Raw genomic sequence first — 57,671 nt, 5'->3', positions numbered from 1 at the left:
AGACGGTAACCGTAGGGGATTAGGTTTTGATAAGCCTCAGATTGATAAAGCCGGACCTACCTGTGGATGTGTTTCTAAATCAAGTTTTGGGCATACTGGTTTTACGGGAACCATGGCCTGGGCCGATCCTGAGACGGAAATTGTTTATGTGTTTCTTTCAAACAGAACGTATCCGGAAGCAGGGGAGAACAGACTCTCAAAAGAAAACATAAGGGAAGATATACAAAAGGTAATAGAAGAGGCTATTATAAAATAATTACTTATTGTTTACGGTAAATTTAAAGCTCCGTTTAGATTTGATAAATATCTAAACGGAGCTTTTTTATGGTAGATACTAAGTTTGTTATTTAATTTTAAAAAAGCAGAAGGCCCCGGAATGCGAACTCAACAGGGCCTTCAAAACCAAACAAAGTATGATGAAACAAAAAATTAATTTTTAATAGCCGTCCCGTCCCTTAATTCTTCTGAGGCGGCTTTTACAAGTTTATCGTTTACAGAAAGGCTATCACTAAAAATCTCTAAGTTATCACCGCTTTCACGGCCTTTTTTGATTCCTACGCTTTTTGCTTTATTATCTTTTACTGTTATAACATACGATTTTTCGCTGGTGTTTACCACAGCGGTTTTAGGCACTACAAAAGTGCTGTCTACAGAATGTAATGCAAGGTTTACTTCGGCAACCATGCCCGGCAATAGTCTTGAAGTAGTATTATTTACATCCATTTCTACACGTTCTGAACGCAGTCTCAAATCAAGAGCCCCGCTCATACGTGTTATTTTAGCTTTAAATGTTTGGTTAGGCAACGAGCGAACAGAAAAACTTATTTCGTCGCCATTCTTTAAATAACCTGTGTACATTTCAGGAACTGATACAGCAAGACGAAGTTTTTTCTGATCCTGTATGGTAAACAATGGCAGGTCAGATCCTTTTCCGGCAGGCCCTACATAAGCTCCTGTATTTACATTACGGGCAGATACTACTCCGTCAAACGGAGCACGTATTTGCAGGTAACCCAGCATTGTTTGTATCTCTTTATACGCTGCTTTGGCGGCCTGTAGTTGTGCATAATCACTGCTTTTGCGTGACAGGGCAATATCCAAATCGTTTTTAGATATGGTACCTTCTACCTTACTGGTTTCCAATATACGGTTGTAGGTTGCATTACTGGCTGTATATACAGCTTCCTGAGAACGCAGCCTCGATTCGGCAGCAGCAAGCTGTGAGCTTATCTCAGGTGCTTCAAGCACTATAAGTAGCTGTCCGACTTTAACCTGAGTACCTATATCTACTTTAAGTTCTTTTACAAAGCTGCTTACTTTGGCATAAATATCTGTTTGGCGAAAACCCTGTAACTCTGCCGGAAGGCGTATTTCAGATGACAGTTTTTCCTTATGAAGGTCTATGGTTTCTATCACAGGTTCTGCTTCAGGCTTAGGAGCTTCTTCTTTTTTACCGCAGCTGCTTAAAAGGCTTAAAGCGATTATTGACGGGATTATATAGTTTTTCATTTTAGTGGTTTAGTGTTGGTGATGTTGGTGTGTAATACTTACTCTCTTTATCTTCAGGGTCAAGCGAAACCGACTGGGTTGTGGCTTTGTTTTGCGCCCATGCAAATATAACCGGCAATATAACAAGAACGGCAAAAGTAGAAAACAGTAGGCCGCCTATTACTGCCCTGCCCAGTGGCGAGACCTGTTCGCCGCTTTCGCCATGGCCAATAGCCATTGGCAACATACCGGCTATCATGGCAACAGATGTCATAATAATTGGTCTAAGCCTTATCGACGCTGCCTCACGGGCAGAAAGCAGCGCATCGCCGTTTTCGCGCCTTAGCTGCTCGGCATTGGTAACAAGCAGTACAGCATTGGCAATAGATACCCCGACTGACATGATGATACCCATATAACTTTGCAGGTTTAGCGTAGAGCCCGTAAGCAGCAGCATAAGCAGTGCACCAAGCACCACGGCAGGCACGGTGGTTAATATTACAAGCGATACCCTGAACGACTGGAAGTTTGCCGAAAGCATCAGGAATATTACCACTACGGCTACAAGTAGCCCCGATTGCAGGCTATCCATAGTTTCGCTAAGCACTTTACTAAGGCCAATAGGTTCTACAAACAGGCCGCGCGGCAGCTCGCCAAGCGATGCTATAGTTGCCTGTACATCTTTAGATGCTGTTCCTAAATCTGTATGGTCTATGTTTGCCGTTACCGAAACATAAGGCATAGCACCCAGGTTGTCGTTTTCTCCGTGAGTGTAAGAGTGGGTTATGGTAGCAACATCGCCCAGTACAGGTCTTGTTGCGTTTTTTAACAGCGGTATGTTGGCAATGTCCTGCTCGGTTTGCATTTTATCTAACGGAACCTGTACCTGTACGTTATAAGAAAGTCCTATTTTTTCATCGATCCAGGTGTTTTTTTCTGTAAATCGTGATGATGATGTTGCAGCAATAAGTGAACGCGAAATATCATTCATATCTACGCCAAGTTGTGCAGCCCTTACCCTGTCTATGGTAATATCAAGTGCCGGATATTTTACAGGCTGTGCCAATTGTACATCCCTAAAGTAAGGTATGGCCTTAAGTTTTTCTATTACTTTATCAGCATACTGTTCATTTATCTTTTTATTCTTACCTGCAAAGCGCACTTCTATTGGAGTAGGAGAGCCCTGGCTTAAAACCTTGTCGGTTAATTCTATCGGTTCAAATGATAATTTAACACCCGGTTCTACTTTGGCAACGCGCTTTCTCAGATCGTCTTTAAAAGTGTCCATATCGGTATGTACATCTTTTAATGATATTTGGAATACGGCCTCGTGAGGTCCGGCCATAAATAGATATATTGGTGATACAGAAAATAATCCCGGGTGGGTACCTACATAGACAGATGATATGCCAATGTGCTCTTTACCTACCATTTTCTCTAATTCTTTAAGTACAGTAAGAGCTTTAATTTCGGTACGCTCAAAACGGGTACCATCGGGCAGGCGCATTCGCAATTGAAACTGGCTTGAATTTACCCTCGGGAAAACATCCTGACCTATAAAGTTTATAAGTGTAACGGCAAGTGCGGAAACAATAATAAGATATGCAAGACCTATAAATCTGCGTTTTGGCAACAATCGGTCTATCAATTTCATAAAGCGCACCCTGAATTTTTCAAAAGGGCTTAGTTTACCATCGCTGTTAAAGTCAGATTTATTAGCAAAAGCAGCTTTTGTAAGTGCATCATGCCCGTGTGCAACGCCAAACTGGTCTTCGTGTTTGTGTTCTTTCATGAGCCAGTTGGCCATTACAGGTACAAAGGTTTGAGACAACAGGAATGAGATGATCATTGAGAAACCTATAGCCAATGCTAACGGAAGGAACAGCGATCCGGGTATGCCTGCCATTGTAAATGCCGGAGCAAATACGGCAAGAATACATAGTAGTATCAGCAATTTAGGTAATGCTATTTCTTTACAGGCATCCCAAATGGCGAGAGCCTTGGGCTTGCCCATATCGAGGTGCTGGTGTATATTTTCTATAGTAACGGTACTCTCGTCTACAAGGATACCAATGGCAAGTGCCAAACCGCTCAATGACATAAGGTTGATGGTTTGCCCAAACAGTTTTAGGAACAATACACCCGATATAATTGATATGGGTATGGTAAGGATTACGATAAGTGCAGCACGCCTGTCGCCCAAAAATAAGAGTACCATAAGCCCGGTTAATGCCGCACCAATAATACCCTCTGTTATAAGGCTTTTAACCGAGTTAATTACATATACTGACTGGTCGAACTCATACGATATGGTAACGTCTTCCGGCAGGGTGCTTTGTATTTTTGATAGGTTATTTTTAAGGTTGTTTACCACCTCCCAGGTAGAAGCATCGCCTGCCTTGGCAATACTAACATATACCGATCGTTTTCCGTTTACAAGCGCATATCCGGTGGCAATATCAGCACCGTCTTTTACGGTGGCAATATCTCCCAATGACAGGTTTTGAACTCCACCTTTAAATAACGGAATATCTTTAAACTCTTTAAGATCTTTAATGGTATTATTGGTTGGGGTAATAAAAGTCTTATCGCCCACACGCACGTTACCCGATGGAGCTGTTTGGTTGTTTAGCCTTATGGCTTCCACTATTTGATCAGGCGTAAGGTTATGCGAAGTAAGCTGTGCCGGATCTACATTAATTTCTATTGTACGCGGGCTACCACCAAACGGAGGAGGAGACAATAATCCGGGAATGGAGGTAAACGAGGCCCTTACATAAACATTGGCTAAATCCTGAAGCTCATTATTGCTGCGGGTTTTACTGCTCAGTACCAATTGCCCTACAGGCAGCGACGAAGCATCAAAACGGATGATGAACGGTGGCTGAGAGCCCGGAGGGAAGGCAGCCTGTATACGGTTAGACAGGGCACTAAGCTCGGCAGCAGCCTGTGCCATGTTCGTACCTTCATAATAACTAACCTTCATTAAGGTAAGTCCCTGTATGTTTTTTGTTTCTATACTTTTAACGCCATTGGCAAACAACATTATATTAATGTAGTTTTTGGCAAAGTAGCTTTCCATTTGGTCTGGCGTGTAGCCCGTAAACGGGTGGGCAAGGTATATTACCGGCAGGTTCATTTTAGGCAGGATGTCTACCTTAATGGTCTTAACCGCGCTTATACCGAAAAAGAAAAGCCCTGCTACCAGTACCAATATCGAAATAGGCTTGCGGAGTGCAAAACGTATTAAATTCATTATTTAATCAATAATTAAAATTCGTTGATAAAAAGGTTAAAGTCGCCCGTTGCAGCAGCTTTCATAAGCAGTGCCTGCCATACATTGGTGTACACCACATCGCGGTCGGTTTCGGCGCGGTTAAGGGTGTACAGAGCCTGTGTAACGTCTACAAGATTGGTAAGTCCATTGTTGTAAAGTGTGCTGCGCTGCAGATAGGCCTGCTGAGCGGCTCGCACCTGTTTTGGAGCTTCCTTATAGTTTTGCAGGGCATAATCCATACGCACATTGGCAGCATCATCGTTAGCCTTAAGCTGAAGGTCTACAGCCTTATATTCTTCCTGAAAACCTTCGGTAATAAGTTTTTGGGCACTCACTTTTTTAGACGAACGTGCTATAGATGTAAGGTTCCACACCATACCCACACCCATAAGATAGTTTTGGCGTGTAGGCTCTATGCCGTCAAAATAGTTTTGAGTATATGAGTTTTGGTTTTGTGCATAATCTGCATTAAAGCCGGATGCTCTTGTCTGGAACACACCAAACAGGCTTAGCGTAGGCCAGTATTCGCGCTTAAAAAGTTTAACCTGTTGATTACTAAAGTTAATACGGCTTTGATAAAACTGCCTTATAGGGTTTAAGGAGTCATTAGGTGTTTCATTAGTAACCATTGCCTTTGGTACACGTGCCACAAGGGTAGTGTCGGCAGTAAAATCTACAGGGGCAACGCCCATGAGGCGCACGAGTTCATTATTTTGAAGTTTTACCTGTTCTTTTAGCTGGTTCAATGCTATTTTAGCTCTCGATACTTCGGCTGATGCTAACGTGCTGTCTACACCGGGTAAGAGTCCGTTTGTTACACGCACGGCGGCATTTTTTAGCACCACCTCTGTACGCTCAAGGTTTTTTTGCTGCGATCTTAATAATCTCTGGCTCGCCAAAAGATTAAGATAGGCAGATGATATGCGTACTTTATGTTGAAAAAGTTCCTGCTCATAGTCTTTTTGCTGACGGGTTGCATCGGCTTTAGCAACACTGATGCGTTGCTTCATGCGCCCGAAAGTAAAAAAGTCCCAATTGAAGTTTACAAGATACAGGGCACCAAAGGCAGCGTTCCAGTTTTGTTCGGGCAGCGGAAGCCCCGATGAGGCGACGCCAAGGCCACCAAGGCCGTAAAGTGGACCGTTTTGACCGTTTACGGTTCCGTAATCCTGTTGCGCAGAAAGATTTAAGTTAGGAAGGTAATCGCGTTTGGTTTGTTTTACGGTTTCGTTGGCGGCCTGTGCATATTTGTTTTTTGCAACCACCAGCCCGTAATTTGCCACACCTGTATTTACTGCCTCTTTGAGTGATAGAGCCTGGCCGGAGCCATGCAGCGAATACAAAAGTAACAGCAACATTAAGTTTTTAAAGTGCATGTAAATAAGTATTAAAGTAATGGTAATTTGATAGAGCAAATTTAAGCACAGATTTATTTTAAACATATGTTTAAGTGACGAATTACATTCATCCGTTGCATTTATATGACGAATGCAATTGGTCACGCATTTTTTATAAAATCAATAATTTAGTAGTTACTTTGTATTGTATATTGATATAATGGACAGGAAGATTAAACATATTTTAGAAAATAAATGGTGGCAGGAGTTGCTTATACTTGCGTTCTCGTTTATTTTGTTTACCCTTAACGACTGGATACTTATAAAATCCTGGAAAGGCATTTGGAGTGGCTGTGCCTATTTTTTGCTTTTATATGGGCATGCCCAGCTTAACCGTTATTTACTGCTGCCCATACTTATAAAAAAGCACAAGCCTTTAATGTATATATTGGCAAGTTCGGCATTGGTGGCGGTATATTCAGTAGTTATGTATCAGGTGGCCAACCTGTGGATATATAAAAACTGTTTCCTTTATAAATCGTCAGAGCAGCAAAGCTATGTTTTTCAGGCGGCAACCCTTGTGGCAACCCTTATTTGTATAATATCGGTAACCCTTATTTTTAAATTTTATCGCGACCGTAAAAATCTTGACAGCGAAAAATTGCTTTACAACCAAGCACAGTTAAATTCGTTGAGAGAACAGTTAAACCCTCACTTTTTATTTAATACGTTTAATACACTCTACGGCATAAGCCTGCAATATCCGGAAAGAACACCGGAGCTTATCATGCATGTTTCGCAGCTAATACGCTACCAGTTAGAGAGTAATGAAAGGCAATGCGTACCGCTGGGAGATGAGATAAGTTTTGTGAGCAGTTATGTTGAACTCGAAAAAGAAAGGGTAGGTTACCGCTGTAACATTAGTTTTAACAGTGAGGTTGATGATGAGAGGGCATATAAAATTCCACCTATGCTGCTTATATGCTTTATAGAAAATGCTTTTAAACACGGCACGTGTTCTATAGAAAAGTGTTTTGTGGATATTGACATTTCAGTAACAGATGGTAAACTTAATTTGGTGGTAAAGAATTCTATTCCCGAAAAGAAAAACGAAGTGGTTTCTACAAAGATTGGTATTCGAAATACTATGGAGAGGTTAAAGCTGCAATATGGTAGTAATTACAATCTTGAAATTATCGAAGACAACATATTTACTGTAAATTTAGAACTACGCTTAAAAAGGATATGACACAGGCAGCTACCATAAAATGTATGATCGTAGACGACGAGCCTGCGGCTCATTATGTACTTGCCAATTACATTAAACAAAGTCCTGCACTGGAGCTTGTGCATGAAGCATATAATGGGGTAGAAGCACTGGAATATCTTGAAGATAATGTTGTTGACCTGATGTTCCTGGATATTGATATGCCCGAAATTACAGGCATAGAAATGCTTAAAAAACTGGCTAAACCACCACGTACCATCCTTACTACTGCCTATAGCGAATATGCCCTGGAAAGTTATGATTATGGCGTGCTGGATTATTTGCTTAAACCTATATATTATCCGCGCTTTGTTAAGGCAATAGACCGCTTTTTTGAGTTTTCATCGGCATTACCAACGGAGGCCGAAGAACCGATAGCAAACACTATAAGCCTTAAGGTTGATAGTGATACCATTGACATACAGCTAACCAACATATTGTATGCACAAAGCTATGGCAACTACGTAAAAATTTTTACACAAAAACGCACCTATCTGGCAACCACCACCACAAACGATCTTGAAAAGCAGTTACCATCTTCTATGTTTATGAGGGCACATAAATCATACATTATTGCACTTGATAAGGTTGAGGAAGTAAATAAAGATTATGTGCTTATAAAAGATAATTTTATACCGATCGGTATTACGTACAGACGTGAATTGTCGGAGAAACTTAAGAAATAGATTCTGAGAAAATAGAATTGAGATACAAGATAATAGGCTTTAAGTGAAAGGCTGAGAATAAAAAACAATAAACTAAAACATAAAAACATGATCGAAGTTAAAGCGTATGCGGCGTATGATGCTGAAACACCGTTAAAGCCTTTTGATTTTGAAAGACGCGACCTTGGCCCACATCACATACATATTGATATTTTGTTTAGTGGTGTGTGCCATAGTGATATCCATACAGCGCGCAGCGAGTGGGGTAAGGCGAATTATCCTGTAGTGCCCGGACACGAAATTGTGGGAAGGGTTATAGCTGTTGGCAGTGAAGTAACTGCTTTTAAAGTGGGTGAACTGGCAGGTATTGGTTGTTTTGTAGACTCTTGCCGTGAATGCCAGAGTTGTAAAGAAGGCGAGGAGCAGTATTGCGAACAGGGTATGACTGGTACCTACAATAGTTTTGAGCGTGGAACAAAAATACCTACCTATGGCGGATATTCTACCAGTATTACTGTAGACGAAAAATATGCCCTGCATGTATCAGATACCTTAGATCTTGCCGGAGTGGCACCACTGCTATGTGCAGGTATAACTACCTATTCGCCATTAAAATACCTTAAAGTAGGCAAAGGTCATAAAGTAGCCGTTTTGGGCCTTGGCGGTTTAGGGCATATGGCAGTAAAATTTGCAGCATCTTTTGGTGCAGAAGTAACTATGCTCAGTACATCGCCCTCTAAAGAGGCAGATGCCCGTAAGCTTGGTGCACATAATTTTGCATTGATATCTGACGAAAGCGTAATGGCTTCTTTACAGAACAGTTTTGATTTTATAATCAATACAATATCTGCACAACACGAATATGCCACTTACCTAAACCTGCTTAGAAAAAATGGTACAATGGTGTTGTTGGGTATTCCTCCAATACCTTCGGCTGCACCGGCTATGACTTTAATTCGCAAACGAAGGAGCATTATTGGCAGCCTGATAGGCGGTATTGCTGAGACTCAGGAGATGCTGGATTATTGTGCTGAACACAATATAGCTTCTGATGTTGAAGTAATCGATATGAAATATATTAACGAAGCTTATGACCGTATGGAGAAAAGCGATGTTAAATATCGTTTTGTTATCGATATGGCTTCTATGAAATAGAACATCAGACTAAAGATAGCAGGTAGATAATTGAAGTTAGTATTGTCTAACGCCAAAAACAAGGACAGTTTCATTTTACCGAAACTGTCCTTTTATTTTATTGCTTATTTAGAAATTTCTATTTTGTGCTCTAATATTTCCAACCAGGATAATATATAGTCTGCTTCGTCCTGCCACCCCGGAAGAGCTATTGAAAAGTGAGTTTTACCTTTAAACTCCTTATAGTCAGTTATAGCATTGTCTTTGTTGTACTTAATATAATTCTCATAATTAAGAGAATTTGGTGTTAAGTTATCTTCGCTGCCTGTTATAAAGAGCAGGGGAGGATGTAATTTAAAAAAGTCTATTTTAGAAACATTACCCAACGAGTCCCTTACGGCCAGTTTAGATTCCGGCACAGCATACTTTTCGTATGATATTATTTGTTCATTTACATCAATACCATTTGCAAAGGCCTTTTTCCAATGGCTAAGGCTCATCATGTATGTCTTTTTTGTCGATGTAAAGTAGCCCAACGGTTTCCAGATCAATTTTAAAATAGGCCACTCAAACGAAAAAATACCTTTAGGAGGTGCAGAGTGTATAGCAATGCCCGCGCATATAAGGTTTTTGTTTACAAGTATCTGAGCTATCAATCCGCCTAAAGAATGGCCAATAACAATAGGCTTTTCAGGCAACGAAGCTATTATAGTTTCATAATGTTCTATAATTTTCCTAAGCCTTAGCCCGGCAAGGTCAGTATCGTTTGGTCTTTTATTTCTTAGTTCCTGAGTATTTTCATTCTTAAAAGGCCATGGCGGTGCAATGCATGTATAGCCCTTGGTTTTATAATAATTTTGCCATGCATCCCAGCATGTATGGGACACAAAAGCCCCTGTAATAAATACAATTGTTTTAGATAAATACATAAATCCTGGGGGGATTGTAATTTTTAGGTTGTTAACGCAATTTTTCCCTGTAGTCGATTTTAGGAAGCAAGTACGTCATGAATTTCTGGTTTTCTCTCAAACATTTTATGCGCAAAAGGGCACTGAGGAATAATTTTTAAGTTTTTTTCGCGAGCAAAAGCAACAGCCCTGTCCAGTAGCTTAAGACCCACGCCTTTAAACTCAGGGTTGCCAATAGTATGCTCTATAGTAAAAATGCCCGGTGTAGCATAAGTATAGGTCATTATACCGGCTTCTTTATCGCCTTCTATGGCTTTAAAATGGCCTTTTTTACCATCGTCATGATGAAGTATCTCCATGTAATATTATTTCTTGATATTAAAATTTGAGTTCTGTTCCGGTAGTGGTACAAAACCAACCTCGCCTTCTATTTTAGGAAACTCCTGTGCCTGCCAGCGCACTTTCGCCTCTTCTATAAGTTCGGGAGATGTAGCTACAAAGTTCCAGTAAATATACCTGGGCTCAGGAAAAGGTTCCCCTCCAAAAATATATACCGTTGTATTTGGGTTCATAGTAAATTCGCATATAGAACTGTCTTTAGCAACCAACAACTGTTTTGGCAAAAAAGTATTGCCGTCGCTTTCTATACTTCCGTCTAATATATAGAGTCCGCTTTCGCCATAGAGTCCGCTGCCAATAGCAACTTTTTGCCTGTCAATACTTTTGATTTCTAAAAAATAAAGCGGACTGTAAACCGGAACTGGCGATTTTTTGCCTAGAGCCTCTCCTGCAATAAGCTTAATGGTAACGCCATCCTGCTGCCATTCCGGCAATTCTTCCTCAGTTATATGGGCAAAAGAGGGTTCCATTTTTTCGAGATGTTTTGGTAATGCCACCCATATTTGCAATCCATGTAAAAACTTATCGCTGTGCCTAAGTCTCTCCGGAGTACGTTCAGAATGTACAATTCCTTTACCTGCGGTCATCCAGTTTACCTGTCCGGGAGTAATTTCAATCTCTGTGCCCAAACTGTCGCGGTGCATCATGTTTCCCTCAAAAAGATAAGTAAGCGTGCTGAGCCCTATATGAGGGTGAGGCCCAACATCTATATTTTGATGATCGTTAAGTGCCGCAGGACCCATGTGGTCTATAAAAGCAAAAGGCCCCACGGTGCGTCTGTCGCGAAAAGGTAACAGACGACCAACCAAAAAGTTACCAATATCTGCGGGTCTTTCTTCTATTATCTGATTGATATTAGACATAACAATTTTTATTTTGATTAAAATTACAAAATTATTCTTACACAATATTCTACTATATCGATTTAAGCCGTTAAAGTTGTTTAACTAAATAATAATTATTTAGTAAACTACTGTTTTGTAATACTCTATCTATATTTAATATTGTAATTTTTTTGAATTAACCGACGTACGGTTTTGTTTTATCGATTAAGTGCTTTTTAGAATAAAACACCCCAAACAAAGCGTTTGGGGTGTGTCTAAAAATTAATTTATTGGATCCAGATGTGCTGTTATTTCTTCCCGCCTGCTTTCATATTGTGCAGGTAGTTTTAATTCTTTACCAAGGGTTTCCAATGGCTCATCTATAAGGAAACCGGGGTTGTCGGTAGCTATTTCAAAAAGCACTCCTCCCGGCTCTCTGAAATATAGGCTATGGAAATAATTGCGGTCTATTTGAGGAGTGATACTCAATCCGGCTGCCACAACTTTTTCTCTAAAATGCATTAATATTTCGTCGTTTTTAACCCTAAAGGCTACATGGTGTACTGTACCGTTGGCTACATGGCCATGTTTTTCGTCTTTAAGTTCTACAAGATCTACTATGGCAGCCTGGTCTACGCTGTCGGTAGCATATCTGTATCGGTTGCTGTCCTGAGATATTAGTTTATATCCAAAAATATCGGTAAGCACAGATGCTGTTCCTGTAATGCTGTTTAAAGTAATGGTTACATTATGAAACCCTCTCGTGGCAACATCTGCTTTAACTTCGTCGGTTTCCCATGGTTTTCTTGTATCCGGTGTTGCCGATTCTATTAGTTCCAGTTTAAGCCCGTCCGGATCAAGAAACGTAAGATAACGTTCGCCAAATCTTTCAGACGGTTTATTGTATATAACATTATATTTTTCAAAACGCTCTACCCAAAATTCAAGGCTGCCTTTAGGAACAGAGTAGCCAATTTCGGTAGCCATTCCGCTTCCTCTTCTGCCTTGGGGTATGCCGCTTCCCCATGGGAAAAATGTAAGGATCGTTCCTGCACTACCTATTTCGTCTCCAAAGTAAAAGTGGTAAGTGCCCGGATCGTCAAAATTGACTGTTTTTTTAATAAACCTTAATCCTAATATGTTAGAATAAAAATTAAAATTGCGTTTGGCATCGCCGGCTATAGCTGTAATGTGATGGATGCCTAAGATTGTATTTTCCATGATGTTGATTTGTTTAATTTTATAATGTAAAGGTATAATTGATTTGTTTTCAAAACATTGAACTAAGACAAGAAGTTTGGAGTTGTACCTCCGCTAAGGGCTATTGCAATTTCGTTATACAAAAGTCCGCTTCCGCCGCCATAATGCTGTACAATTTTTATACTGGGTTTGTGAAGCTTAAAAAAATCTCTTAGCTGCATTTCCTCGTCTTCGTCTATGCCGCAACCAAGTAATATAATGTCTATAGGCAGTTTTATAAAAAGTTCTTTTGCCTCACTGTACAACGTTGTTCCTGTGCCGTTCCAGTTTTCGTTTTTGTTAATAAGGCGAACCACTGTTTGCATTATCTCTGCATGTGTGCCTATATACATGATGTTGATTTTTTGTTGCATGACGGTTATATTTTATATGATGGTACAAAGTTGTGATATTAAAATACCAAAAACATTGAACTAAGACATGTAATTTAATTTACAAACCAATAAAGCAATTTACCTGCCTTGTTTTTAAATGTTTGATTTTAAGTTATATATGTTTTTGTGTGGTTTGATAAATAACGATATACAGTAATTTTACTGTTTAGTATTGGTGATATTTGGTTGCAGGTTATTTAGTAAATGTTAATTATTTACCTTTACATATATGTTTGATGTTTTTATAGAATACCTGCAATCCAAACTTACCATTACTGATGCCGAGGTAGAAATGGTAAAACAAATATGCCGACTTAAAAAACTGCGCAAAAAACAATATTTGTTGCAGGAAGGAGATGTGTGGCGTTATAATGCTTTTGTACAAAAAGGATTGCTGCGAACCTATAGGGTAGATAATAAAGGACAGGAACATGTTATACAGTTTAGTGCAGAGAACTGGTGGAGCGGAGACCGCTACAGTTATCTTACCGAAACACCTGCACGATATAATATTGAGGCTATAGAAGATTGTGATATTGTACTTATTACTAAGGTGGACTACGAAAATCTTCTTGAAGCCATACCTGCGTTGAATACTTTTGTACGCCACTTGGTAGAGAGGTCGTTTATAGCATCGCAAAACCGAATTAATGCCGATATTAGTTTTACTGCCGAGGAAAAATACAATGATTTTGTTACAACCCATCCGGCATTGCTTAACAGGATTCCGCAGCATATGATCGCATCTTATTTAGGACTGACTCCCGAGACTCTTAGCAGGGTTAGAAGCAAGCGATAAGCATATTCTGCTCTTAGCTTCTCTTAAATCCAACAATCCACAATCCAATAACCAAATTTCATTGATCTATGTCAATGGTTTTATCTGCGTTATATCAATGTTTCGAGGGCTTCTTTCGATGCAACTTTGTAACAGAAAAATAAAGCAATTGGCAACAGCCAAAATTTAAAACATTAAACATAAAGATCATGAAAACATTATCAAACAAAGTAGCGTTAGTAACAGGTGGAAGTCGTGGCATAGGTGCCGCAATTGTAAAACGTTTGGCAGGTGACGGAGCCGATGTAGCTTTTACTTATGTGTCAGGAAAAGAACAGGCGGAAGCATTGGTAACCGAAATTGAAGCCACAGGCCGCAGAGCAGTAGCTATAGCCGCTAACAGTGCAGACGCCAATGCTATTACTGCTGCTGTAGAAACCACAGTAGCTAAGCTGGGTAAACTGGATATATTAGTTAACAATGCAGGCATAGGTACCTTTAAACCCTTAAACGATTTTACCGTAGAGGAATATGATAGCCTGATGGACATTAATGTACGCGGTACTTTTGTTGCAATTAAAGCTGCATTAAAACACATGGTGAGTGGTAGCAGGATTATTAATATTGGCAGTACCAATGCTTTACGTATGCCATTTGAGGGAGGTGCTGTATATGCCGCAAGCAAAGCAGCCGTGCAGGGACTTACCATGGCATTATCGCGCGATCTTGGTCCATTGGGTATCACCATCAATAATTTACAACCAGGTCCTGTACACACCGATATGAACCCGCAAGATGGCCCTTTCGCAGCGATGCTTATACCTCAAATATCTTTAGGACGTTATGGCACCACGGCAGAAGTGGCCTCTTTAGTAGCGTATCTTGCCAGTCCTGAATCCGGTTATATTACTGGAGCGAGCATTGATATAGATGGTGGTTTTAAAGGTTAATTCTTAGATAACCTAATTAGCCGCTCAGGTTTTTAAAAGCCTGAGCGGCTATATATTTATGAAGCTAAGAAACTCACAATTATATTTTCTTTAGTACATGCTTCTTTTTTTGTGGCGTACATTTAAAGTAAAATATAAAATTTATGAAGGCATTATACACCATATTACCAGCAATTGTTTTGTTGTACACAAGCTTAACGTTTGTATCCTGTGGCATGAGCCAAGAGGCGAGTGGCCCACCCGATAGTGAGATCAATGTAGGAAATCCAGTAAATAACCGCACCTCAAGCGATATGAATATCTCTCCTGCAAATGTTACTACGAGCGATCCTGCCATAAAAATGCAGGATACTTTAACTTCGCCTAAAGGTCCATAATCTGCTGGGATTTAAAAAATGTAGAGTATTTTCTTATTTAACAAAATGCTAAGAATAATTATGTATTGCTTCGATTATCTTTACCATATAACAATAAAATAAGTAAGAAAGTCATGAAAAAATTAGTTTTAACAGCAATGTTGGCAGGAGGATTGGTGCTTGCCTCTTGCGGAAGCAACAAGAGTGATTCTGAAACTTCAACATCTACAGATTCTATTACAACAACCGAAACTGTAACGACAACTACAGATACTGTAGCAACTACAACAGATACTACAGCCACATCTACCGATACAGTAAAACCTGCACCATAAGGTTGGTTTTTAATAGTATACATGAAAAAGACAGCTCGTAGTGAGGCTGTCTTTTTGTTTTTGCTAACAAACTTTATAGTTTATTTATAAAATGGCTAAGAATTTGTAGGGTTTTAAACCATTAACTTTGAGAGTATTAATATTTTAAAACCAAATAGTTATGAAAGCCACTTTTTTAAAAAACAGTATGTTAGTGTCTTTATTTATTACAGGTGTTTTTTTTACTTCGTGTAAAGAGAAAACAGAAAGCAGCGAAAGTGCTGAAACTGTTGATACAACAACTTATGAAGAAGCTACACCTATTGGAGATACCATTGTTACAGATAAAGATACAGTTGTAGAAATGGGTACACCAAATGATACTAAAGAAAATCCTACCGGAACTCAGGTACCTTAACAGGCAGCTATAGCAAAAAGCCTGCTGTTTATTTTTATAAACAGCAGGCTTTTTATAATTATTTATGTTCTAATCTATAAGCTTAGAATAAAACTATCCTTGTTTAATCCGTCAACAATATATTGCCAGTTTATATGTACCACATCGCTTAATACCTTTTTAAGCATATTAAAATCGTTAGGCTTTTTAATATAAACATTGGCACCAGCTACAAATGTATCTTCTATGTCCTGTTCTGATGAAGAAGTAGAGTATATGGCTACAGATATTCTTTTAAGTCTCTCATTTTGCCTTATTTCTTTAAGGCACTCCATACCCGATTTTCGGGGCATATTCAAATCCAGGAAAATTATATCAGGTAAAGGGTTTTGCGGTTCGTTTAAATAATTCATTAATTGCTCGCCGTCATTAAAAGTACTAATATCATACTTTATTTTAACTTCCTCAAATGCCTCCTTAAAAAATAGTCGGTCATCTTCATCATCGTCGGCAAGCATTATGTGTAAGTTGTTTGGGCGCATTTATCTGTTTGTATCTTTTAAGATTTTTGTTATTTTACTTCTATGTAGCGTTTCTGCCTCATTATTTTTTGAAAAGCAGTTGGGGTTACGCCTGTAATATTTTTAAATTGTTGCGAAAGATAGGCTACACTACTGTAATTCATCATAAATGATATCTCTGTAAGCGACAGATTTTCGGTAAGAAGCAACTGTTTTACCCTCTCAATTTTATGCAAGATAATAAAATTTTCGATTGATATAAATGTCACTTCCGAGAACACCTGAGACAGAGTACGGTAGCTTTCGCCAAGTTTTTCAGACAGGTAAGACGATACCTTTAAAGACTGCATTCCCTTGTCTGAATAAAGCATTTCTATAATGGCATTTTTTATTTTTTGTACAAGTATGCTTTTTTGGTTATCTACAATTTCAATACCAAACCGCTTTAACGATTCTATAAAGGCATTGTAGGTTTCCATAGGTATATTTTCTTTAAATTTTACATACCCCGGCTCAGTAACTTTGCAGTCTATTTTAAAACGGTCAAGTTCTTGCTGGAGCAATACTTTACACATCATATCAATGTTATACTTAATGTAAAGCTCCATTGGGTTGTGGTATATAAATAAAGATTTTTTGTCTTAGGATTAATAAAGTAAATGTAACAAAAATTACTTAATAATAACGATAGCTTTTTTGCTTTGTAAAATATAATAAATGATACTGATTACACGTTGCTTAACATATTGTTTTGCAGAATTTTATTACACTTGTTAGCGGTGTAAAATATTATAATATTTTACTAAGTGCTAATAGTTTAAAAATAGAGATATAGTATTTTTAGTCTTAATTTGCTTTTAAACCATGACAACATTGCCCCAACCTCCCGATGGAGGATCATTATATGCCGAAACGAATTTGCAGCACTTTTTTCCGGAACCTCTCAATGCCATTACTTCGTGTTTTTTTCTGGGTATAGCAATATATTGGACTATAAAAATATGGGGTAAACACCGTGAACATGCTTTTTTGGTTTTTGCACTATTATTACTGTATACCGGAGGTATTGGCGGTACAATATATCATGGGCTAAGGCAGTGGAGATTTTTTATTATGATGGACTGGCTGCCTATCATGCTGTTATGTGTTAGTGCAGGTGTTTACTTTTTAGCCAAGCTTACGCGGTGGTATTTTGCATTATTGCTTATATTGGTTTATGTATTATTTCAATATTTTGTATTACAACAAATTAGAAGTGCTAATATTCAGTTGTTTATAAATATAAATTATGCAGTGATGGCAGGTATTGTACTACTGCCTGTAGTTGGATATCTCATAAAAACATCGTTCAGGAGTGGGCAATGGGTGGGGGTAGCTCTATTGGCATTTGTCTTTGCACTAACGTTCAGGATTTCAGATAAATGGAACTGGATATATTTTGGAACGCACTTTTTATGGCACACATTTGGTGCTGTAGCCGCATTTTGTATGTTTCAATACATTTACCTTATGAATCATAAAGATCCTGACATAGCCGAATGATTTTGTTTTTAACACTCTAATTAAAGTTTTTGCCTTAATTTTAAGGCTATGGAAACAAACAGAAAAAAAGGTTTTATATTCAGGCAATATGAAGCCCCGCAGGTGTCTCCGTTTGATAAACTCTTTGAAATTTTTACCGAACTGATTACCCATACATCCGGCGATCTTGATGAAGCACTCGACTGGTTGCGGGAACTTGATAAAGAATATAAACTAACCGATAAAAACTATACTATTGACGACTTTATTGAAGACCTTAAAAAGAAAGGCTACATTAAAGATGAGGTTAAAGATGATGGCAGTAATGGTCTCAAAATAACGGCTAAGACCGAGCGATCGATCCGTCAACAGGCTTTAAACCAAATATTTGGTAATCTTAAGCGAAACGGAAGCGGCAACCACAGAACCAAGCATTCCGGGCAAAGCGATGAGCAATCGGGCGAGTTGAGGGAATACCGTTTTGGGGATGGGCTCGACAGGATATCCCTTACCGAAAGTTTACGCAACGCACAGGTAAACAATGGTATGGATAGCTTTATGCTTACTGAAAACGATCTGGTTGTGGAAGACAGCCACCATAAAAGCCAAATGAGCACCGTGCTGATGATTGACATTAGCCACAGCATGATACTGTATGGAGAAGACCGTATTACACCAGCCAAGAAGGTTGCCATGGCATTGGCCGAACTGATTACTACACGCTACCCAAAAGATACACTTGACATTTTAGTATTTGGCAATGATGCCTGGCCTATAGCCATTAAAGATTTGCCATATTTACAGGTAGGGCCATATCATACCAACACCGTAGCCGGGCTTCAGTTGGCTATGGATATGCTTAGACGCAAGCGAAACACCAATAAGCAAATATTTATGATTACCGATGGCAAGCCAAGCTGTATTCGCGAAAGCGATGGTACATATTATATGAACAGCAATGGCCTTGACGAATATATTACAGATAAGTGCTATACTATGGCTGCACAGGCGCGCAAATTACACATACCTATTACAACTTTTATGATTGCTAACGACCCATACCTTCAACGGTTTGTAAACACATTTACAGAGGCCAACCAGGGTAAAGCGTTTTACACAGGTTTAAAAGGTCTTGGCGAAATGATCTTTGAAGATTATGAAACCAACAGAAAGAAAAGAGTAAAGTAGGTTATTAAATTTTGGATTTAATACTTGGAGATAATAAATGACAGACTTGAGATAATAGATAATAAACAGAAGACGATTTTATCAGTCATTATATATGGCTTTAGATAAATTTTAGAGCTTTAAACAGTACAACTTTATAAACTTTAAGACTTTAGACTTAAATATGACTTTAACTGATATAAAAACATTAGGCGAATTAAAAAAGGCAGGGTATCAATCTAAAAATATTAAAGATGAGCTGAGGGCAAACCTGCGAAACAAAATAAGTAAAGGCGAAACGGTTTTTACAGGCGTATGGGGTTTTGAAAATACAGTATTACCGGAGTTGGAACGTGCTATACTATCGCGTCATAACATTAACCTTTTAGGTTTGCGCGGACAGGCCAAAACAAGGCTGGCAAGGCTTATGGTAAACCTGCTGGATGAATACATACCGGTGGTAGAAGGATCTGAAATTAATGATGATCCTTTTAACCCAATTTCTCGTTATGCTAAAAGCCTTATTGCTGAAAAGGGGGATGATACTCCCATTAGCTGGCTGCACCGTAGCGATCGCTTTTATGAAAAGCTTGCTACTCCTGATGTTACAGTAGCCGACCTTATTGGTGATGTTGACCCTATAAAGGCAGCTAATCTTAAACTGTCGTATGCAGATGACAGGGTTGTACATTTTGGAATGATACCCCGTGCTAACCGGTGTATTTTTGTAATTAACGAACTGCCCGATTTACAGGCACGCATACAGGTAGCATTGTTCAATATACTTTCAGAAGGCGATATACAAATACGAGGTTTTAAAGTACGTATGAATTTAGATCTTCAGTTTGTGTTTACAGCTAATCCTGAAGATTATACCAACAGAGGAAGTATTGTTACACCACTAAAAGACAGGATAGGTTCGCAAATACTTACACATTATCCTGAAACCGTTGCCATTGCCCGCACTATTACCGAACAGGAGGCTAATCTTGACGGTCGCCAAAGTGACGTGATCTATGTGCCGTCTTTGGCAAAAGATTTGTTAGAGCAAATAGGTTTTGAGGCCCGTGACAGTGAGTTTATCGACTATAAAAGTGGGGTAAGTGCCCGTATGAGCATTACCGCCTTTGAGAATCTTCTAAGTACGGCCGAACGCAGGGCATTGCGTAGCGGTGCTGAAAAAACTACGGTTCGCCTTGCTGACTTTATGGGAATTATTCCTGCCATTACAGGGAAAGTAGAGTTGGTGTATGAAGGAGAGCAGGAGGGAGCTGCGGTTGTTGCGGAGCAATTGATAAGTGATGCTGTTAAAAGCTTTTTCCCTGAATATTTTCCTAAAATAGAAAAGTTGGAAAGACCTAATGAAAAAGGACCGTATCAGGAAATTATAGATTGGTTTTTTAACGAAAGCGGCTTTGAGCTATTAGACGATACTCCCGATGAAGAATATAAAAAACAGCTGGATTCGATTATTCCGTTAAAGCAATTGCTGCAAAAATATCAGCCGAATATTGCTAAAGAAGACGAATACTTTTTTAAAGAGTTTATACTTTGGGGACTTGCTGAGAACAAAAAGCTTAATAAAGACCGTATTGACGATGGATATCAGTTTAAAGATATCTACGGTAGTTATATAAGTAAGTTATAATTGCCTTTTTGGTAAGATAATATATCAGGGATGCCTTGCTGACAAGGCATCCCTGATTTGTATTATTTAAGGTTTAATTAGAATTTATTTTCAACCTCAGCAGCCTGTAGCATAAGGTAATGAAGGTCGGTATTTTTAACAAAAGGTTTAAGTAGTTCGCTGCCCGGGCCAAACATAGCCAGGTTTACATAATCAGCACTATGATCCATACTTATCCAGCCTACTGAGTTTGACTTTTGTTGTATTTGAGCATAGGCTTTAAACGGCAGTTTTTTGTAGTTATACAATCCACCGTCTTCTTTGTGCAAACCGTCATAATAGGTTAGAATGGTTTTAGCATCTTCCTCACTAACAGCCTTATTGTTCATGGCTTCTGTAAGTTCTCTCACCTGAGCCACGGTAAAATTAGGCTTAATACTGTTAAGCACCCATTCATTAGTGTGAGTATAATTCTGGATGCTGTCAAAATTGGCATTGGCATCTTTACCATAGATCACACCCGGATTGGCATTGCCATGATCTGTAGTAATAATAACAAGAGTTTCTTTGTCTTTCTCGGCAAAGTCTATAGCCACTTTTACAGCTTCGTCAAATGCCACCTGATCATATAATAATGCACCAATATCGTTAGCATGTGCTCCCCAGTCAACTTTTCCTGCCTCAATTTGCAGTACAAAACCATTTTTGTGGTTTTTCATACGGTCAATAGCCTTTTGAGCCATTTCGGCAAGGGTGGGAGTAGCGTCTGTAAGGTTCTTGTCGTTAGTGCGGTCTAAATTATAAGGCAGGGCATCATCAGCAAAAACACCAAGTATTTGTTTATTGTTCTCTGCTGCCATCATTTCTTTACGGTTGCGCACTACCTGCCAGCCTTTGGCTTTATAGGCCGCATACATATCTTTTTTATCTTCGCGTGTAGCAGCATTAAAATATTTATCGCCGCCGCCCATCATTATATCAAAACCAAGGTTAAGATAATCAACGGCAATATCTTCCTGTGCATTACGGCTGTTGTTATTTACGCAAAAGCCTGCAGGTGTTGCGTGTGTAATAGGCACGGTGGTAACACAACCGGCCATTTTACCCGCTTTTTTGAATTTTTGCCAAATAGGCATATATTTTTCTCCGTTAGGGCCAACATTCAATACACCGTTTTTAACCCTTACACCACCACCCCATGACGAGCTTCCGGCAGAAGAATCGGTTACTATAGAGCTGGCAGAAGCAGTATCCATTAATGCCATTGCAACGCGCTGGTCTTTATAAAGCTGTATCCAGTTGCTTCCTTTACCGGTTTTTCGGTTAAGATAAAGATCGGCCATATTTAGCGTTCCGGTACTCATACCGTCGCTAACCATAAATATGATGTTTTTGGCTTTTTTGTTTTTATTGGAAATGCCAAGGTCTAAAATGTTTGCAGAACTGCTTATAGGGCTAAAAAGTGTTGTGCCCAGTGTAAATAACGAACCGTTGCGGAAGAATTTTCTCCTGTTCATAAAAAAATAAGTTTTGTCAAAGGTAAAAAACAATCCTACAGAAAGAGTAATGGACAATATTATTAACAGGTTAATTTAAACAACAACTCACAATTATAGGCAATATAGTTATTTAAGGAAAATCTGAAATCTGCAAAATGTTTGTACTGTTTTAGCATGCTATAAATCGTTACTTTTACGGCAAAATAAATATATTATGGATGTTATTTATGGCACTTGGCCGTGGTATGTGTCGGGTTTCCTTATTGGAGCTGTTATGTTAGTACTGGTATATTTTGGTAAAACATTTGGCATGTCATCTAACCTGCGCACTATGTGTACTGTTTTAGGGGCGGGTAAAACTTCAGACTTTTTTAAATTTGACTGGAAAACCCAACGTTGGAATCTGGCAGTGGTGCTTGGAGCCATGATAGGGGGGTACATTGCCGTAAACTTTTTATCTGACCCAAGTGTACCTACAGTAGAGCTAAACCCAAAAACCATAACCGAATTACAGCAACTGAATATTGATGAGCCCAACGGGAAACTCTTGCCCGGTGCCCTAACAAGTTCTGATGCTTTGCAATCGCCTAAAGTGCTTGCCATTTTATTACTAGGAGGGCTCATGGTGGGCTTTGGTACGCGCTATGCAGGTGGTTGTACCTCCGGTCATGCTATTACCGGATTGAGCAATTTACAATTACCTTCTTTAATTGCAGTTATCGGATTTTTTATAGGTGGTTTACTAATGTCACGGTTTTTACTGCCTCTAATTTTAAAATAATAGATTATGAAGTTTTTGAAATATATACTGGTTGGAATTGTTTTTGGCATAGTGCTTACAAAATCAGAGGCGGTGTCCTGGTACAGGATCTATGAGATGTTCCATTTTCAGTCCTTCCACATGTTTGGCATTATTGGTACCGCAGTTTTTACAGGTGTAATTGGCCTTCAGTTATTTAAAAGGTCTAAACTAAAGGATATCGATGGTCAGCCTATAGTGCTTGCTGATAAAGACAAAGGAATTACTAATTATTTAGTTGGCGGTTTGTTGTTCGGATTGGGCTGGGGACTTATAGGAACCTGCCCCGGACCAATATTTATACTTATAGGTGCAGGCTTTTTTGGGGTAGGTATTATATTGATTGGTGCATTAGCAGGTACTTATCTTTATGGCTTGCTTAAAAATAAACTGCCGCATTAATTTATAAGTATATGAGTACACAAAATAAATAAACCCTAAATCTGAGTTAATCAGGTTTAGGGTTGTTTTTTGCGACTGAATTTAAAATTATTGTTTTACCAGTCTTGAGGTAATTTGTTGTCCGTTAGATTCGGCTGTAATAGTATATACTCCGTTTTGTAAGGATGAAATGTCTACCATTGCACTGTTACTTTTAGGGTTTAGAGCCATTACCTGCTGTCCTAATAGATTATGAATAAATACATTGTTTATTGATTCGTGTGAACTAATGGTAATGCTTCCCGCCGAAGGGTTTGGATAGATACTAAGGCTGCTCTTTTTAGCAAAGTTTTGTGTGTTCATTACCTGATTTACCGAAACATAGATGTTATCGATTTCAAAATCATTTGGCAGTCCCGCTACCGACCCGTTTGGCAGGTTACTTCTTAAAACAAAAGCTTCTGTTATCGTTGCTAAGCTAAAAGCAGCCGACTCCGGTATAAAATCGGCAAAAGGTATCGACATAAAATGCCATTCGTTGTTGTTACTAAAACCATACGGATTGCTTGTTGGGTCTATCAATACCTTAGAAGTTATGCCATTGCCACGCATGCGTACATAGAAAGGTGCTGCCGATGATGTTTTGATCGCTACATTATAATAGGCATAAGCCGAAAAGTCTACTGTAACATCGCTGGTGTTTGCTGCATTCCTCGGAAAAAGTATTGCATGGTAATATGAACTTGTGCCGTTAAACGTAAACAGATAATTCTTTGTTCCTTCATAAGGTGCTGTTGTAGGCTCGCTGCCTGCAAATCCTTGACCATTATTAAACCTCACTGCGGTTGCACCTTCTCCTACAGTAGGATCTTCTGTGTAAATGGCAAACGATGTTTGGGCATTAACCCATCCCGAAAATAACATAATTGATAAAAGAGTAATTTTTTTCATTTTATTTTGTGTTTTTAATTATTATTAACACTATAAAATTACAATTGCTCATTTTCGAGATGGGTGTAAATAATGCTTACTTAGGGTATGGATTGTACTTATTATAACGTTTTCTTAAATTTTAATTTACTGATTTTTAATGTGTTGTTGTTTGATATCAATTTGCACTATTCTATTAATTCAAAATGTAGCTGCTGGTCGTTAACAATAACATAAAAATCTCCCGTTTCAAGGTGCCGCTCTCCATTGCTGTCAACAAAACTCAGGTGCTGTGCCGGGTCTATCTCAAAACGATATACGGCTTTTTCTCCTGCTTTTATAAATTTCTTTTCAAAGTGTTTAAGCTCTTTCATAGGGCGCGATATTGAAGCAAACGGATCTTTTATAAACCACATTACGGTTTCTTTACCGTCGCGGTCTCCTGTATTGGTAATCTCAACTTCGGCAATGAGCTTATCTGTCTTTTTAATTTTTGTAGCCGATAGTTTCACGGAGCCGTAGCTGTAATTGGTGTAGCTCAGGCCATGTCCAAACCAATATAAGGCATCGCGCGGAATATCCTGATAATGACCCGAATTTGGTCTTGCAGATTCGCGCATATTATAATAAATAGGTATTTGCCCTGTAGTTTGCGGAAAGGTTATAGATAACTTACCCGACGGATTGCTGCGCCCCGAAAGTATGCCTGCAACTGCACTGCCTGCTGCTGTGCCGGGTTGCCATATTGCTACTATGGCAGATGCCATAGTATTAAGACGTATAAGTTCTAATGGCCTGCCGCTCGATAGCATTAGTATTACAGGCTTACCGGTTTTTTTAAGTTCAGCTACAAGGTCTTCCTGTATTTTAGGCAAGGCAATCGTAGACCGTGAACCATTTTCGCCACTCCAGTTCCTTTTCTCGCCCAGAAAAACTATTACAGCATCTGATTTGTTTGCAGCACTCACAGCATCGGTAAAACCGTTGCGGTCATCACCATCAAAATCACAGCCTTTTGCATAGTTAAGTTGGGCTTTACCCTTAAATTCTTTTTGCAGCCCGGCATAAATTGTTTCTACATCCTGTGGCCTTCCCATGCCTTCCCAAAAGCCCATAATATGTACCGAATCTTTTACCATTGGGCCAATAATGGCAATGCTTTTATACTTGGTTGTTATGGGCAGCACACTATTATCGTTTTTTAGCAACACCATGCTTTCGGCAGCCAACAGTTCAGCAGTTTTTAAATATTCGGGTAACAGGTAACGTTTTTTTTCCGGCACAACATCCACATATGGGTTTTCAAAAAGTCCCAATTTCATTTTAACACGCAGTATGCGGCGCACGGCTTCATCCACAGTTGCCATGGGTACCTTACCTTCGGCAACCAAAGCAGGCAAATAATCCATGTAGGTATTGTCTACCATATCCATCTCAACGCCTGCCATAAATGCTTTTTGCGTAGCTTCCTTTAGGTCTTTGGCAACGCTTTGTTCTACCAAATTGCGTACTGAACCCCAGTCGGAAATTACAAAACCGTCATGTCCCCATTTCTTTTTAAGTACTTCGGTAAGTGTGTAATAATTTGCCGATGCAGGAACCCCCGATATATCATTAAAACCGCTCATTACAGTAGCTGCGCCTGCTTTTATGCCTGCTTCAAACGGTGGCATAAAGGTTTCCCAAAGGGTTTGATTTGATATATCGCTGTAGTGGTAGTCGCGTCCACCTTCAGAAAGGCTATAGCCAATATAATGCTTTAAACAGGCGGCTATGGTGTATTTATCTGAAAGGTTAGTGCCCTGATAACCTTTAACTGCCGTAACTGCAAAAACTGAATTTGCATAGGTGTCTTCGCCATATCCTTCGCTAACACGCCCCCAGCGTGCATCACGAGCTACATCAAGCATAGGGGAGAAGGTCCAATCGAGTCCAGACAGCCAGCTTTCTTTGGCAGTTATAGCGCATGATTGCTGTACAAGGTCGGTATTCCAGGAGCAGGCTTGTGCTAACGGGATAGGGAAAACCGTGCGATAACCATGTATGGCATCAAACCCAAAGATGATAGGTATGCCAAGTCTTGATTCACTAATGGCTTTTTTTTGTATTTGGTTACGGTATTCAGGGTTAGTACTCCTGTAAAGCAACGAACCTATCATAGGGCTCACTTCCTTCATTTTTTCGCCAATGTTGTTTGGGTTGGCGTTTTTTCCATAGGTCCACTGGTTCATCTGCATGATCTTTTCTTCCAGCGTCATCAGGCTTAAAAGGTTGTCTATGCGGGTTTCTATCGGGGCATTCTTATCTTTATATATTTCCTTTTTCTTTTGCGCTGCCAGGGGTAATGCGCAAAGGAGTAATAAAGTAAAAGTTACAATTTGTCTTTTCATTTTTAAATAAGTTGTGAAGCAGAATTACTTTGCTGCATCAAGGTATTTTATAAGCTCGTACACATGGTCGTTAAAAACTTTCATGTTATCTATTAATGGCATGTAATGTTCATAGTTACTGTTTATAATGCCTTTATTGGAATCACGGTTAGAGTAATCGGTTTTTAAGTTTAACGGGTCATTATCCTGATACCTGAACCAGTGCCAGCCCACACACCCTTTGCTCTTTAAAAGCTCTATTGCGAAGTTTTGGTAAAAATAACCGCGTTCAGCCTGTGTGGCAACATTCCATCCTGCCCCTGTTTTGTTTGGCAGGCCAGAATCTTCGCCTTTTGTGTACCATTCGGTTATAATGAACGGTTTGCCACTCCACTGTTGCCAGTTAGTAAGGATTGACTGTACAGGTTCCCATTTCCTGTAATGGTTTATAGATACAACATCCATATATTTTCCTGCCACCTCAAATATTTTAGGGTTATCAAGCTCATCCTGTTCCTGGTTAAACCTGCACCCAAGATACATATGGTTAGGATCGTATTTTTTTACAGCCTGAGATACTTTTTTAATGTAAGTTTCAAAATAAAATCCTGTAAAATCAAGGCGGTCTTTATCGGTAATATCTTCTATCGATGCATCTTTTCCTTTACGCGCATCCAACCACTTTTTTGCAGCGATATAGCCCGGTTCTTCTTTACCCAGCTTGGTAAGGTGCCTGTCTAAGGCATCGTCTACCCATGGCAACTCGTTATCGGTAAAATATCCTAATAGAAATTTATCGTTTTTATGCTGTACAATTTTAGAAACTTCCTGTTCTACGAAAGTATCAAATTCGGGGTCAAAAACCATGGCGAGGTCATAGCGGTATCCCTGCCATCCGGCCTCTTCATATTTACCCCCGAATTTTTTAATGTGCTGCTGTTTATAAGCTCCCATAGGACTTACAATAACGGTGTACACTAAAGGGTCTTTAGTTTGCTTAATAAGGTCAATGTTAGACCATGCACCCACACCGTTAAAACCTTTTGATTTTAAAAAGGCACTTTCTTTAGTAACCCATTTTTTTTCGGTCTTGTATTTAGAAACAAGCTGTTTTTTTTGATTATCTGATGTGCCGGGACCAAATACTGCCACACCTTTATGTATAAAAGGATTGCCATCAGGATCGATTATCCACCATCGACCGTCTTTTTTTTCGGTCCTGAAAAAACTTGTAGCCTTAGATGGGTTAACCTTCCATGCCCCATATTTGTCGGTTGCAGGATCTTTAGTATAAGTAAAACCGGGCAGGCGGTCTATGGTTTTTGCAACATAGGGTTTCCAATTAGTATCGTCGGCATTTTTACGGGCCATTACTGTATGGTAGCCCGATGCATTTAAAGTATCGGTGTTGCTACTGCTTTGCGCATAGGCAGAGAAGCTCAATATCCCCACGATAAGTGTGCAGGCCTTTTTAGCAGATGTAACTGTGTTGTTTTTTCTTTTTGTTGTGGTCATTATTTTGGAATTTTATAATCCAAAGATTTAAAATTCCGTACGCCTTAAAGGCTTTAAACATGCTTATGTAAGGGGTTATTTGTACTATAAGGCATTGAGTAAAGATGCTACAAACGCACCTAAACTGTGTGATTGTGTGCTTATAAACAACAAAACGCTGTATAAATGTTCATACAGCGTTTTGAAATAAATTAATAGGGTTTATTGCTTCAGTTCAAATTCTGCTTCCAGTACTTCGTTAGAGTTTGTTCCTGCAAAAATTTTAAACTGTCCCGGCTCTATAATAAAAGTACCATTGTTGTCATAATAGCCAAGCTCAGCTTCTGTAAGAGTAAAGTTTATCGTTTTGCTTTGTTCCTTTTTAAGTTCAGTAAGTTCAAAACCTTTAAGTTCTTTAACCGGCCTTGCAAGACTTCCTGTTACATCTCTAATATAAAGCTGTACCACCTCTTTGCCATCATAATTTCCTGTATTGGTTACTTCTACCGATACTTTTACAGCTTCGCCCTTAGCAAAGGATGTTTTGTTAAGCTTAAGGTTTGCATATTTAAAAGTAGTATAGCTTAGCCCGTAGCCAAAAGGGTATAAAGGTGTTTTTTCTGAGTCGGTGTAGTGTGACCAAAATACGTTTGTATCGGTATTAACGGGGCGTCCTGTGCTGTAGTTATTGTAGTAAACAGGAACCTGCCCCACGCTGCGTGGAAAAGACATTGGCAGTTTGCCGCTTGGGTTATAATCGCCATACAGTACCTGTGCTACTGCATTTCCTGTTTGACTGCCCAGATGCCATGCTTCTACAATTGCCGGAATGTTTTGTTCTGCCCAGGGTAATGCCAGCGGCCTGCCATTATTTAAAACCAACACGATGTTTTTGTTTACTTTATAAATTTCTTCAAGTAATTGCTGCTGGTTGCCAGGCAGGTCAAGGTTTGTGCGGCTGCGGCCTTCGCCACTCTGAAAACCATGCTCCCCTAAAACCATTATTACTACATCGGCATTTTTGGCTACATTTTTGGCAGCTTCAAATCCGCTGGTGTCTGTGGTATTAAAAACGAGTTCGTCTTTAAAAGTAGTTTTACCAATAGTAAGGCCTGTGCCTTTTTCATATACAAGCTGGTTGCCTTTATATTGCTGCATGCCCTCTAAAACCGATACCGCTGTGTTATCATCAGAAGCTATGCGCCAACTGCCCAACGGACTGTTTTTATCGGCAGCTAGTGCACCAATGAGTGCAATTTTTTGTCCGTTTTTCTTTAATGGCAGTAGGTTGTTCTCGTTTTTAAGCAGTACGATAGACTTTTTAGCCATATCCAGTACACCTTCATGGTTTTGTTTACTGCCAATAACTGCTTTCTCACGTTTCTCATCGCAATACCTGTATGGGTCGTCAAACAGGCCAAGTTCAAATTTTACGCGCAATATTCTGTGCACGGCATTGTCTATAAGAGCTACATCTACTTTTTTTTCGTTAACAAGCTTAGCCAACTCAGCTACATACAGGTATGATTCCATGTCCATGTCAGATCCGGCAGTAACGGCTTTTAACGAAGCCTCAGCACCGTCTTTAGCAAAACCATGATTTATCATTTCGCGTATTGATGCCCAGTCAGATACTACAAAACCTTTAAATTGCCATTTGCCTTTAAGTATTTCGCGTTGCAAAAAGCTGTTTCCGGTTGCAGGAACGCCATTTAGCAGATTAAAAGAGTTCATCATGGTTCGGGCTCCGGCATCGCTTGCGGCTTTAAAAGGAGGAAGCACAGTATTGTATAGCTTACTGTTACTGATGTCTACAGTGTTATAATCTCTGCCCGATTCGGCAAAGCCATAAGCGGCAAAGTGTTTGGCGCAGGCAGCAATAGTGTTATTGGCACCAAGGTTCTCTCCCTGAAAACCCTTAACCCTTGCCACGGCTATTTTACTGCCCAGATAAGGGTCTTCACCAGCTCCCTCCATGACGCGGCCCCAGCGTGCATCCTGAGAGATGTCTACACATGGCGCAAACGTCCAGTTAATGCCCGATGCCGATGCTTCATCGGCAGCAATGGCGGCCGATTTTCGTATGGCTTCAAGATCCCAGCTTGCGGCTTCGGCAAGGGGTATAGGGCTCAGGGTTTTATATCCATGAATAACATCAAAGCCAATAATGAGGGGTATGCCAAGGCGGGTTTCTTCCACGGCTATTTTTTGTACAGCACGTACCTGTTTTACACCGCGTACCGACAGCATAGAACCTACCCAACCTTTGCGCAGGTGTTCGTACTTAAGTTGAGACGAACCTCCCTGAGGAGCAGGGCCCGTAACATCCCAAAAGCCATTATACTGGTTCATCTGGCCTATTTTTTCTTCGAGGGTCATTTCTTTCATTAGCAACAAAATGCGCTCTTCTATAGGCTTTTTTTTGTCTAAGTGTGCTTTGCTTTGTGCGTTTAATGTTAATGAAAACAGGGCTATTATTCCTGCTATTACCGTGGGTTTGTTCATTCGTCTTATGATTTGGTGATTATAGTTATGCTATTAAAGATAAAAACCGTGAAGTAAAACTACACGGTTTAAAATGGTCGAAATCAAAATTACTATTCAACAGAAAAATAAATATCGTCTACATACCAGTCAAATGCTCCGGCAGTTGTGCTGTAAGTGGCGTAGTCGGCATCGTCGGTACGCATTACAAGCACTCCGGTTATTTTATCAAGGTTAGATGTTATTGCTGCACCGTTGCCATTGAGTTTAAAATCGGCCACCGGAATTTTAAGCGCATGCCATGCACCATCTCTTGCCATGCCATAAGTAGCATCGGTGGTGGAATTTAGTGTTATCCAGTAGTTGCCTGCGCTGGTGTTCATGCGAAGCCTTAAGTTTTTAGTTGTACTGGTTTTAAGGGCAATGTTATAAAAGCCATAGGCAGAGGCATTAAGCGGAGATGTTGCCGGAGCCATGATAGAAAGCGCAAAACCATTACCTGTATTACCGGAGTTAACCGGATCATAATGGTATAAGTAAGCACGGCTGCCCTCATAAGCTTCAGATACTGTTGTGATTACAAAACTTCCGTTGTTTACAGGTGTTTCACCGCGGTTAGTGTTGGTAATGGCTCTTTCCGTAAATACGCCAAGCCCTTCAATAGGACCTGCCGGAACCGTTTCAGTAACATTTATTTTATCTAGATTGGTATCTCCTCCTGTAAAGAATACACGTATTGTGTTTGAACCTGCTGGCAACACTATGCCCGAAACGGTTTTGCCTGTATAAACATCCCAGCCACCTGTGTTTGCAAAGTTGCCTGTTTCACCCAGGTTTGTAGTGGCCCCGGTGCTTTGGTTCATTAGCTGTAACCTGATTGATTTTCCTCCGGTTGCCGCTCCGGATGCAACCATAAATTCGAAAGCATAAGTACCTTCTACAGTAGCGTTTACAGTATAGTTAACCCATTCGCCTGCATTGGTGTTGGTTATTGCTGTAGCATCTGTAGCAACCTGTATATCTACTCCATCATCTTCTCTGTATGTAGCACTTCCGTTGTTTACAGCAAGGTTGTCTTCTTCATTGTCGTGATAGGCAACACCCTCACCTCCAAGATCATAATTTTCGGCCTCAATTACACCCGCAATGGTTGCGGCAGTGCCACCATAAGGTAGTGGAGCATCAATCCCCCTAACTACTATACTAAAAGTTTTGGTTTCTACAGTGTTGTCAATATATTTTACTACAAGCTTAGCTTCGTAGGTTCCCGGTGCGGCATATGCAACCGTTACGTTTGGGTTTATTGAGGTAGATGGGTTACCACCGGCAAATGTCCAGTTTAGTGTTAGTGCTTTGCGGGATGTTGAAGTAAAGTCTACTGACTCTCCAAAGCGAATGTTTGTAGAAGATGCTTCGGCCTCGGTTGCACCTTTGCTGTATAGGGTTACAGTGCGAACATCATCATCGCTACAAGAAAGTATTAAAACCGTAAATAGAGAAATCAGGGACAGGTATTTTAAAAAACTGTAATTTTTAAACGTCATAGTCTTAGGATTATTTGGGTTTGAGTTAAGGTTTAAATTTTAAGCAAATATTTTAAATAATAATAAGACACAGGGTTGCAATAATTTTTGTTTGGGGGCAAAATTGTACATTATGTTTTTATAATTTTTTTAATTTTTAAACGATAAAAAAATGAATACCTCAATTTTATATTTCAATCGGTTTGTTTTTGATAAATGGCTAATACTGTAGCTATAACGTTTTCTTTTAGTTTTTTTAGTGTACAAATGCACCCCTTAAAACAGATATTCAGACAGGATATTTTTGGGTTTCACAACTACATTTGTAATGTAAATATAAGTATAGAAGTTGTAAAAAAGTTATTTTTACGTATTACTATATCGTTTGCTATTGTGTATTGCCTAATTTATGTTTTAATATTTTATGTAGTTTGTTATGAGGGGAAATAAATATGTGCTGTTGATGATAGCTTTTTTGGGCAGTTGCTTCATGTTGTCTGCTCAAAATACAGGTTTGCATTTTGAACAGATAAATTATGATGAAGATTTTTCATCGAGCATGATATCCGGGATTGTGCAAAATAAAAAGGGTTTTATATGGATAGGCACAGAGAATGGCCTTTTTAGATATGACGGCTACAGTTTTTCGCGCTACATGCGCAATAAGGAGGTTGCAAACAGCCTTAGCAATAATCACGTAAATGTAATTTTTGAAGACAGCGGCCAAAATCTTTGGATTGGAACAAACCACGGAGTAAACCTTTTCAGAAAAAACTCTAATGATTTTTTGCAGGTAGATGTTTCTACTGTTAAAGGTGGAAGAAACTACATTAGCTGTTTTGCAGAAGACGGAAATAAAACTGTTTGGATAGGCACTTTTGGAGGGGTAAAGCGTCTTAACAAAAAGAATAACCTCCTTGATAATATAAAAAGCGATTCTAATTTTATATTGAACCAAAGCAGAGTGCTTTCGTTGTTCTATGATAAAGACTATGGTGTTATTGTAGGGACATCTACAGGTGTAAAATGTTTTGACCCATTGACCACCGATCTAAAAAAACTACCTGACGCTATTACTAAAAATGCTGAATTGCTCAATGCTAAAGTTTGGAAAGTTATTAAAGAAAACAATGGAGACCTATGGCTTGCCACCGAAACCAAGGGTACTTTTTTATACAGCAAAAGTGCAAATGTGGTTTATCATTATGAGTACAGTTTTAATGATTCGAACAGTATTTCGTCTAATTGGATTAATGATATTATAATTGCCGATGCTAATACTGTTTGGTTTGCAACAAAAGACGGATTAAGTATTTACAATAAGTCGACTAAAAACTTTACAAGATATAAGCATAATCCGTTAAGCAATTACAGCCTTACAGATAACGATGTAAAATGTTTTTTGAAAGACAGGCATGGCTGCATTTGGCTTGGAACCAGTGCCGGAGGTATAAATTTTTATAATAAGGCAAATGCCAATTTTACAAAAATAGGAGAGGCTCCAAAACCCGGTTTTGGTTTAAATAATGCTATAGTAAGTGCTCTTGCAAAAGAAAATAATAATGCTTTATGGGTAGGTACTTATGGCGGTGGATTAAATTACCTCGATCTAAAAAATAAAATATCAACATCCTATATTGTAGATAATAAGGATGAAAAGAAAACCAAGAACCTTATTGTAGCTCTTGTAAACAGGGGTAACTATGTTCTATGTGGCACATATAACGGGTTATTCAAATTCGATAAATCAAATAAAAAGTTTACTCCCGTTCCGCTTTCTGCTAACGGAAAAGTTGAAGACGAACGTCCTATAACATCAATATTGGCCGACGGTACAGATATTTGGGTGGGAACACACGGAAACGGAATAAAGCGTGTATTGCAAAATGGCAGTGTGGAGAATTACAGGGATGATGAATCTGAAAATTCGCTGTCTGATAATTTTGTAATGGATATAGAGAACAGGCCAAACGGTATATGGATAGCTACACAGAACGGACTTAATTTTTTTGATAAAAAGCTAAAAAAGGTAACCAGGCTTTACAGAACAAGTACACCAAAACGCATTAGCAATAACAGCCTTACTACCTTATTTACCGATTCGAAAGGAAGATTGTGGGTAGGGGCAGACTATGACGGCCTTTTTTGCATGGATGAGGCAGCAGAAACTTTTTTTGACCTCAACAAAGCCCGTGGGTTTACCGATGCCGCTATTAAAGGTATTACCGAGGATGCTGAAGGTAATTTATGGGTAAGTTCTGAAGATGTTTTATACAGAATAAAAATTAAGGCATCGGCTAAGCTAAAGCTTTCTGATTTTGAAATAACCCGATACTCTGCTAAAGATGGTGTTAATGTTAAACAGTTTTCTTATAACTGCGGCCTTAAACTAAATAGCAATCAGCTTGTTTTTGGGGCATCGAAAGGGCTTACTATTTTTAATCCAAAGGCTATTGTAAAATCGCCTAACGATACAGAAATAGTATTGACAAAGCTTATTGTTAATAACGAAGTGGTAGAGCCGGCCAAAGAAAACTCGATATTAAGCAAACCTTTTTCTGAGACTGACGAAATAACAATTAATTATGACCAGGGTTATATTGGCATAGAGTTTAGCAGCCTGAACTTCATTAATCCTAAAAAGAGTAAATATGCCTATAAGCTTGATAACGATTCGGGTAAAGATGAGTGGCACACTACCGGAACCCAAAACCGTATAAACATTTCTAACCTTGCACCCGGCACTTATGTACTTTCATTAAAATCTACAAACGAAGACAGTAGCTGGAACACCCATATAAAAGAATTAAAAATAAATGTGTTGCCACCGTGGTGGAGAACCTGGTGGGCATACCTTATTTATACAATGCTGGCTGTGCTTGCCGGATATGTAGTTGTACGTATAATAAACAACAGGTTGAAACTTAAAAGAAAGCTGTTCCTGGAACATGTGGAAAGCGAACGCAAACAGGAAATTTTTAATATGCAGCTTAACTTTTTTACAAATATATCTCATGAAATAAGAACGCCTTTAACGCTTATAAAAGGTCCGGTAGAAGAGCTTTTGGCATCGTCCCAAAACGATAAGGAGACCGAAGACAGGCTGAAAACCATTCAGCAAAATAGCGACAGGCTTTTAAAGCTGGTTAACGAACTGCTTGATTTTAGAAAAGCTGAAAAAGGGCATATGAGACTGTATTGTGAAAAGCAGGACATTGTATCGTTTTGTTTTGAAATTTTTGAGTCGTTTAAAGGCATAGCGGCAGAGAAAAATATTGAGTATAAATTTGTATTGAATACCAATGCCATACACGTTTATTTTGATAAGAACCAAATGGAAAAGGTAGTGTTTAACCTGCTTTCCAATGCTTTTAAATTTACCCGAAAAAATGGCAAGATAGTGTTTGCTGTAGAACAGGGCACTCCGCAGGAAAATAAAGTTTACATAAGAGTTAAAGATAACGGTATAGGTATACCTGAGAGCAGTAAGAACAATATATTCAACAGGTTCTTCCAGGCAGATGACAGAGGTGTACACAGCGTGGGCAGCGGTATAGGTTTGGCATTATCTAAAAATATTGTGGAGTTACATAAAGGAGAGATAAGCATACCTGAAGATAAGGAAAGCTGGGCGCATACTGTTTTCCAGATCGCACTACAATTGGGTGATAAGCATTTATCTAACGAGCAGATAGTAGAGAATAATTCGAACGCGAATACGTATCTTATCGATGCAGAGAATGTACCGCCAAAAGCTCCGGTTGTTTTTGAGGATGAGATTAAAATTGTTAACGACGATTTTGATGAAGACAAGAAAACCGTTATGGTGGTTGAAGATAATGATGAGGTGCGCAAATTTATATTTAACGTATTGAAGGCAGAGTATAATGTTGTTGAATTTTGCAACGGCAAAGAAGCGGTAGTGTATCTTGAAAAAGAAATACCGGATCTTGTTGTAAGCGATATTATGATGCCCGAAATGGATGGGCTGGAGCTTTGCCGTTACATAAAAACCAATGAAACCACCAATCACATTCCGGTTGTATTGCTAACGGCAAAGGCATCTACCGATAATAAAATAGAAGGTCTTTCTACAGGTGCCGATGCTTATGTCTCAAAACCATTTAGTATTAAGGTATTAAGGCTTACAGTTGAAAACCTGCTTTCGTCTAAAGAAGCCCTAAGGCTTAAGTATAGTGGAAACTTTATTATAGATGCCGATCTTAACAAACTTTCAACACCCGAGGAGCAGTTTATTAAAAAGCTGATGAAAGTTATAGAGAACAACCTTGAAAACCCTGACTTCGATGTAAATATGTTGGTTAATGAAATTGGAATGAGCCGTACCATATTGTACAAAAAGGTAAATGCGCTTACGGGTCAGTCGGTGGCAAACCTTATTAAAAACCTGCGACTAAAAAAGGCTTCAGACATTATTTTAAACACATCATATCCAATCTCGGAAGTGGCATTTATGGTTGGCTTTAATGACAGGAAACATTTTAGCAGGGAGTTCAGGAAAGTGTATAAGCTTTCGCCTACCGAATATAAAACCTCTAAAGAATAACTACCTGAAAAATAGGGTATAAAAACATCCCTTTTGATAGATAAATGTATCAAAGGGGATTTTTTTTGGGATGTAAATTGTTGTAACACATTTACTTAATCGTTGTAGTACATTCATACCCCTACAAACGAATATATTAATACCCCGTGGTGGTTTTAATAAATCAAATTTGTGTTGTGATTAACCCAAGAACCCAATTTAACTTAATTTCAACTAACCTTTTTTACAGAATATGAAAAAAAAGATACAGAAAAATGCAATTTTTAAATTAACATTTTTGCTATTTGTGTGCATGTTCTACACATCGGTGCATGCTCAAAGCAAAATTATTACAGGTACCGTTGTAGACGACCAAAAGATACCCCTGCCGGGTGCTAATGTTATTGTGGCAGGAACATCTGTAAGTACCTCTACAGACCTTGACGGTAATTATACCATACAGGCAGAGCCGGGACAAACGCTTATGTTCTCTTTTGTTGGCATGGAAACAGTTTCGGTAGTAGTGGCCAACCAAACTAAAATTGATGCAACCTTGAACGGAACAAAAATTCTTGATGAGGTTGTGGTAGTTGGTTATGGTACAAAAAAGAAGAGCGACGTAATTAGTTCGGTAGTATCTGTAAGTGCCAAAGACCTTACCAAAGTGGCAACTTCAGATATTGGCGAAATGCTTAGGGGTAAGGCTGCGGGTGTGCAGGTTACTCTTGCCAGTGGCGCTCCGGGTGGTTCTTCGACAATACGCATAAGGGGGCAACGCTCTATTAACGGTGGTAACGACCCTATTGTAATTGCCGATGGTGTAAGGATAGGCAGTATTAACGACATTAACGCCAATGATATCGAATCGTTGGAAGTTTTAAAAGATGCTGCAGCACAATCAATATATGGGGCAAGGGCATCTAATGGGGTTATACTTATCACTACAAAAAGAGGTAAAGAGGGAAAAACAAGTGTAACCTACAATGGTTTTTCGGGTATCCAGACGATCAACAGAAATTTTGATATTTACAGCCCACAGGAATTCGCCCAGCTTACAAGAGAGGCGCATCGTTCTATAAATGGAGGAGTGTATAAAAATGATGAAGATATATTCTCGGCATTGGAACTTGAGAGTTTAAGGACAGGCAATTTTATTGATTGGGAAGACCTTATTATGCGCACAGGGGAGACCCATAACCATGCCCTAAATATTTCTTCAGGCAACGATAAGTTTAGCATCTTCAGTAGTTTAAACTATATTAATACTAAAGGGGTTATACCAAACTCTGATTTTGACAAAGTTGGTTTAAGGCTTAACGCTGATCAAAAAATAAACAGCTGGCTAAAAGTTGGGCTTAATACTTCGTTCCAATTTTCAGAGACTAATAATCCAAATAACGGAGGTATACTTTTAAACTCTATTACCACTTCGCCACTGGGCAAGGTATATAATGATGATGGTTCTTATCGTACTTTTCCCGGCGGATTTGAAGAGAATAAAAATCCATTGATAGATATTTATGAAACCACGAACTTAATTGAACAGCGTAATGACATACTGAACCTGTTTTTAGATGTTACGCCTTTTAAAGGTTTTAAATACAGAATGAACGCCAGCCGCAGATCATGGAATTATAAAAGAAAATCATATAATACATCGGCATCATTAGCAGGTATTGCCAATAACAGGCAGGGTAGTGGTGCAATACAGTTTCAGGATAATGTAGAATGGCAATTGGAAAACATTATTACCTACGACTTCAGTATTAAGGAAAAAAATCATATTTCGTTTACCGGAGTGCAAAGTGTGTCTGAAACAAAGACCAATGATTTTGTAAATACTGCCGACAGAATACCTAACGATTTGCTTGGCATTAACGGACTTGAGGGCGCTATGCTAAACACTCCTACAATAGCCGCTACTAAAAGGGGGATAGTATCGGCAGTAGGACGTTTAGAGTATGATTACGATAATAAATATTATTTTACAGTATCGGGCAGGGCAGACGGTTCTACCGTATTTGGCAGAAATAATAAATGGGCATTTTTTCCTGCAGCTAACTTAGGCTGGAATGTTTACAAAGAAAAGTTCATGGAAAATGTAACTGCTGTTAATAATTTAAAACTAAGGTTTAGCTATGGTAGTGTTGGTAACGAGGCTATAGGTATAGGGCAAAGCCAAAGTACTGCAGACCAAAGGGATTATATTATAGATGATACACGTGTATCTGGTTATATACCCGGGCCTCAAATGCCAAACCCGGACCTTAAGTGGGAAACTTCAACAACTTTTAATGCTGCTGTAGACTTTGGGTTCTTTAACGACAGGATTACTTCTACCATAGAGTTTTACAATACACGAACAAAAGACCTGCTCGTAGCCAGAGCGCTAGACCGCTCTTCTGGTTATGCCTCTCAGCTAAGCAACCTGGGAGAGATACAAAACCAGGGGTGGGAAGTAACGATCAATTCAGACCTTATTAGGAAAGAAGATTTCAGGTTAAAGCTTGGGCTTTCGTTTACGAGAAACAGGAACAAGATAATTAGCCTTTATGGAAAAGATGCAGACGGCAATGGTGTGGAAGATGATGATGTTAACAACAGATGGTTTATAGGGCAGCCAATAGGTGTGTTCTATCAGTACCAGCCCATAGGTATTTTTCAGGAAGGCGAGGATATTGTAAACTCTGCCCAGCCATTGGCAGTTCCGGGAGATGTTAAACTGCGCGATGTAAACGGGGATAATGTAATTAATGATAAGGATAGGGTTATAACTTCTCAGGCGCCGGACTGGTACGGTACACTTTCGTTGGGCGTAGAGTATAAAGGCTTTGACATGTCGGCAGATTTCTATACTGTTCAGGGGGTTACAAGAAACAATGCTTTTCTATACGGCTACACTGAGGGCGGATCATTAAGGGGTATTAAAAACGGTATAAAACAAGACTACTGGACACCAGAAAATCCGGGAGGCAACTGGCCAAGACCAAATTTTGGTAACGACCCAAGGGAAATTTACAGTATGGGGCTTCAGGATGCATCTTATGTAAGGCTGCAAAATATTACTATGGGCTACAGGCTTCCTAAAAACCTGCTGGACAAATTTGGGCTAAGCAATTTAAGGCTGTATATAACTGGTAGCAATTTATTTACCATTACCGACTATCAGTCGTTCAGCCCGGAAAGAAACCCTAACGAATATCCTGAGCCTGTAACTATAGTAACAGGACTGCAATTAGGATTTTAAAATTGTCTAAAAAAGAAAAACATAAATTAAAGATCATGAAAAATATTAAATATCTATACTTTTCTGTACTTCTGGCGGCACTGTCTTTTGTGTCGTGTGAGTCTTTTCTGGAAGAAGAAATTTTAGATGAGATCTCTGTAGATTATATTTATAACTCTCCACAGGGGCTTCAGGTAGGCGTAAATGCACTTTACAATAGAATGAGGTTGTATAATGTGCCATCTGGCGATAACTCCAATTTACAGGCAAATGTATTCTTTATGGCTGCTACCGATCTTGGTTTGCACCGCACATGGTTTACGCCTTATAGCCCATCGGCACACACTCCGGCAAGGTTTCCGGCAGATAAATGGAACAACGCTTACAATATTATAGATAAAGCCTCGGCAATTATTACCAGTGCAAGGTCTATAGATATGGACGAAAATACACGTAACAGTCTGCTGGCACAGGCAAAAGTTATAAGAGGTGAGCTGTACTTAGACCTGTATAGTATGTATGGCAAAATTATGTTAGACACTATACCTACAACTCCGCAAAACATTAACGATCCGGTGGTTTATGAAGCTGCCAGCGATGAAGCCGTTTTCGACCTTATAAACTCTGATCTTGATTTTGCCATAGAACATCTTGATTGGCAGGCTCCAAAAGGCCGATATGCGCAAGGTGTAGCAAGACATTTGAGAGGAAAGGCTGCCTTATGGCAAAACGACTGGCAGGAAGCTGCAGATCAATTTGATGCAATAATTAACAATGGTACACACAGCCTTGTTGAGCTTAGCCAGGTTTTTGGTGCCGATGTAAACCATGCCGAAGCCCTGTTCGTGTATCAAAAAGACCAGTTGCTTGGCGACGGCGATGCCCTTGCAGGCGGTGGTGGTTTTTGGCTTGGTAGTGCATTTACACAGAGGCTGTATGAAAAACAGTCGGGTGCAGATACTAACGGAGAGCTTGAAATTATTATAACTAACGAATATGGAGGTCAGGCATTAGGATGGTTTTTTCCTAACAATTATCTGAATTCGCTTTATGATAAAACAAACGATAAACGTTTTACCACCTACTACTGGCCCGAAAATTATACCGATTATATGGTAAACAATCCATTGCACTCACGCTATGGGCAGCCTATAACAAGACCGGAAGACAACTACAGGAGGTATCATTGGAGTCTTAAAAAATATGCCGATTTTCAAACCAAGTTGCCAAATACCAATGACAGTTATAAAGACTACATGTACTACCGTTTTGCCGAAACGTTACTGTTAGCTTCTGAAGCACACCATAATTTAGGCAACGACGATATTGCCCTTCGCTATATCAACATGGTTAGACGCAGGGGCTATGGCCTTAACCCGGCTACCGCAGCACCAAGTGTAGATTTTACTGTATGGACACAGGATACTTATCTTGAAGAATCTGCCCGCGAGTTGGCTTTTGAAAATAACCGCTGGTTCCTGCTAAAACGTCTTGGTATATTAGGAGAAAGGATTACAAGATATTACAGGAACGGCGACAGCACTACATCTGAAGCAGCTGATGCTCTTAATACCACTACACCTTGGCAGCCACAGTTTGTAAATGTGCCTGTGCCTCAAAGCCAGATAGATATTATGGGAGATGCAGCATCTCAGTTTAATATAGGCTATTAAAATACAGATTTGAATTAGTTAGGTAGTTAGGTTATAGAAGCCTTGCCTGTTGAGGCTTCTATTTTTTCTAACCTTAATGCTAAATAACACAACATGATTAAAACAAAATACATAAAATTATTTTTCGGCTTTGCAGCCTTTATATTGCTCAACACAACTGTTTATGCCCAAAAGACTATCCAGAATATTTATGGGAGGGAAACCATTAGCCTGAATGGGCAATGGAAATATATTATAGACCCTTACCAAATGGGATATTTAGACTACAGGCAAAAGCCTTTTGACCAAAGCGAATCGGGTAAGGGTGGTTTTTATGACAACCTTACCGAAAAAGACAATAAGCCCAAAACAGAGTATAATTTTGATTATGAGCCTGCCTTGCACGTACCGGGCGACTGGAATTCTCAGGACGAGCGTCTTTCTTTTTACGAGGGCACACTTTGGTATAAAAGAGATTTCGTGGCATCGCCCAAACAGGATAAAAAATACTTCCTTCACTTTGGGGCAGTAAATTATGAGTGTAATGTGTACCTGAACGGAAAGAAGCTTGGCAATCATAAAGGAGGGTTTACCCCGTTTCAGTTTGATGTTACAGGAAAGTTAACAGACGGCAAAAACTTTGTAGTGGTAATGGTAGACAACACCCGTAAAAAAGACGAAATACCTACTATTAATACCGATTGGTGGAACTATGGTGGTATTACAAGAGATGTTACGCTCATAGCCACTCCGCTAAGCTATATTGAAGATTATAAAGTACAATTGGCTAAAGATAATAAAAATGCCATAGAGGGCTTTATTCAGGTAAAAGGCGGTAATAGTAAAGAAACAGTAACGGTAGAAATACCGGAGCTTAAAATAAAGCAATCATTTACTACTGATGCTAACGGGGTAGCAAAGTTTAATTTCCCGGTTAAAAAACTACAGTATTGGTCGCCCGAAAATCCTAAGCTTTATAATGTTACTGTTGCCTCCGGCAGCGATAAAGTGTCAGACAGAATTGGCTTTAAGACCATTAAAACAATTGGCAAAGACATATTGCTGAATGGCGAATCTATTTTCTTAAAAGGCATATCGGTACACGACGAAAACCCCCTTGTTGAAGGAAGGCTAAGGAGCGAGGGCGATATGAGGATGATACTTAACTGGGCAAAAGAATTGGGGTGTAATTACATTCGCCTGGCACATTACACACACGATGAGAAAATGCTTCGCCTTGCCGATGAGGTTGGTTTGCTGGTTTGGGCGGAGGTGCCTGTGTACTGGACCATATCATGGACTAATGATGAGACGTATAAAAATGCCGAAAACCAATTGGCGGTGGGTATAGAGCGTGATAAGAATAGGGCCTGTGTGGCTATATGGTCTATAGGTAATGAAACACCCGTTACCGAAGAACGCAATGTATTTATGGGCAGGCTTGCAGATAAAGTGAGAAGTCTTGACAATACACGCCTTGTAGCAGCAGCATTAGAAGTGCATCGTAAAGGGTTTACGGTTATTGTAGATGATGCTCTTGCCAACAAATTAGACTTAGCAAGTTTTAATGAATATGGTGGATGGTATTGGGCAGAACCTAAAGACCTGCCAAAATATTCATTTGATATTAAGTTTAATAAACCGGTTGTGATTTCAGAATTTGGGGCAGAGGCAGTAGCTGGCTATCATGGTACAGAAGATACTATTTGGACAGAGGAGTTTCAGCAATTGTTCTATGAGCAGCAACTTGCAATGTTAGATAAGGTAGATGCTCTTAGAGGCATGACTCCCTGGATATTAGTCGATTTTAAATCGCCACGCAGACAACACCCTTTATACCAAAATTTTTGGAACAGAAAAGGATTGATATCCAATACAGGTAAAAAGAAAAAAGCTTTTTACACTTTACAAAACTATTATAACAATAAGACAGTTAAAAAATCTAAATAGATCAGGATGAAAAATAAACTAACAATATTAGGGCTAATATGGCTTCTTGCGGCAGGTTCTTGCTCAAGTGATGACAGGGTGGTTTTTGTTAATGGTGATGTAGAAGCCGGAAACAATACTGATCCTGAAGGATACAATGCCAAACAGGTAATTTTAGACATGAGTGCAGGTTTTAATCTCGGTAATACTTTTGATAATGGCAATAATTCAACAGCCTTTACAAGTATAAAACCTATAATTGACCTGTATCATAACGCGGGAATGAAGCATGTAAGGATACCCACCACATGGATGGACAGGTTTACTGATAAAATTGCCGACGATAACGGCAACGTTAATACAAACCACCCTCGTTTTTTAGAACTGGTTCAGGTTATAGATTATGCGCTTAGCCTTGATATGTATGTGGTTCTAAACACGCACCATGAGCACTGGTTAAAAGACCATTATGATGGCACTGAGGCTTATGATGCAAAGTTCCGCACGTTGTGGACAGGCATTGCCAATCATTTTAAAAACTATTCCCATAAACTTATTTTTGAAGTTCTAAACGAGCCCGAAGGCACGCTTGGCGAGAACGATGGCAGCGGGCCTTTCCCGGATCCGGCCGATGCCACGGCTATGGAATATACACGCAGGGTTAACCTTGTAGGATATGACGCCATACGTGCAACGGGCGGTGAAAATGCCACGCGTATTGTAATGGTTAGTGTAAACGGTCAGGGTAATGCGCTTAATATAGAGGAAGTATATCCAAGCAAAGCGAGCCTTCCGGGTGGAGGTACCGACAGGTATCTGTCTATACAGGTGCATAGTTATAATCCATGGGCTTTTTGTGGAGAAACAGGCAGTAATGCCGCTTTTCCTGGCAGTGCATTTTTTGAAACAGGAGTGCAAAACGTGCGTATTCATGCTCAAAGGCTTGATGTGCCTATAAATTATGGCGAGTTTGGTGTGGGTAGGAGCTCTAATACATCAGAAAGAAATACCGATCTTGTGAGAGGATACTACAAAACTATGGCCGATGCCATTTTAGGACAGTCTATGTCTTACAGCGTTTGGGACGATCGAGGTTGGTTTGGCCTTATAAACAACTCAGGTACTACGTTTACCAATAATATAGTACCTTATATGCTGAATTAGTTTTTGAAACTATTTTTCAAGGCTAAAATTTTAATTATCAATATGATATAAATAACAATGTCTTAACATTTGAGTGATTTTTTTTTGAGTAATTTGCAGCTTATAAATGGTTTTCTCACATTTGGTTAGGGTTAGTTAGAAGAATGCCGGTGCCTAAAAGTACCGGCATTTTTATGTTTATTTAAATCGATGGAAAGTAAATACCTTATGTTTATGTGTAATAATTAACAATACTGTTAAGTTGTTAACATTATGATTTAAAATGTTAAATATTTATCAGTATGTGAAACGACTTTTATAATTTTGAAGAAAATATTGAAGGGTGAAAAAGTCGCTGTTTATACTGTGTCTTATGGTGGGTGTTGTTGGGTATGGTCAGGAATGGCATACCGACCTTAATGCTGCAAGGCAAAAAGCTGCAGCATCAGATAAAAAAATACTGCTCGTTTTTTCGGGACCGGGTTGGTGCCAGCCATGCATGGAACTTGATAAAAAGCTTTGGCTGTCGGACGAATTTTTGGCTGAAGCCGAAGACAGATGGATACTGCTTCGTGCCGATTTCCCTCAAAAGAAAGGTGATCCTGAACCTGTAAACATTAACGATCCAAAAATTATTCTTGCCGAAAAATTTAACCGCGATGGTTTCTTTCCTTTTTTTGTGGTGCTCGACCAAAACGGCAGATTGCTGGGTAAAAGCGGTTACGAAAAATTAGAAACACCACAGGAATATATAAGCCTTTTTAAAAAACTGGGCAGGCAGCTTTAAGCCGGTTCTTCCATTCTTTCCTGTAGCTGTTTAAAATAAGCAAAAGCCTTAACTATTCTGCTTCCGTACCAGCTAAACATTTCGCCGTCTACAAAAACAGTTTTTGCATGGTGAGTAAAACGCCCTAATTCAAAAGCATCTTCGTCTTTAAAAGGGTAGGGTTCATTAGGCAAAAATACCACTTCAGGATCACCCTGTATGCGCATCTTTTGTACAATAACTTCCGGGTATCGTTCTAGATGCCCATATATATTTGTAAAATTGTTCAGTTTTAGCATTTCGTTTATAAAAGTGCCATTTGCCGCTGCCATATACGGGTCTTTCCAAATAAAATAAGCAACCTTTAAAGGTTTTTTATTTTTTATATAGCTTTTAAAATCTTTAAGTCCAAAGTTTATTTTGTCTGTCCATAACTGTGCCTGTGTGCGTACAGAGAATATTTTACCAAAATCCTCTATTATCGCTATCGCATCGGCTATAGTAGCAATGTCAGTAACATATACAGGAGCTATTTCGCGCATTGCGGCTACAATTTCTTCTGTGTTTTCTTCTTTATTAGCAATGATGATATCCGGGGCGAGAGCCTTGATTTTTTCGACATGTACTTTTTTTGTACCGCCAATAACCCTCTTGGTAGATTTTAAGTGATAGGGATGTACACAAAATTTAGTTATTCCAACAATACGGTCTTCGAGTCCTAAATCAAAAAGCAATTCTGTTAGCGATGGCACAAGACATACTATGCGCGTTGGAACAGAAGCAAGCGATAGGGGAGTGCCTGTTTGGTCTGTATAAGTTTTCAATATTTAAATTTTACAGCTTATTATTAAGGATCTCTTCCATTTCCTTTTGCACTTTCAAAGCTTCTTCTCTTGCTTTTTCTGCAAAATCTTTTCCATTCGAAGCATATATAATAGCCCTCGAAGAGTTAACTAAAAGGCCTACATTCTCGCTCATGCCATATTTGCAAACATCCTGCAGGCTGCCTCCCTGGGCACCTACACCAGGAACTAATATAAAACTATTAGGTATTATCTTTCTTATCTCAGTAAAATATTCAGCTTTTGTAGCTCCAACCACATACATAAGATTTTCACTATTTTTCCAGGTTTTAGAAGTTTCCAGTACAGTTTTATAAAGTTCAACACCGTCAACTTTTTTTGTCTGGAAATCAAAAGCACCTTCATTGCTTGTAAGGGCAAGCAGTATGGTAAATTTATCTTTTACGGCAAGAAATGGCTCTACACTGTCTTTACCCATATATGGGGCTACCGTTATACTGTCAAAATTCAGGTCCTGTAAAAAAGCCTTTGCATACATGGCAGATGTATTGCCAATATCGCCACGTTTGGCATCGGCAATAGTAAATTGCTCAGGATATTTTTGGTTTATGTATGCTATTGTGCTTTCAAGCGATTGCCATCCTTTTAAACCATAGGCTTCAAAAAAAGCTGTATTTGGTTTAAAAGCCACACAAAGATCTTGCGTAGCATCTATAATAGCTTTGTTGAACTCAAATATAGGATCTTCAGTATCCAGTAAATGCTGTGGGATTTTTGTTAGATCGACATCAAGGCCAACGCTTAAAAAAGATTTTTTTTGCTGTATGTTTTCGTATAGTTGTTGTGTAGTCATTATTGGGTATTGGGTTTTAGGTGTTGTAGTTAGCGTGCGCAAAAATACGTTTTTTGTTTTTTAAACGAAATAGTATGTAATGGCTGTAAAACAATTATTATATAAAAAATCCCGCCAAAGCGGGATCCTCATTAATATATCTCTGTTTCTTTAAGCTTCTCGGTGTTGTTAACCAATTGCAGTTCTTCGACAACTTTATTGATGTTTCCGTTCATAACACCGTCAAGGTCATAAAGTGTCAAACCAATACGGTGGTCTGTAACACGCCCTTGCGGGTAGTTATATGTACGTATTTTAGCCGAACGGTCTCCACTGCTCACTTGGCTGCTGCGTTTTGCGGCATCTTCTTCCTGCTTTTTTGCAAGCTCCATTTCATAAAGACGCGAGCGTAAAACCTGAGTAGCCTTATCTTTATTTTTGTGCTGTGATTTTTCATCCTGACACTGCGCTACAAGACCTGTAGGTATGTGTGTTAAACGTACTGCCGACTTAGTAGTATTAACCGACTGTCCACCGGGACCTGATGAACAGAAGTAATCGATACGTACTTCATTCATATCAAGGTGTACGTCAAATTCTTCAGCTTCAGGCAATACCATAACAGTAGCCGCAGAGGTGTGGATACGTCCCTGGGTTTCGGTTTGCGGTACACGCTGCACGCGGTGTACACCAGCCTCAAATTTTAGAGTGCCGTAAACGTCTTCTCCGGTAACTTCAAAAATCACCTCTTTAAATCCTCCCGATGTACCCTCGCTAATATCAACAACACTGGTTCTCCAGCCTCGGTTTTCGCAGTATTTAGTGTACATACGATAAAGGTCGCCTGCAAAAATACTGGCTTCATCACCACCGGTACCGGCACGGATCTCAACCATTACGTTCTTGGCATCCTCAGGATCTTTAGGTACCAGCATGAACTTGATCTCTTCTTCAAGCTGAGGCAGTCTTTCTTTGGCTTCATCAATCTGTAGCTTGGCCATCTCAGTCATTTCGGGGTCACTTCCATCCGAAATGATCTCATTAGCTTCATCAATGTTACCTATAACATTAATATATTCTTCCCTTTTTTCGTTTAGGGCTTTAAGCTCTTTATATTCTTTATTAAGCTGAACATAACGCTTTTGGTCAGATATAATATCCGGTTGGATAATTAGGTCTGATACCTCGTCAAATTTTTGCTTAATGATCTGTAACCTGTCTAACATAGTCTTTCCCTTTTATTGGAGCTGCAAAATTACGTATTTTTTTTGATTCTTAATAGCAGAATATGTACTGTAATCTGAATAGGTTGATGTGCACTATTTATTTTGTGTAAACAGCAAGCATACAGGTGAGCAAAGCTCTATTTTCTTTTTAGTATCGGTAAGCATTCCGGTGCTTTTATCACGTTTAAAAATAGTAATGTTATTAGTGTTTTGATTGCCTACCAATATATAGCTATCGGTAGGGTCTATTGTAAAATTGCGTGGTCCGCTGCCCTGAGTGCTTATTTGCTGCACAAGGTTTATCCTGCCATTGGCGTGTACCCTAAATGCCGAAATAGTATTTACATCGCCACGATTGGTAGCATACATATACTTTCCATCGTTGCTAAATTGTATATGGGCAGCACCGTTTTTTGCCATAAAATTTTCCGGGAAACCCACTGTAGTATCTTGTATTTGTGTGAGCTTATCGTCTACATAGTCAAACACTACAAGGCTGCCGTCAAGCTCGTTGAGTAAATATATAAAAGTGCCGTTAGGGTTAAAAGCAATGTGGCGCGGCCCGCTTCCGGCTTTAATAGTTATGGCATCTTTAAATATAAGAGTTTTGTCGCCGCCGTTAGGGTTGTAGGTGTACATGAAAATTTTATCGGCACCAAGGTCGGTCACAAAAAGTACTTTTTTGTCGGGCGATAAATAAACCATGTGAGGGTGTGGGGCTTCCTGCCTTGTTTTATCGGGGCCTGTACCACTATGCTTTACAACTTGTTTGGCATCGGTAAGACTGCCGTCTGATTTTTTTTCAAATACAGCAATACTGCCCCCACTGTAGTTGGCTACAATTACGTTCTTGTCGTCGTTAATTATATAGCACGGGTCAGCACCTTTGCTGTCTTTTTTGTTAAGAGGGTCAAGTTTTCCAGTTGCCGGAGCATATTTAAAAGCACTCACAGAGCTGTTCCTGCCATCTTCGTTAACGCTGTACACAAATTTTTTATCGGTACTAACTGTAAGGTAGCTTGGGTTTATAACCCCATCTGTATTAGACTTTAGTTTAAATTCGAGTGTATTTACATTAAAATCATAAACATAGATGCCTTTGCTGGCGCACGTGTTAGTATATGTGCCAACAATAAGATTATAGTTGTCCTGTGCGGCTGCGTTCATAAATGCAAATAATAGTAGGGCCTTTGCTAATTTCATGGTATGCAATTTAGTGCACGCAAAAGTAAAATTTTTAAATATTATGTGAAATTTCTAACGGCTATTTGGTCGTCTATTTAGAATAAAAATGTTTATTTTTGACAAACTTTAAAACGAATGCAGTTTAAACACCCGGAAATCCTATACTTTTTATTCCTGCTGGCAATCCCCATTTTGGTGCACCTGTTTCAATTGCGTCGTTTTCAAAAGCAATATTTTACCAATGTTCGTTTTTTAAAAGAGCTTAGCATGCAAACGCGAAAAAGCTCGGTTATTAAAAAATGGTTGTTGCTTGCTACCCGCTTACTGCTGCTGGCATGCCTGATTGTTGCTTTTGCCCAACCTTTTTTTAAAGCAGCAGACAGTAACAACACCGATAACCAAATGGTAATTTTGCTTGACAATTCGTTCTCTATGCAGGCTAAAGGCAGCCGTGGCGAATTGCTTAAACGTACTGTACAGGATTTACTGGAAAATACGCCCGAAGACCAAAAGTTTTCGTTAATAACCAACAATGGTGCTTATTGGGATACTGATATTAAATCGATACAAAAAGACCTTCAGAATTTAGCCTATACAGATGTGCCTTTTCGCCCCGATTTTTTATTGACCAAAGCTCAGGCTAAAACGCCAAATACAGGAAAGGATATTGTGGTAATTACTGATGCCGTTAACCTTGACAGTAAAGATCTTGCAAAGTTTGACAGAGACTCGCCTCTTTATGCTATAGTGCCCGAAGCGGAAAGTGAAAGGAATATAGCTATAGACAGTGTTTATATATCTCAAACTTTAGATAATTTTTATGAGGTTAAGGTCGATATGAGGGCTTACGGCAGTTTTACTGATGACGTGTCTATTGCTTTATACAACGGCAACAGCCTTGCGGCTAAAACATTGGTTAAATTTGATGCCGATAAAAAAAGCAGCACGTTTACAATACCTAAAAAAGATTTTCACGGTTATGTAACTGTTACTGATGGTAGCCTTGATTATGACAACTATTATTATTTCAGCATTTCAAAACCATCAAAATCTAATGTAATTGTAATAGGGGAGCCTGCTAAGAATGCTTTCCTTAAAAGGATATACACGCAGGACGAATTTAACTTTGCAGATACACAATTGGCTTCACTGGATTACAACAGCCTCGATAAGCAGGATGCTATTGTATTGAATGAGCTGAAGGAAATTCCTCAATCTTTAATTACCACATTAAAAGATTTTTATGCTAAAGGAGGTAACATTGTTGTTATCCCCTCAATAGAAAGCACCCCTCAAAATCTTAATACATTGCTTACTGTTTTTGGAAATGTAGTTTATAAACCTTTAACTCAGGGAGAAAAACTTATTACTAAAATTGCATTTAGCCACCCTTTATACCAAACGGTATTTGAAAAGAAAGTTGATAATTTTCAGTACCCTAATATAAAAGCAGGATTTAACATTAGCGGAAATGCATTGCCTGTATTGTCATACAATGATGGCTCTCCATTTCTTACCTCGATAACCAACAGATTAGGCAATGTATATATTTTTGCGGCTCCGGTAAATAAAGCAAACAGTAACTTTCAAAATTCGCCTGTTGTTGTACCTACTTTTTATAATATGGCAATAGGAGCGGGTAAAACAGGTATAAGCGCATTTAAGATAGGTCAAAACGAAAGTGTATTGCTGGATGTAGTACTGTCTAAAGACGAGGTGCTGGCTGTTAAAAACGATAAATCTGATTTTATACCCATGCAGCAGGTACTCAACAATAAAGTTAAACTTTCGTTTGGTGATTATCCAGAGACTGCTGGCAACTATAGCATATTTAAAGGAAAAGAAAACCTTAAAAATATAAGTTTTAATCATCTGAGAACGGAAAGCAACCTTAGTCTTAAAAATCAATCAGTGCTTGCAGATTTTACTAAGGCAGATTCTGTTTCTACAGTTTATAATGATATTAAAAGCGGCCGTACCGCTAACGAAATGTGGAAATGGTTTGTTATTGGCACACTTATTTTCCTGATACTTGAATTATTGATACAAAAATTTGTAAAATAAAATGAACCTTATCTTTAAAAACGCCATTATAGTAGATGCTAACAGCTCATTTAACAACAAGGCAGTTGACATTATAGTTGAAGGCGGCATAATAAAAAAAATAGGCGCAGGTCTTACAGCCGATGGCTTTGATGTTATTGAGCTTGACAACCTGCATATATCTAATGGTTGGTTTGACAGTTCTGTTAGCTTTGGTGAGCCGGGCTATGAAGACCGCGAAACGCTTGCCAACGGTCTTAACGTTGCTGCTAAAAGCGGTTTTACTGATATTGCATTGCAGCCTAATGCTAACCCTATTGCCGATAAACAGGCCGACATAGCATTTCTTATAAGCAAGGCACAAAACGCGGCAACATCTTTACACCCAATAGGAGCACTTACAAAAAGCAGCGAGGGTAAAGATATAGCCGAACTATTCGACATGAAAAACGCCGGGGCTGTAGCTTTTGGCGATTATAACAAATCGTTGCAGGATGCTGGGCTTTTAAAAATAGCGCTGCAATATGCTCAGGATTTTGACGGATTGGTAATTGCTTATGCCCAGGATGATAAAATTAAAGGAAAGGGTGTGGTTCATGAAGGTGAAGTTAGTACACGTCTTGGCCTTAAAGGTATACCTACACTTGCCGAAGAACTGCAAATTGTTCGTAACCTTTATTTGTTAGAATATACAGGAGGCAAGCTGCATATACCTACTATTTCCACTGCTAAGTCTGTACAGCTAATTAAAGAAGCTAAGGCTAAAGGTCTGAACGTAACTTGCAGTGTTTCTGTACATCACCTTGTATTTACAGATGAAGTACTAACAGAATTTGACAGCCGCTATAAAGTAACACCGCCATTGCGTCCAGAAACTGAAAGGCAGGCACTGATAGCAGGTGTATTAGATGGTACTATTGATGTTATTACTACCGATCATAATCCTATTGATATTGAAAACAAAAAGTTGGAGTTTGACCTTGCGAAAGATGGTACGGTAGGTTTAGAAAGTGCTTTTGGTGCTTTGCAAACGGTATTGCCTTTAGAGGTTATTGTTGAGAAATTGACTGTCGGCAAAACTATCTTCGGCCTTCAACAATCGCTGATTGCAGAAGGAGCTACCGCATCGTTTACATTATTTAATCCTGACGGTGCGTGGACGTTTAACAAACAAAACATATTATCCAAATCTAAAAACTCGGCTTTCCTTAATAAAGAAATGAAAGGCAAAGCCTATGGGGTTTATAATAAAGGAAAGCTGATTTTAGGGTAATAATACAGGCTTTTATATCAACATAAGAATATTAATAATGAATAAAGAAATAGTTGAACAGGGCAAAAGTACAGCCATAACTGCTTATATACTGGTTGTGGGCGCACTTATTGCCATGTCTATGAACTCTGAAAATAAAAACCCGTATGCCTCATTTCATGTAAGGCAGGCTATGGGGTTATCAATACTTTTTGTGCTTATTGGTTATACCATCAGTGGCTTTGCTGATCCTATGATAACTTTTCCATTCTGGCTTTTTATGTCGGTTTTATGGGGCTATGGCATTGTATCGGCTATAAAGGGCGATACAACACCGGTGCCTTTGTTGGGTAATTTTTTTCAGAAATTCTTTAAAAAACTGTAAACATGGAGCTGTCTTTATATCATTTGGTAAGAGAACCTAAAGTAAAACAGGATAAAAGCCCATTGCTGTTGTTGCTTCATGGTTATGGCAGTAACGAAGAAGATCTTTTTGGTTTTGCATCGCAATTGCCTGACGAATATTTAATTATATCGGCACGTGCACCATACAGTTTGCCCCCTTATGGGCATGCGTGGTATGCTATTAATTTTGATGCCGACATGAATAAGTTTACAGATAATGTTCAGGCAGCACAGTCTCGCGACCTTATTGCTAAATTTATAGATGAAGTGGCTGAAACATATCCGGTCGATAAAGATAATATTACACTTATAGGTTTTAGCCAGGGAGCTATACTGAGCTATTCGGTTGCATTAAGCTATCCTGAAAAAGTGAGTAGGGTAGTGGCCCTGAGCGGTTATTTAAATATGGATATCGTTCAGGAAGCACAAACACCAAACGTAAAATTCTTTATATCACATGGTACTCAGGATCAGGTAATACCTGTAGAATGGGCACGTCAGGCACCTGTATATTTAAAGGAGCATGGCTTGCAGGCAGAATATCATGAATATCCTGTAGGGCATGGGGTAGCACCTCAAAATTTTTATGACCTGCTGTCGTGGTTAAATAAAAATTAAGAACATAAAAAAACAGCCAAGACTTAAATGTTTTGGCTGTTTTAATTTAATTCTATAATTTATCCTAAAATATGCTGTCCCAGTATTTGGTACACTTCATTGATATTGTTGTCTTTTCCAAACTGTTTTTTAATTGGCTGTACTTCGCCGCGAACCCATATTTTTAGTTCGGCATCAAGGTCTAAAAGACCTGCACTTTCTTTGCTGAATTTAATAATACTGCCATAAGGTATTGACATATATTCTACTTTACTTCCGGTAATTCCTTGTTTGTCAACAAGTATAAGCCTCTTGTTTGTAAAAACAAACATGTCGCGTATCAGCTTAAAGGCTTTCTCTATTTTTTCTCCGTTAATAAGTATCGAAGAATACTCCTGGCCAAGTTTTTCAATGTTTACTTCCGATGCGTTGCCCATTATGGCATTAAATAGTCCCATGGTTAGTGTATTTGATTAATAGGTGTTTTAAGGTGTCGAAATTTACGCTTTATTTTTCGGGTAATGAGAATATTTAAAAAATCATTATTGACGATTTTAAGGTATAAAAGACTTGCTTACAATAAGTTTGTCTCCGTTAATATCTACTTCAAAAAAATGAGGCACCCTGTGATATTTACCATTTATTGATTTATGGCTGTGCAATGCCATTAATAGTTTTCCGTCGAGCGTTTTAAATAACATTCCATGGCCAAAATTAGGAGGTGTTATAGGGTCTTTTTCCTGTATCCATGGCCCATCGAGTGTACCGCTTTTAGAGTAGGCAACTCCCTGTGTGTACACATCATATATCCAGCTTGTCCATATCATTCCTAACCGGCCCGTTCCGGTTTTAAAAAGATAAGGGCCATCGGTAACCCGGTTAGGAACATCATTGCCTTTAGCGTCTTTTTCCCTGCTCCATGGCGATTCACTTGCTTTAAACAAGAGCTTTCCCTGTCCTACAGACCCACTCAAATCTGGTTTAAGTTCTATTTTTTCAATGGTGCCATCTACGGCCTGCAGCCATTCATAACAGTAAACCATATAAGGTTTACCATCTTTATCGATCCAAAAAGTACCGTCTAATGTTGGTTTATTTTCAGGAAGGTAAACCGGGTCTTTCATTGGTTTATATGGTCCGTCAGGTTTATCGCTAACCAGTACATGCGATGCCCGCCTTTCTACTGTATTGCCGTTTACAGTATCTATTATAACCGCTTTGTTGGTAAAAGTGGCAAAATAATAGTATTTGTTTTTGTATTGGTGTATCTCAGCGGCCCATATCATTGGGTTAGGTCCCATCCACGAAGCATCATCCGTTTGGGCAATGCTGTAAGGCCCGTCCCAAATCTTCAGATTTTTACTTTTCCAAAGTTTTCCGCCCGTGCCTGTCATGTAATACATATTAGTTTTCTTATCAGCCAGTATAAAAGGATCGCTTAATACTATTGAATCTAACGGAACATTTGTTCGTATCTTTTTTTGCCCAAAAGCTGTAAGGCAACACAACAGGCACACAGTTTTAAATAACCATTTTTTTAGCATATACTACTTTTACTTAAACGTTATAGAGTATAAATATATAAAATAAAAAAGGCCTGCAAAATAATATTTGCAAGCCTCTCCTTCAATAACCTAAGTAACAAAAAATAACGTTATTATTGTTTTCCCCGCGTTGTTGAAGTCTTTTTACTTTTATCTGCTTCAATGGCCCTGGCCTTTTTTTCTTCTTCTTTCTTTTTAGTTTCGGCCTCAAGTTTTAATTTCTTGTCGGCTTCTTCCCTTGCGCGTTCCTGTTGTGCAATCTTGGCATCGCGTTCAACCTGCTGTTGTGTTACAGGTTGTGGCTGCTGATCCTGACGCTCCTGTATTTCCTGCGCAGCCATGAAAGGTGTAAAAGCCAGTAACAGGATAAATGTTAGTATTATTTTCATGGCAGTAAATTTTATACATAGTAAAATTACTTATTATCACTCTAACCGTTATTACTCAAAACATGTATTAACCTATGTTTAACGATTAAATGAGGTATTGATGTAATTACATCGTTTTTTTGTAATTCATTTATAATTAACTTAGTAAGTAAATATTTAAGTATGATCTTAAATTATCTGTATGCTGCGTTTAGGACTTATATAAGATTAGTATATTTGATATTGTTTTCAGGCTTAATATTTGGCCACACAAGTTTAGACAGATGCATAAACACTATATTATTTATAAGCCTTACGGTTATCTTAGCCAGTTTACTTATAACCTTAAACGAAATAAGAAATTACTTGGTGAACTTTATAATTTTCAGGCAGGTACTATGGCTATAGGACGTCTTGACGAAGACAGCGAGGGGTTGCTCTTACTCACTACCGATGGCATGATGAGTGAAATTGTTAGGGGAAAGAAGGTTGAAAAAGAGTATTATGCACAGCTTGATGGTATTATTGATAATGAAGCAGTGGAGAAATTAAAGAAAGGCGTTGAGATTGGTTTTAAAGGAATTAAATATACCACGAAGCCTTGCATGGCGTCTATTTTGAATAATGTTCCTGATTTTCCGTTAAGAGGGAAAAAAATAAGGGACGAACGCCATGGACCTACATCATGGATATCGGTTACTGTTACCGAAGGTAAATTTAGGCAGGTAAGGAAAATGACTGCGGCTGTCGGATTTCCTACCTTAAGACTTATTAGAGTAAGGGTAGGTAACATAAACCTTGGTAGTTTACAACCTGGAGAAGTTATTGATGTAGAGAGTTTTATCCTCTAAAATCACTTTGTAAATGTAAACTTACAAAATAATTCGATTTTTTGGTTAGGGTATTTTACAGTTAAGTTGTTTTAGTATTAAATTATAGAGGCCGGTTACTGTTTTGGCATGTAAATATAATATATTGACATCCCACTAATACTTGCGGTATTGTCATGAACATGCCGGCCTTCTAATCTTCGCAAAATCTTTTTAAAACACTATAAGGTTTATATCAGTATAATTTAACGAAAACCATTCGGCTATGCTGCTGTTGGTAAGACGGCCATGATAGAAATATATGCCGTGTTTAAGCCCTGCATTACAGCGTATTGAACTTTCAATACCTCCATCCTCAGCCATTTGCAATAGAAACGGACTAATGATATTACTAATAGATAACGAAGCTGTCTTACTATAGCGTGACGGAATGTTAGGTACACAATAATGCGTAACATTATGTTTTACAAACGTTGGCTTTTCATGAGTAGTAACTTCTGATGTCTCAAAACATCCGCCCGTATCTATAGAAATATCTATAATAACTGCACCACGTTTCATTCGCTCTACCATAGTTTCGGTTACGATAACCGGGCTACGGTCTTTGCCGCGCATAGCTCCAATGGCTACATCGCAACGCATAAGGGCTTTAAGTATTGCTTTTTCCTGAATGGTAGAAGTAAAAATACGTTGGTTTAAACTGTTTTGCAGCCTGCGGAGTTTATTGATAGAATTGTCAAATACTTTTACGCTGGCACCAAGACCAATAGCTGTTTTGGCAGCAAACTCGGCCGCAGTGCCGGCACCAATTATTACAACCTCGGTTGGTGGTACACCCATAATATTTCCAAACAGTAAGCCTTTACCCAATTTTTGGCTTATCATCAGTTCCGAAGCAATAAGTATAGATGCTGTTCCGGCTATTTCGCTTAATGATTTTACAGCAGGGTAGGATCCATCGCTGTCTTTGATGAATTCGAAAGCTAACGCCGTTATCTTTTTGCCCTGCAGTGCTTCAAAATATTCTTTGCGTTGCGTTTTTAGCTGTATGGCAGATATTAATAACGTTTCCGGATTCATCATTTCTATCTCGCTTACCGTAGGTGGTTCTACTTTGAGTATAACCGGGCAGCCAAAAACTTTTTTAGTGTCGTAGGTTATTTCCGCACCTGCATCGCTGTACTCTTTATCAGTATAGCTTGCCGTAAGTCCTGCGCCATTTTCCATTAACACCCTGTGTCCGTGCGCAACAAGTGATGCCACGGCATCGGGAGTAAGGCA

Annotated in this window: 49 protein-coding genes (2 of these 49 cut by a window edge); 25 read left to right on the top strand and 24 right to left on the bottom strand. The window is 39.0% G+C overall.

Going from position 1 to position 57,671, the window contains the following annotated elements; genetic code table 11:
- Positions 1-256, top strand: partial view of a glycoside hydrolase family 3 N-terminal domain-containing protein gene (locus GR160_RS05255; protein WP_160748769.1) — the final stretch only. The gene continues 2,645 nt to the left of window position 1, outside the view; 256 of the gene's 2,901 nt are visible here — the last part of the coding sequence; its start codon lies off the left edge, out of view; its stop codon occupies positions 254-256.
- Positions 257-429: 173 nt separating this feature from the next.
- Here the strand turns inward: GR160_RS05255 and GR160_RS05250 are convergent, their stop codons facing one another.
- From GR160_RS05250 to GR160_RS05240, 3 genes are read right to left on the bottom strand one after another with little or no spacing between them, the layout of a single operon-like run.
- Positions 430-1,509 carry an efflux RND transporter periplasmic adaptor subunit gene (locus tag GR160_RS05250; RefSeq protein WP_160748768.1) on the bottom strand — a complete coding sequence of 360 codons (1,080 nt, stop codon included), beginning with the start codon at positions 1,507-1,509 and terminating at the stop codon, positions 430-432.
- A gap of 1 nt (position 1,510) precedes the next feature.
- Positions 1,511-4,744, bottom strand: a complete 3,234-nt coding sequence (locus GR160_RS05245) for an efflux RND transporter permease subunit (protein ID WP_160748767.1) — start codon at positions 4,742-4,744, stop codon at positions 1,511-1,513.
- A gap of 14 nt (positions 4,745-4,758) precedes the next feature.
- Positions 4,759-6,123 (bottom strand): TolC family protein, encoded by a 1,365-nt coding sequence (locus tag GR160_RS05240; RefSeq protein WP_237421165.1) that lies wholly within the window; start codon positions 6,121-6,123, stop codon positions 4,759-4,761.
- A gap of 199 nt (positions 6,124-6,322) precedes the next feature.
- Here GR160_RS05240 and GR160_RS05235 point away from each other — a divergent pair, with 199 nt between their 5' ends.
- From GR160_RS05235 to GR160_RS05225, 3 genes are all read left to right on the top strand, one after another.
- A complete protein-coding gene (locus GR160_RS05235) occupies positions 6,323-7,351 on the top strand; it encodes a sensor histidine kinase (protein ID WP_160748765.1) in 1,029 nt (342 codons plus the stop codon).
- Positions 7,348-8,055 (top strand): LytTR family DNA-binding domain-containing protein, encoded by a 708-nt coding sequence (locus tag GR160_RS05230; RefSeq protein WP_160748764.1) that lies wholly within the window; start codon positions 7,348-7,350, stop codon positions 8,053-8,055. Before GR160_RS05235 ends, GR160_RS05230 begins: the two co-directional genes overlap by 4 nt.
- An 87-nt stretch (positions 8,056-8,142) precedes the next feature.
- The gene (locus GR160_RS05225; protein ID WP_160748763.1) at positions 8,143-9,189 is read left to right on the top strand and encodes an NAD(P)-dependent alcohol dehydrogenase; all 1,047 of its coding nucleotides are present in this window, start codon (positions 8,143-8,145) and stop codon (positions 9,187-9,189) included.
- A 104-nt stretch (positions 9,190-9,293) separates the two neighbouring features.
- Here GR160_RS05225 and GR160_RS05220 read toward each other — a convergent pair whose 3' ends face one another.
- The 5 genes from GR160_RS05220 to GR160_RS05200 all read right to left on the bottom strand — a co-directional run bounded on the left by GR160_RS05220 (position 9,294) and on the right by GR160_RS05200 (position 12,912).
- Complete coding sequence (locus GR160_RS05220; protein WP_160748762.1) at positions 9,294-10,097, bottom strand: alpha/beta hydrolase; 804 nt, start codon at positions 10,095-10,097, stop codon at positions 9,294-9,296.
- Positions 10,098-10,156: 59 nt separating this feature from the next.
- The gene (locus tag GR160_RS05215; RefSeq protein ID WP_160748761.1) at positions 10,157-10,435 is read right to left on the bottom strand and encodes a GNAT family N-acetyltransferase; all 279 of its coding nucleotides are present in this window, start codon (positions 10,433-10,435) and stop codon (positions 10,157-10,159) included.
- A gap of 6 nt (positions 10,436-10,441) precedes the next feature.
- Positions 10,442-11,338, bottom strand: coding sequence for a pirin family protein (locus GR160_RS05210; protein ID WP_160748760.1), 897 nt, complete (start codon positions 11,336-11,338; stop codon positions 10,442-10,444).
- Positions 11,339-11,581: 243 nt separating this feature from the next.
- Positions 11,582-12,520 (bottom strand): ring-cleaving dioxygenase, encoded by a 939-nt coding sequence (locus GR160_RS05205; RefSeq protein ID WP_160748759.1) that lies wholly within the window; start codon positions 12,518-12,520, stop codon positions 11,582-11,584.
- A gap of 62 nt (positions 12,521-12,582) precedes the next feature.
- Positions 12,583-12,912, bottom strand: coding sequence for a hypothetical protein (locus GR160_RS05200; RefSeq protein ID WP_160748758.1), 330 nt, complete (start codon positions 12,910-12,912; stop codon positions 12,583-12,585).
- Positions 12,913-13,162: 250 nt separating this feature from the next.
- On the opposite strand from GR160_RS05200, the gene GR160_RS05195 reads away from it, so the two are divergent.
- The 5 genes from GR160_RS05195 (at position 13,163) to GR160_RS05180 (ending at position 15,749) form a co-directional block, all read left to right on the top strand.
- Positions 13,163-13,732, top strand: coding sequence for a Crp/Fnr family transcriptional regulator (locus GR160_RS05195; protein WP_160748757.1), 570 nt, complete (start codon positions 13,163-13,165; stop codon positions 13,730-13,732).
- 188 nt (positions 13,733-13,920) lie between these two features.
- Positions 13,921-14,661 carry a 3-oxoacyl-ACP reductase family protein gene (locus GR160_RS05190; protein ID WP_160748756.1) on the top strand — a complete coding sequence of 247 codons (741 nt, stop codon included), beginning with the start codon at positions 13,921-13,923 and terminating at the stop codon, positions 14,659-14,661.
- Positions 14,662-14,804: 143 nt separating this feature from the next.
- On the top strand, positions 14,805-15,038 hold the full coding sequence (locus tag GR160_RS05185) for a hypothetical protein (protein ID WP_160748755.1): 234 nt from the start codon (positions 14,805-14,807) through the stop codon (positions 15,036-15,038).
- A 113-nt stretch (positions 15,039-15,151) separates the two neighbouring features.
- Entirely contained in the window at positions 15,152-15,352 is a 201-nt protein-coding gene (locus tag GR160_RS19275) for a hypothetical protein (protein WP_202390714.1), read from the top strand.
- 160 nt (positions 15,353-15,512) lie between these two features.
- Complete coding sequence (locus GR160_RS05180) at positions 15,513-15,749, top strand: hypothetical protein (protein ID WP_160748754.1); 237 nt, start codon at positions 15,513-15,515, stop codon at positions 15,747-15,749.
- Positions 15,750-15,823: 74 nt separating this feature from the next.
- Here the strand turns inward: GR160_RS05180 and GR160_RS05175 are convergent, their stop codons facing one another.
- Together GR160_RS05175 and GR160_RS05170 are read right to left on the bottom strand one after the other, a co-directional pair.
- A complete protein-coding gene (locus GR160_RS05175; RefSeq protein ID WP_160748753.1) occupies positions 15,824-16,270 on the bottom strand; it encodes a response regulator in 447 nt (148 codons plus the stop codon).
- 29 nt (positions 16,271-16,299) lie between these two features.
- Positions 16,300-16,857 (bottom strand): AraC family transcriptional regulator, encoded by a 558-nt coding sequence (locus tag GR160_RS05170; RefSeq protein ID WP_160748752.1) that lies wholly within the window; start codon positions 16,855-16,857, stop codon positions 16,300-16,302.
- Between the two features lie 256 nt (positions 16,858-17,113).
- On the opposite strand from GR160_RS05170, the gene GR160_RS05165 reads away from it, so the two are divergent.
- The 3 genes from GR160_RS05165 (at position 17,114) to GR160_RS05155 (ending at position 20,585) form a co-directional block, all read left to right on the top strand.
- The gene (locus GR160_RS05165) at positions 17,114-17,791 is read left to right on the top strand and encodes a hypothetical protein (RefSeq protein ID WP_160748751.1); all 678 of its coding nucleotides are present in this window, start codon (positions 17,114-17,116) and stop codon (positions 17,789-17,791) included.
- A 48-nt stretch (positions 17,792-17,839) separates the two neighbouring features.
- On the top strand, positions 17,840-18,958 hold the full coding sequence (locus tag GR160_RS05160; protein WP_160748750.1) for a VWA domain-containing protein: 1,119 nt from the start codon (positions 17,840-17,842) through the stop codon (positions 18,956-18,958).
- A 163-nt stretch (positions 18,959-19,121) separates the two neighbouring features.
- Positions 19,122-20,585, top strand: coding sequence for an AAA family ATPase (locus GR160_RS05155; RefSeq protein ID WP_160748749.1), 1,464 nt, complete (start codon positions 19,122-19,124; stop codon positions 20,583-20,585).
- A 77-nt stretch (positions 20,586-20,662) separates the two neighbouring features.
- Here GR160_RS05155 and GR160_RS05150 read toward each other — a convergent pair whose 3' ends face one another.
- Complete coding sequence (locus GR160_RS05150; protein ID WP_160748748.1) at positions 20,663-22,081, bottom strand: alkaline phosphatase; 1,419 nt, start codon at positions 22,079-22,081, stop codon at positions 20,663-20,665.
- A 196-nt stretch (positions 22,082-22,277) separates the two neighbouring features.
- On the opposite strand from GR160_RS05150, the gene GR160_RS05145 reads away from it, so the two are divergent.
- Positions 22,278-22,844, top strand: coding sequence for a YeeE/YedE family protein (locus tag GR160_RS05145; RefSeq protein WP_160748747.1), 567 nt, complete (start codon positions 22,278-22,280; stop codon positions 22,842-22,844).
- 6 nt (positions 22,845-22,850) lie between these two features.
- Positions 22,851-23,264, top strand: a complete 414-nt coding sequence (locus GR160_RS05140) for a DUF6691 family protein (protein WP_160748746.1) — start codon at positions 22,851-22,853, stop codon at positions 23,262-23,264.
- A gap of 87 nt (positions 23,265-23,351) precedes the next feature.
- On the opposite strand, the gene GR160_RS05135 is transcribed toward GR160_RS05140, so the two are convergent.
- The 5 genes from GR160_RS05135 to GR160_RS05115 form a co-directional block, all read right to left on the bottom strand.
- The gene (locus tag GR160_RS05135; RefSeq protein ID WP_160748745.1) at positions 23,352-24,194 is read right to left on the bottom strand and encodes a T9SS type A sorting domain-containing protein; all 843 of its coding nucleotides are present in this window, start codon (positions 24,192-24,194) and stop codon (positions 23,352-23,354) included.
- Between the two features lie 167 nt (positions 24,195-24,361).
- The gene (locus GR160_RS05130; RefSeq protein ID WP_160748744.1) at positions 24,362-26,563 is read right to left on the bottom strand and encodes a glycoside hydrolase family 3 N-terminal domain-containing protein; all 2,202 of its coding nucleotides are present in this window, start codon (positions 26,561-26,563) and stop codon (positions 24,362-24,364) included.
- A gap of 24 nt (positions 26,564-26,587) precedes the next feature.
- Positions 26,588-28,057: a hypothetical protein gene (locus GR160_RS05125; RefSeq protein WP_202390713.1), complete on the bottom strand. Its 1,470-nt coding sequence runs from the start codon at positions 28,055-28,057 to the stop codon at positions 26,588-26,590.
- Positions 28,058-28,258: 201 nt separating this feature from the next.
- Positions 28,259-30,541 (bottom strand): beta-glucosidase BglX, encoded by a 2,283-nt coding sequence (gene bglX, locus GR160_RS05120; protein WP_160748743.1) that lies wholly within the window; start codon positions 30,539-30,541, stop codon positions 28,259-28,261.
- 92 nt (positions 30,542-30,633) lie between these two features.
- Positions 30,634-32,064, bottom strand: a complete 1,431-nt coding sequence (locus GR160_RS05115; RefSeq protein ID WP_160748742.1) for a carbohydrate-binding protein — start codon at positions 32,062-32,064, stop codon at positions 30,634-30,636.
- Positions 32,065-32,479: 415 nt separating this feature from the next.
- Here GR160_RS05115 and GR160_RS05110 point away from each other — a divergent pair, with 415 nt between their 5' ends.
- The 6 genes from GR160_RS05110 to GR160_RS05085 all read left to right on the top strand — a co-directional run bounded on the left by GR160_RS05110 (position 32,480) and on the right by GR160_RS05085 (position 45,326).
- The gene (locus GR160_RS05110) at positions 32,480-36,610 is read left to right on the top strand and encodes a two-component regulator propeller domain-containing protein (RefSeq protein WP_160748741.1); all 4,131 of its coding nucleotides are present in this window, start codon (positions 32,480-32,482) and stop codon (positions 36,608-36,610) included.
- 232 nt (positions 36,611-36,842) lie between these two features.
- On the top strand, positions 36,843-39,836 hold the full coding sequence (locus GR160_RS05105; protein ID WP_160748740.1) for a TonB-dependent receptor: 2,994 nt from the start codon (positions 36,843-36,845) through the stop codon (positions 39,834-39,836).
- Between the two features lie 35 nt (positions 39,837-39,871).
- Positions 39,872-41,488 (top strand): RagB/SusD family nutrient uptake outer membrane protein, encoded by a 1,617-nt coding sequence (locus GR160_RS05100; RefSeq protein WP_160748739.1) that lies wholly within the window; start codon positions 39,872-39,874, stop codon positions 41,486-41,488.
- Between the two features lie 93 nt (positions 41,489-41,581).
- Complete coding sequence (locus GR160_RS05095) at positions 41,582-43,417, top strand: glycoside hydrolase family 2 protein (RefSeq protein WP_160748738.1); 1,836 nt, start codon at positions 41,582-41,584, stop codon at positions 43,415-43,417.
- 6 nt (positions 43,418-43,423) lie between these two features.
- Positions 43,424-44,560, top strand: coding sequence for a glycoside hydrolase family 5 protein (locus GR160_RS05090; RefSeq protein WP_160748737.1), 1,137 nt, complete (start codon positions 43,424-43,426; stop codon positions 44,558-44,560).
- Between the two features lie 322 nt (positions 44,561-44,882).
- Complete coding sequence (locus GR160_RS05085; protein ID WP_370519199.1) at positions 44,883-45,326, top strand: thioredoxin family protein; 444 nt, start codon at positions 44,883-44,885, stop codon at positions 45,324-45,326.
- Here the strand turns inward: GR160_RS05085 and GR160_RS05080 are convergent.
- From GR160_RS05080 to GR160_RS05065, 4 genes are all read right to left on the bottom strand, one after another.
- Positions 45,323-46,129, bottom strand: coding sequence for an ABC transporter substrate-binding protein (locus tag GR160_RS05080; protein WP_160748736.1), 807 nt, complete (start codon positions 46,127-46,129; stop codon positions 45,323-45,325). The two genes, GR160_RS05085 and GR160_RS05080, sit on opposite strands and share 4 nt — an antisense overlap.
- Before the next feature lie 10 nt (positions 46,130-46,139).
- Positions 46,140-46,961, bottom strand: coding sequence for an orotidine-5'-phosphate decarboxylase (gene pyrF, locus GR160_RS05075; RefSeq protein ID WP_160748735.1), 822 nt, complete (start codon positions 46,959-46,961; stop codon positions 46,140-46,142).
- Between the two features lie 131 nt (positions 46,962-47,092).
- Positions 47,093-48,166 carry a peptide chain release factor 1 gene (gene prfA / locus GR160_RS05070; RefSeq protein ID WP_160748734.1) on the bottom strand — a complete coding sequence of 358 codons (1,074 nt, stop codon included), beginning with the start codon at positions 48,164-48,166 and terminating at the stop codon, positions 47,093-47,095.
- 93 nt (positions 48,167-48,259) lie between these two features.
- Positions 48,260-49,369, bottom strand: coding sequence for a lactonase family protein (locus tag GR160_RS05065; RefSeq protein WP_237421164.1), 1,110 nt, complete (start codon positions 49,367-49,369; stop codon positions 48,260-48,262).
- A 117-nt stretch (positions 49,370-49,486) separates the two neighbouring features.
- Between GR160_RS05065 and GR160_RS05060 the strand changes: the two genes are divergently transcribed.
- The 4 genes from GR160_RS05060 to GR160_RS05045 are packed head-to-tail and all read left to right on the top strand — an operon-like array spanning position 49,487 to position 53,669.
- On the top strand, positions 49,487-51,415 hold the full coding sequence (locus GR160_RS05060) for a BatA and WFA domain-containing protein (protein WP_160748733.1): 1,929 nt from the start codon (positions 49,487-49,489) through the stop codon (positions 51,413-51,415).
- A gap of 1 nt (position 51,416) precedes the next feature.
- Positions 51,417-52,667, top strand: coding sequence for a dihydroorotase family protein (locus GR160_RS05055; RefSeq protein ID WP_160748732.1), 1,251 nt, complete (start codon positions 51,417-51,419; stop codon positions 52,665-52,667).
- A 37-nt stretch (positions 52,668-52,704) separates the two neighbouring features.
- Positions 52,705-53,031 carry a hypothetical protein gene (locus GR160_RS05050; protein WP_160748731.1) on the top strand — a complete coding sequence of 109 codons (327 nt, stop codon included), beginning with the start codon at positions 52,705-52,707 and terminating at the stop codon, positions 53,029-53,031.
- 2 nt (positions 53,032-53,033) lie between these two features.
- Entirely contained in the window at positions 53,034-53,669 is a 636-nt protein-coding gene (locus tag GR160_RS05045; protein WP_160748730.1) for an alpha/beta hydrolase, read from the top strand.
- Positions 53,670-53,728: 59 nt separating this feature from the next.
- Here GR160_RS05045 and GR160_RS05040 read toward each other — a convergent pair whose 3' ends face one another.
- The 3 genes from GR160_RS05040 to GR160_RS05030 all read right to left on the bottom strand — a co-directional run bounded on the left by GR160_RS05040 (position 53,729) and on the right by GR160_RS05030 (position 55,581).
- Positions 53,729-54,106, bottom strand: coding sequence for a PH domain-containing protein (locus GR160_RS05040; RefSeq protein WP_160748729.1), 378 nt, complete (start codon positions 54,104-54,106; stop codon positions 53,729-53,731).
- Positions 54,107-54,202: 96 nt separating this feature from the next.
- Positions 54,203-55,192, bottom strand: a complete 990-nt coding sequence (locus GR160_RS05035; RefSeq protein ID WP_160748728.1) for a glycoside hydrolase family 43 protein — start codon at positions 55,190-55,192, stop codon at positions 54,203-54,205.
- A gap of 113 nt (positions 55,193-55,305) precedes the next feature.
- Positions 55,306-55,581, bottom strand: a complete 276-nt coding sequence (locus GR160_RS05030) for a hypothetical protein (protein ID WP_160748727.1) — start codon at positions 55,579-55,581, stop codon at positions 55,306-55,308.
- Between the two features lie 263 nt (positions 55,582-55,844).
- On the opposite strand from GR160_RS05030, the gene GR160_RS05025 reads away from it, so the two are divergent.
- Positions 55,845-56,411, top strand: coding sequence for a pseudouridine synthase (locus GR160_RS05025; protein ID WP_160748726.1), 567 nt, complete (start codon positions 55,845-55,847; stop codon positions 56,409-56,411).
- A gap of 192 nt (positions 56,412-56,603) precedes the next feature.
- On the opposite strand, the gene GR160_RS05020 is transcribed toward GR160_RS05025, so the two are convergent.
- Positions 56,604-57,671, bottom strand: the 3' portion of a protein-coding gene (locus GR160_RS05020) for an alanine dehydrogenase (protein WP_160748725.1). It continues 126 nt past the right edge of the window; the window shows 1,068 of its 1,194 coding nt (coding positions 127-1,194); its start codon lies off the right edge, out of view — the gene reads right to left on this strand; its stop codon occupies positions 56,604-56,606.

This window comes from Flavobacterium sp. Sd200, assembly GCF_009826935.1.
Taxonomy (GTDB): domain Bacteria; phylum Bacteroidota; class Bacteroidia; order Flavobacteriales; family Flavobacteriaceae; genus Flavobacterium.
Note: the sequence above shows the minus strand (reverse complement) of the source record. Positions and strands in the feature narration are given on the sequence as shown.

What these genes read in the sequence shown, in the direction of transcription:
- GR160_RS05180 (WP_160748754.1), top strand. Translation starts at nt 15,513, where the DNA reads ATGAAAGCCACTTTTTTAAAAAACAGTATGTTAGTGTCTTTATTTATT.
- GR160_RS05125 (WP_202390713.1), bottom strand. Translation starts at nt 28,057, where the DNA reads ATGACCACAACAAAAAGAAAAAACAACACAGTTACATCTGCTAAAAAG.
- GR160_RS05230 (WP_160748764.1), top strand. Translation starts at nt 7,348, where the DNA reads ATGACACAGGCAGCTACCATAAAATGTATGATCGTAGACGACGAGCCT.
- GR160_RS05105 (WP_160748740.1), top strand. Translation starts at nt 36,843, where the DNA reads ATGAAAAAAAAGATACAGAAAAATGCAATTTTTAAATTAACATTTTTG.
- GR160_RS05185 (WP_160748755.1), top strand. Translation starts at nt 14,805, where the DNA reads ATGAAGGCATTATACACCATATTACCAGCAATTGTTTTGTTGTACACA.
- GR160_RS05245 (WP_160748767.1), bottom strand. Translation starts at nt 4,744, where the DNA reads ATGAATTTAATACGTTTTGCACTCCGCAAGCCTATTTCGATATTGGTA.
- GR160_RS05025 (WP_160748726.1), top strand. Translation starts at nt 55,845, where the DNA reads ATGCATAAACACTATATTATTTATAAGCCTTACGGTTATCTTAGCCAG.
- GR160_RS05150 (WP_160748748.1), bottom strand. Translation starts at nt 22,081, where the DNA reads ATGAACAGGAGAAAATTCTTCCGCAACGGTTCGTTATTTACACTGGGC.
- GR160_RS19275 (WP_202390714.1), top strand. Translation starts at nt 15,152, where the DNA reads ATGAAAAAATTAGTTTTAACAGCAATGTTGGCAGGAGGATTGGTGCTT.
- GR160_RS05095 (WP_160748738.1), top strand. Translation starts at nt 41,582, where the DNA reads ATGATTAAAACAAAATACATAAAATTATTTTTCGGCTTTGCAGCCTTT.
- GR160_RS05065 (WP_237421164.1), bottom strand. Translation starts at nt 49,369, where the DNA reads ATGAAATTAGCAAAGGCCCTACTATTATTTGCATTTATGAACGCAGCC.
- GR160_RS05195 (WP_160748757.1), top strand. Translation starts at nt 13,163, where the DNA reads ATGTTTGATGTTTTTATAGAATACCTGCAATCCAAACTTACCATTACT.
- GR160_RS05055 (WP_160748732.1), top strand. Translation starts at nt 51,417, where the DNA reads ATGAACCTTATCTTTAAAAACGCCATTATAGTAGATGCTAACAGCTCA.
- GR160_RS05225 (WP_160748763.1), top strand. Translation starts at nt 8,143, where the DNA reads ATGATCGAAGTTAAAGCGTATGCGGCGTATGATGCTGAAACACCGTTA.
- GR160_RS05115 (WP_160748742.1), bottom strand. Translation starts at nt 32,064, where the DNA reads ATGACGTTTAAAAATTACAGTTTTTTAAAATACCTGTCCCTGATTTCT.
- GR160_RS05030 (WP_160748727.1), bottom strand. Translation starts at nt 55,581, where the DNA reads ATGAAAATAATACTAACATTTATCCTGTTACTGGCTTTTACACCTTTC.
- GR160_RS05160 (WP_160748750.1), top strand. Translation starts at nt 17,840, where the DNA reads ATGGAAACAAACAGAAAAAAAGGTTTTATATTCAGGCAATATGAAGCC.
- GR160_RS05175 (WP_160748753.1), bottom strand. Translation starts at nt 16,270, where the DNA reads ATGCGCCCAAACAACTTACACATAATGCTTGCCGACGATGATGAAGAT.
- GR160_RS05235 (WP_160748765.1), top strand. Translation starts at nt 6,323, where the DNA reads ATGGACAGGAAGATTAAACATATTTTAGAAAATAAATGGTGGCAGGAG.
- GR160_RS05170 (WP_160748752.1), bottom strand. Translation starts at nt 16,857, where the DNA reads ATGGAGCTTTACATTAAGTATAACATTGATATGATGTGTAAAGTATTG.
- GR160_RS05110 (WP_160748741.1), top strand. Translation starts at nt 32,480, where the DNA reads ATGAGGGGAAATAAATATGTGCTGTTGATGATAGCTTTTTTGGGCAGT.
- GR160_RS05140 (WP_160748746.1), top strand. Translation starts at nt 22,851, where the DNA reads ATGAAGTTTTTGAAATATATACTGGTTGGAATTGTTTTTGGCATAGTG.
- GR160_RS05215 (WP_160748761.1), bottom strand. Translation starts at nt 10,435, where the DNA reads ATGGAGATACTTCATCATGACGATGGTAAAAAAGGCCATTTTAAAGCC.
- GR160_RS05035 (WP_160748728.1), bottom strand. Translation starts at nt 55,192, where the DNA reads ATGCTAAAAAAATGGTTATTTAAAACTGTGTGCCTGTTGTGTTGCCTT.
- GR160_RS05145 (WP_160748747.1), top strand. Translation starts at nt 22,278, where the DNA reads ATGGATGTTATTTATGGCACTTGGCCGTGGTATGTGTCGGGTTTCCTT.
- GR160_RS05135 (WP_160748745.1), bottom strand. Translation starts at nt 24,194, where the DNA reads ATGAAAAAAATTACTCTTTTATCAATTATGTTATTTTCGGGATGGGTT.
- GR160_RS05045 (WP_160748730.1), top strand. Translation starts at nt 53,034, where the DNA reads ATGGAGCTGTCTTTATATCATTTGGTAAGAGAACCTAAAGTAAAACAG.
- GR160_RS05240 (WP_237421165.1), bottom strand. Translation starts at nt 6,123, where the DNA reads ATGTTGCTGTTACTTTTGTATTCGCTGCATGGCTCCGGCCAGGCTCTA.
- pyrF (WP_160748735.1), bottom strand. Translation starts at nt 46,961, where the DNA reads ATGACTACACAACAACTATACGAAAACATACAGCAAAAAAAATCTTTT.
- GR160_RS05220 (WP_160748762.1), bottom strand. Translation starts at nt 10,097, where the DNA reads ATGTATTTATCTAAAACAATTGTATTTATTACAGGGGCTTTTGTGTCC.
- GR160_RS05190 (WP_160748756.1), top strand. Translation starts at nt 13,921, where the DNA reads ATGAAAACATTATCAAACAAAGTAGCGTTAGTAACAGGTGGAAGTCGT.
- GR160_RS05210 (WP_160748760.1), bottom strand. Translation starts at nt 11,338, where the DNA reads ATGTCTAATATCAATCAGATAATAGAAGAAAGACCCGCAGATATTGGT.
- GR160_RS05250 (WP_160748768.1), bottom strand. Translation starts at nt 1,509, where the DNA reads ATGAAAAACTATATAATCCCGTCAATAATCGCTTTAAGCCTTTTAAGC.
- GR160_RS05200 (WP_160748758.1), bottom strand. Translation starts at nt 12,912, where the DNA reads ATGCAACAAAAAATCAACATCATGTATATAGGCACACATGCAGAGATA.
- GR160_RS05155 (WP_160748749.1), top strand. Translation starts at nt 19,122, where the DNA reads ATGACTTTAACTGATATAAAAACATTAGGCGAATTAAAAAAGGCAGGG.
- GR160_RS05050 (WP_160748731.1), top strand. Translation starts at nt 52,705, where the DNA reads ATGAATAAAGAAATAGTTGAACAGGGCAAAAGTACAGCCATAACTGCT.
- GR160_RS05100 (WP_160748739.1), top strand. Translation starts at nt 39,872, where the DNA reads ATGAAAAATATTAAATATCTATACTTTTCTGTACTTCTGGCGGCACTG.
- bglX (WP_160748743.1), bottom strand. Translation starts at nt 30,541, where the DNA reads ATGAACAAACCCACGGTAATAGCAGGAATAATAGCCCTGTTTTCATTA.
- GR160_RS05130 (WP_160748744.1), bottom strand. Translation starts at nt 26,563, where the DNA reads ATGAAAAGACAAATTGTAACTTTTACTTTATTACTCCTTTGCGCATTA.
- GR160_RS05090 (WP_160748737.1), top strand. Translation starts at nt 43,424, where the DNA reads ATGAAAAATAAACTAACAATATTAGGGCTAATATGGCTTCTTGCGGCA.
- GR160_RS05060 (WP_160748733.1), top strand. Translation starts at nt 49,487, where the DNA reads ATGCAGTTTAAACACCCGGAAATCCTATACTTTTTATTCCTGCTGGCA.
- GR160_RS05040 (WP_160748729.1), bottom strand. Translation starts at nt 54,106, where the DNA reads ATGGGACTATTTAATGCCATAATGGGCAACGCATCGGAAGTAAACATT.
- GR160_RS05205 (WP_160748759.1), bottom strand. Translation starts at nt 12,520, where the DNA reads ATGGAAAATACAATCTTAGGCATCCATCACATTACAGCTATAGCCGGC.
- GR160_RS05165 (WP_160748751.1), top strand. Translation starts at nt 17,114, where the DNA reads ATGACAACATTGCCCCAACCTCCCGATGGAGGATCATTATATGCCGAA.
- prfA (WP_160748734.1), bottom strand. Translation starts at nt 48,166, where the DNA reads ATGTTAGACAGGTTACAGATCATTAAGCAAAAATTTGACGAGGTATCA.